Below are 56,910 nucleotides of genomic sequence, written 5' to 3' on the forward strand. Positions count from 1 at the left end.
CGTTGGGCTTGGCGAGGAAGGGGCAGGCGTCGAGGCCGCGGGCGAGCGCCTCGCCGTCGGCGTCGAGGAACACGAGCGCGCCGGCGCCCGCGCAGGCGCGGCACCACGCGTCGTAGGTGCCCACGGGCGCCCCGGCGGGCAGGCTCCCGGAGAGGACCACCACGTCACCCGCCGCGATCGCGCCCACGAGCGCGGAGAGCATGGCGTCGAGCTGGGCCACGCCGGCCTCGGGGCCGGGCTCGTTGATGTCGGTGTGGGTCTCGAGCTCGGGGTCGTTGACCTTGAGGTTGGTGCGGGCCTCTCCCATGGCCTCGAAGGCCCAGACGTCGATGCCCTGCTCGGCGAGCATCGCCGGAGCCCCCGACACCACGATGCTCATGGGCGCCATGGTCATGGGCCCCTTCGCGGGCTGGGTCATAAAGACCTTCGACCGCCTCATGGAGGGGCACACCCCCGCGGGCTTCGAGATGCTCGTCGACAACTTCTCCGTGGGCATCGTCGGCATGCTGCTCTCGATGCTCGGCTACGTGCTCATCGGCCCGGTCATGACCACCATCCTGAGCGTGCTCATGGGCGGCGTCTCGATCCTCATCCAGTACAGCCTCATGCCGCTGCTCGCCATCTTCATCGAGCCCGCCAAGGTGCTCTTCCTCAACAACGCGATCAACCACGGCATCTTCACGCCGATCGGCATCGCCCAGGCCCAGGAGACCGGCCGCTCGATCATGTACATGCTCGAGGCGAACCCCGGCCCCGGGCTCGGCGTGCTCCTCGCGTACTGCTTCTTCTGCAGAGACAAGAAAACGCGTCAGTCCGCCCCCGGCGCGGTGATCATCCACTTCCTCGGCGGCATCCACGAGATCTACTTCCCGTACGTGCTCATGAACCCCAAGGTCATCATCGCGCCGATCGTGGGCAACATGTGCGCCATCGCCTGGTTCAGCTTCACCGGCGCCGGGCTCACCTCGGCGGCCTCGCCCGGCTCGATCATCGCCTTCCTCTCGATGACGCCCTCCGAGTACATGGTCACCAACATCATCGGCGTGGCCATCGCCGCCGCGGTCTCGTTCGTGATCGCCGTGCCGCTCGTGCGCTCCATGGCCGTGGCCGACATCGACCAGGCGAGCCAGCAGATGCGCGAGATGAAGGGCACCGCCGAGGCGGCCGTCATCTCCGACACCGAGGGCGGCAAGATAGTCTTTGCCTGCGACGCGGGCATGGGCTCATCGGCCATGGGCGCCACGCGCTTCCGCAACCGCGTCAAGGCGGAGCGGCCCGACCTCACCGTGGAGCACTCGAGCGTGGACAGCGTCCCCGCCGACGCCGACATCGTGGTGTGCCAGCGCGTGCTCTCCGAGCGCGCCCGCAAGAGCGCCCCGAGCGCGCAGATCGTGACCATTGACAACTTCCTCGACGACCCCGCGCTCGACGCGCTCTACGACGCGCTCACCAAGATCAGCCACGCGGCCCAGCTCATCGAGACCACGCCCGCCCCGGCGCCCGAGCCCGCCGACCAGGAGCGCCCGAGCCTCTCGATCGGCGCGGAGGACGTCGTGCTTGGCCTCGCGCCGGTGGACCGCGAGCGCTGCATCCGCGACTCCGGCGCTCTGCTCGTCGCGCGCGGCTGCGTGAGCGAGCCCTACGTCGACGCCATGGTCGAGCGCGACCGCCTTACGAGCGTCTACATCGGCATGGGCATCGCGATCCCGCACGGCACCAACGAGGCGAAGGACAGCGTCGTGCGCACGGGCGTCGTGCTCCAGCAGTACCCCGAGGGGGTCGACTTTGACGGCGAGCGCGCCCAGCTGGTCTTTGGCATCGCGGGCAGGGGGGAGGAGCACCTCGAGGTGCTGGCCAACATCTGCCGGATCCTCGAGGACGAGGCCGTGCTCGAGAAGATGAAGACCACCGACGACGTCGACTGGGTCGTCCGCGTGCTCTCCGGCCGCGCCTAGCCCGGCCCGCATCCGTGGCGGCCCGTCCCCGCGCCCGGGCGGGAGCGTCTCGCCCGGGCGCCCGGCGGATGTGATGCTATACTTCAAGGGATGCAGACGTGTGGCCAAGCCAGACCGCTTCACCCTGTCCTTTGTACGACCGTGCGCCCGACGCGTCGCGCGTGCGGCCCGAGTAATAGGAGGAACGCATGGCAGACAATGTTCAGACCACGATTGACAGCGTAGAGGCGCTGCAGGAACGCATCAAGCAGATGCGCGCCGCGCAGGCCGAGTTCGCCAAGTTCACCCAGGAGCAGGTGGACAAGATCTTCTACGAGGCCGCGATGGCCGCCAACAAGGCCCGCATCCCGCTGGCCAAGATGGCCGTCGAGGAGACCGGCTACGGCATTATGGAGGACAAGGTCATCAAGAACCACTACGCCTCCGAGTACATCTACAACAAGTACAAGAACATGAGGACCTGCGACGTCATCTCCGACGACAAGGCCTTCGGCTACAAGCAGGTCGCCGAGCCTCTCGGCCTCGTCGCCGCCGTCATCCCGACGACCAACCCCACCTCCACCGCCATCTTCAAGACGCTCATCTGCCTGAAGACGCGCAACGCCATCCTCATCTCCCCGCACCCGCGCGCCAAGAAGTGCACCGCCGAGGCCGCCCGCATCGTGCGTGACGCCGCCGAGGCCGCCGGCTGCCCCAAGGGCATCATCGACTGGATCGACGTGCCCTCGCTCGACATGACCGCCGAGCTCATGCGCTCCGCCGACATCATCCTCGCCACCGGCGGCCCGGGCATGGTCAACGCCGCGTACTCCTCCGGCAAGCCGGCCCTGGGCGTCGGCCCGGGCAACAACCCCGCCATCATCGACGACACCGCCGACGTCGAGCTCTCCGTGAACTCCATCATCCACTCCAAGACCTTCGACAACGGCATGATCTGCGCCACCGAGCAGAACGTCATCGTGCTCGACAAGATCTATGACGCCGTGAAGGCCGAGTTCCAGAAGCGCGGCTGCTACTTCCTGCAGGGCGAGGAGATCGCCAAGGTCGGCAACACCGTCATCGTCAACGGCGGCGTGAACGCCAAGATGGTCGGCCAGCCCGCGCCCAAGATCGCCGAGGCCGCAGGCGTGGAGGTCCCCGCCAGCACCAAGGTCCTCATCGGCGAGGTCGAGTCCGTCGAGCCCTCCGAGCCCTGGGCCCACGAGAAGCTGACCACCATCCTCGGCATGTACCGCGCCACGGACTGGGAGGACGCGCTCTCCAAGGCCGAGCGCCTCATCGCCGACGGCGGCTACGGCCACACGAGCTCGCTGTTCATCGACACGCGCGAGACCGAGAAGATGGCAGAGCACGCCAAGCGCATGAAGACCTGCCGCATCCTCATCAACACCCCGGCCGCGCAGGGCGGCATCGGCGACATCTACAACTTCAAGATGCCCCCGTCGCTCACCCTCGGCTGCGGCTCCTGGGGCGGCAACTCCGTCTCCGGCAACGTCGGCCCGCAGCACCTGCTGAACATCAAGTCCGTCGCAGAGAGGCGTGAGAACATGCTCTGGTTCCGTACCCCCGAGAAGGTCTTCTTCAAGAAGGGCTGCATGCCCGTGGCCCTGCGCGAGCTCTCCGAGGTCTACGGCAAGAAGCGTGCCTTCATCGTCACCGACTCCTTCCTCTACAAGAGCGGCTTCACCAAGAAGATCGAGGAGTCCCTGGACGAGCAGGGCATCGTCTACTCCAGCTTCTGGTCCATCTCGCCCGACCCCAAGCTTCAGGACTGCGAGAAGGGTCTCGAGCAGCTCAAGGCCTTCGAGCCCGACTGCATCATCGCCATCGGCGGCGGCTCCGCCATGGACGCCGGCAAGATCATGTGGATGATGTACGAGCACCCCGAGGCCAAGTTCGAGGACATGGCCATGGACTTCATGGACATCCGCAAGCGCGTCTACACCTTCCCGGAGATGGGCCAGAAGGCCTTCTTCGTGGCCATCCCCACCTCCTCCGGCACCGGCTCCGAGGTGACGCCGTTCTCGATCATCACCGACGCCAACACCGGCACCAAGTGGCCGATCGCCGACTACCAGCTCCTGCCGAACATGGCCATCGTTGACACCGACAACATGATGACCCAGCCCAAGGGCCTGACCGCCGCCTCCGGCGTCGACGTGCTCACCCACGCTCTCGAGGCCTACGTCTCCGTCATGGCGTCCGACTTCACCGACGGCATCGCGCTGCGCGCCATGAAGCTCGTGCTGACCTACCTCGAGCGTGCCTATGACGACGGCACCGACGTCGAGGCCCGTGACCACATGGCCAACGCCTCGTGCCTGGCCGGCATGGCCTTCGCCAACGCCTTCCTCGGCGTCAACCACTCGATGGCCCACAAGCTCGGCGCCTACCACCACATCGCCCACGGCCTGGCCAACGCCGTCATCCTGACGCGTGTCATGCGCTACAATGCCGCCGAGCGCCCGGTGAAGATGGGCACCTTCCCGCAGTACGACCACCCGAAGACCCTGCACCGCTACGCCGAGGCCGGCCGCTTCTGCGGCATCCAGGGCGCCGACGACCGCGAGGTCTTCGAGAACTTCATCGCCCGCATCGAGGAGCTCAAGGCCCACGTGGGCGTGCCCGAGACGATCGCCGGCTTTGGCGTGACCGAGGAGGACTTCCTCGCCACGCTCGACGAGATGTCCGAGAACGCCTTCAACGACCAGTGCACCGGCGCCAACCCGCGCTACCCGCTCGTGTCCGAGATCAAGGAGCTCTACCTCGACGCCTTCTACGGCCGCGAGGCGACCTCCTACGAGGACTAGTCCGCACAGGTTCTTCTCGTTGCCCAGAAGGAGGCAGCAATGGAACTTTCTGACAGCAAGCAGGTTATCGTCGAGCGTCACAACAAGGTCGTCTACGTTGACGGAGACCGCATCGTCAAGGTGTTCAAGGCCGGCAAGCCCGCCTCGGACGTCTTCAACGAGGCGCTGAACCTCGCGCGCGTCACCGAGGCCGGCGTCCGCGTTCCGAAGGTCCTGGAGGTCTCCCAGGTCGCCGATGGCGCCTGGGCCCTCTCCACGGAGTACGTCCCGGGCGTCACCATGCGCTCGCTCATGGACGCCGCTGAGGGCACGGACGAGTACGACAAACTTCTCGACCAGTTCGTGGACTTCCAGATCGAGATCCAGGGCACGCCCGCCCCGGAGCTCCTCAAGGACCAGAAGACCAAGATTGCCGGCATGGTGGGCAAGGCCCCCGGCCTCGACCCGTCCGTCCGCTACGACCTCCAGATGCGCGCCGACCGCATGGCGCCCGGCCGCAGCATCTGCCACTGTGACTTCAACCCGTCCAACGTGATCGTGACCGACGACGGCACGCTCTACGCCTGCGACTGGACCCACGTCACCCGTGGCCTGCCCGAGGCCGACGCCGCGATGACCTACATCCTCTTCAAGATGTACCACCCCGGCCACGCCGAGAAGTACCTCGACGTCTTCTCCAAGAAGGCGGACGTGGCCAAGCAGAAGGTGCACTACTGGGTGCCCGTCATGGCCGCCGCCGAGCTCTCCCGCGGCCGCAAGGACGCCGAGGAGTTCCTCCGCAGCCAGGTCGACGCCGCGCTCGACATCGACTAGCTCGACTAGCGTCGTCTTAGCAGCTTGGCACAGGGCCCGTCAGCTCCGGCTGGCGGGCCCTTTTTTGCTGGGGGGCAAGCGATCGCTAGGGGGCAAGCACCCACTGGGGATGGAGCGAGTGCCCTGGGGCTGGCCGACGGCGGGCTCGACTGCCCCGGAGCTGACCCCTGGGGGACTGAGCGCCTCGTTGAGGCGGAACAGGGGCGGCCGTGGGCCTGACGGCGGCGGGCCGTTGGGATAAGCTAGAGTCGTTGGAACAGGGAAGGGGTACAGCATGCGTGACAAGCGCCCGCTCGTCGTGGTGGCTGCCGTTGCCGTAGTCGCGGTCGTCGTTGCCGTAGCCTTTGCGCTCGGCGCGTTCAAGTCGGACGCGGACCGGGCGCGGGATGCCGTGTCCGCGCTCATGGAGAGCTACGTGGTTCCACAGGCAGACGAGGACGGCAACGAGCCGGCAGACAGTCCCTGGCCCGCCGCCGACTTTGGGGACGCTGCCACGATGGCAGTGCTCTCCGCCTATGGCGTGGACCCCGAGGAGTGGCACCGGCACTGCTTCGAGCACCTCTCCTACGAGCTCGGGGAGGCAAGCGCCGACGGCGACGCCGCCACGGTGAGCGTGACCGTCACCAACGCGAGCCTCTCGGCCGCGCTCGAGGTGGCCGGAGCGAGCTTTACGTCCTTCTCCGAGACCCAGGACGCTGAGGACCTCTATGCCCAGGGCGGGCGCGCGGCCCTCTTCGCCAAGCTCGTGGATGACGTCTACGCCGGCCTCGACGCTGACGAGAGCCCCGTCACCACGACGGTCGACGTGCCCTGCCGCAAGGGCGAGGACGGCGCCTGGACTCCCGACGTGGCCGGCAACGCGGCGTTCTTCTCGGCCCTGTACGGCGGCTCGGACGTGGTGTCGGGCCTCGCGGCGGTTGCGGAGTAGCGCCCGGAGGGCTGGCCCACGGGGTTAGGCGTCTGGGGTGCAGGGTTTAGGGTACGTACACCCTCCTCTTTGGGTACGTACACTTTCACGCCATCAGGTTCTTCTCGCCACGTTCTATACCTGCGGGTTTTCGGCGGCGAGAAGAACGAGCGCGCCAAACGGGTACGTACCCGTTTATGCGGTGTACGTACCCGTTTGGGCGGTGTACGTACCCTCGGCGTGAGGAGGGAGGGCCCCGTCACGCCCCGTCTAGGCGCCCGCGCGCACGTAGGTGACGAAGTCGAAGCTGACGCCGTCCGGCGTGACGCCGCCGGGGCGCACCTCCCTGACCTCCCAGGAGGGGTCCTCGTCCAGGTTGGGGAAGCTCGTGTCGCAGGGGCGCACGCAGTGGTTCCTGGTGACCTCGGCGCGCGTGCAGTGGGGGAGGAGCTGGCGGTAGACCTCGCCGCCGCCGATGACCCAGGCCTCGTCCTCGCCCGCCACCGCGGCGAGCGCCTCCTCGACGGAGTGCACCACCTCGACGCCCTCGGGCGAGAAGGACCTGCTGCGCGTGAGCACCACGTTGCGCCGGTTCCTGAGCGGGCGCCCCCCGGGGAAGCTCTCGAGCGTGCGGCGCCCCATGAGGACGGCGTGCCCCGTGGTGCATGCGACGAAGTGCCTCATGTCCTCCCGGTTCTCGACGACCATCCCGCCGTCGAGCCCGATGCCCCAGTCGTCACACACCGCAACGATCGCACTCAGCTTGCAATCCATGGTCATACCTTTCTGGAGATGGGCCGGGCACATTGCCCCGTGCTCAAACAGCTTCGCCGGGCACAGGCCGCCCGGCTGCAGAACTGCGCGTGGAACAATGTGCCCGGCCCCGTGACAGCAGGCGAGGCGGCCGCTTTGTCCCGCCGCGAGTTCTTGCCGAGCGTTCTTCTCGGCAAGCTGTCTGAGCGCCGGGGCAACGCGGCCGCCTCGCCGGACGGACGGCTACACGGCGATGGGGATGTTCTTGACCTGGGGGCCGTGGTTGTAGTTCTCGACGATGAGGTCGTCGGTCGTGAAGTCGTAGAAGTTCGTGACCTCGGGGTTGAGGCGCACGGTGGGGGCGGGGTAGGTGGGGCGGCTGATGAGCTCGCGGACGATGTCGACGTGGCGGTCGTAGATGTGGGCGTCGGCGATCATGTGGACGAGCTCGCCGGCCTCCATGTTGCTGACCTGGGCGACCATCATGAGCAGGATGGAGTACTGGCAGACGTTCCAGTTGTTGGCCGCGAGCACGTCCTGGCTGCGCTGGACGAGCACCATGTTGAGGGTGGGCCGGTCCGCGCCGGGCCGCTGCGTCACATTGTAGATGGCGTTGTAGGCGCAGGGGTAGAGGTTCATCTCGTGGAGGTCGGCGAAGGTGTAGAGGTTGGTCATGATGCGCCGCGAGTAGGGGTTTTCACGCAGGTCAAACAGGACGCGGTCCATCTGGTCGAAGTCGCCCTCGGGGTAGTGGGAGACCTGGCCCACCTGGTAGCCGTAGGCCTTGCCGATCGAGCCGGTCTCGTCGGCCCACTCGTCCCAGATGTGGGGCTTGAGGTCATGGACGTTGTTGGACTTGCGCTGGTAGATCCAGAGCACCTCGTCCATGCAGCTCTTGAGCGCCGTGCGGCGCAGCGTGAGCGCGGGGAACTCCTCGCGCAGGTCGTAGCGGTTGCACACGCCGAACTGCTTGATCGTGTAGGCCGGGGTGCCGTCCTCCCAGCGGGGGCGGACCTTCTGGCCCTCGGTGGTGGTGCCGTGCTCGATGATTTCGGAGCACATGGAGATGAAGAGGTCGTCTGCCTTGCTCATGTCTGCCTTTCTGTGTCCCGGCGCAGGCGCCGGCGGGTGCCGCCCGCAGGCTGGGCCTAGCCGAGGCGGCTCTGGAAGGTGTCCGCGGCGCCCCCGAAGCCGTCGAGGTCGTAGGGGAGGCCGTTGGGGGAGCCGAGATCTTGCCACTCAAGGTCCCAGGTGATGCCGTTTCCCAGGGCGTCCCAGTCGACCTGCGACAGCCCGAACTGCGTGAGCGACGTCGCGCAGCTGGAGAGCGAGAGCGCAAGAAGTACGAGCACGGCCACCGCCACGCCAAAGATGACGTAGGCGGCATTGCCCGAGCGGGCGTTCTCCGGGTCGGTCGTGGCGCTCGGCCCCTCGATGATCTGCGGCGGGTCCGGGCGCGTCTGCATCTCGTCGCGCCCGTCGTTCTTCTCGTCCATGAGGCTCCTCTCGTCCGGTCAATCTTAGCAGGGGCGGCCGCCAGGGGCGCGCCGCGCCCGCGAGGGCGCCCCCGGGCCGCACCTAGAGGTGCTCCACCCCGAAGGCCTCGTCCCAGAAGTAGCCCAGGGAGGCGGCGAGGGCGGTGTCGGCCGGGAGCCACTCCACGTCGGTCAGCTCGTCCTGGGCGAGCCAGCGCAGCTCCTCGTGGACCGTCGGGTCGGCCACGGGCTCGGCGCCCGCCGCAAGCGAGCACACGTAGCAGTCCATCGTGAGGTGGAAGTCGGGGTAGTCGTACTCGACGGTGTCGTAGGGCCAGGCCAGGCGCAGCTCGCAGCCGAGCTCCTCGGCGATCTCGCGGCGCAGGGCCTGCTCGGGGGTCTCGCCGGCCTCGACCTTGCCCCCGGGGAGCTCCCAGAGGCCGGCCTGCTCCTTGCCCGGGGCCCTTCTCGCCGCCAGGACCCTCCCGTCGCGGTAGATGATTGCTGCGGCCACGTGCTTGGTCTGCATCTATCCCTCCCTCTCCTGAAGCCTGACGACGGCGTAGGTCGTTCCGAAGCCGTCCGTGAGGTCGACGTCCCAGCCGCGCTCGCAGGGGGATACCAGCGGTACCACCACGTCGTCGAGGCGCGCCATGGAGCGGTACTGCACCTGCAGCGCGCCCACGGGCGCCTCGTGGCCGAGCGCTTCGAGCGCGTCCAGGGCGAGCCCCACGTACTGGGCGTTGTTGACGTGGCGGTTGGTGTCGAGGTCGCGCCGGGTGACGGGGCGCTCCGGCGCGCGCTCTGCCGGTCTCGCCGGGCGGATGCGCCGCGGCAGCGGGGCCACCTCGAGGCGCGGCTCGTCGCTCAGGTAGGCGCGCTGGTCCTCTGGCACGCGCGTGGCGCGCCCCGCCGTGAAGTCATAGACGAACCACTGCGAGTCGGCCCGCACGAGCGGGGCGCCCTCCACGTCGCTCAGGCCGAAGCTCCTGAGCGCGTGGGCGCGCGTCATCTCGTAGCACCAGGTGGACGCCGTGACCTCCTCGCCGAAGGCCGGGAGCCGGTCGACCTCGATTGACCAGGTGGCCAGGACCCAGGCGAGCCCCCGCGAGGCCAGCCCGTCGATCCCCATGCCGAGCCCCAGGGACTGGAAGGTCGAGCAGTCCTGCAGGTAGTCCATCATGGAGACGAGCGAGAGCCGCCCCGTCTCGTCGCACTCGCTGTAGCGCACGCGCCCTGAAAAAGAGAACATCGAGCCCCCTTCGTCGTCTTACGCAGAACACGATACCAGTCAGGCGGTACGGGGCGCGTGGAAAGCACGGGCTGCGCTAGTATGGACACTCACGTAGGCACAGAGGCGCCGGCCGGTCCGGCCAGGGAAAGGGGACTGCGATGGGGACTCTCCGGTTTGCAACCATTGGCTCGAGCGGCATTGCCGAGCGCTTCTGCGAGGCGCTCGCCGAGGTGGAGGGCGCGGAGCTTACGGGCTGCTACTCGCGCGACCTTGGGCGCGCCCGCGCGTTTGGCGAGAAGTACGGCGCGAGGAGCTTCTTTGACAGCCTGGAGGCGCTTGCGGCCTCCGAAGACGTCGACGCCGTCTACGTTGCGAGCCCCAACGGCGCGCACGCCGCCCAGGCGCTCCAGATGATCGCCGGCTGCAAGCACGTGCTCGTGGAGAAGGCGCTCGCCTCCAACGAGCGCGAGGCGCGCGAGGTCTTCGACGCCGCCCGCGCCTCCGGCGTGGTAGCGCTCGAGGCCATGCGCAACCTGCACGTGCCGAGCTTCGCCGCCATCGAGCGAGCCGTGGCCGAGGAGCTCGGCGAGGTGCGCCTGGCCACCCTGCGCTTCTCCAAGGTGACCTCGCGCATGGCGCGCCTGCGCGCCGGCGAGCGCCTCAACGTCTTTGACCCGGCGCTGGCCGGCGGCGCCCTCATGGATATCGGCGTCTACTGCGTGGAGCCGGCGGTGGCGCTCTTTGGCCGCCCGCAGGAGGTGCGCGCCCTGTCCGTGACCGCGCCCGTCCCCGGCTGCGCGCCGGACGACCCCTGCCAGACGATCGACCTTGCCGGCGAGGCCCTGCTCGGCTACGGGGACAAGGTCGTGAGCCTCTCATACGGCAAGATGAGCGACGACGTGCTGCCCTCCCAGGTGGCCGGTGAGCGCGCCACGCTGCTGTGGGACCAGACCTCCTGCCCGGTGAACCCGCGCGTGGCCGAGCACGAGGACAAGGGCCTCATCTTCCGCATGGAGCAGGCGAGCACCCGGCCCATCCCCGTGGAGGTGCCGGCCAACGACATGGTCTGCGAGATCGACGACTTCGCCCGCGCGGTGCGTGGCGAGGAGGCGGCGCTGGCCTCTCGCGACCGCTTCGAGCGCGTGACCCTCGACTCGCTTGCCGTGATGGATGAGATCCGCCGCCAGGTGGGCGTGCGCTTCCCGGCTGACGAGGCCTAGGGGCGGCAGCGGCCTCCCTGAGGTTCTTCTCGCCGGGCGGGCCCGAGACCGCAGGGCCCGCCTCCAGGCGGGTCCCCTACTTGGGGAAGGCGATGACGTCTGAGCCACCAAAGCGGGACGAGCCGTCGTCGGCGGTGCCGTAGGGGCTCATGGCGTCCACGACCATGCGGACCGCGCCGGGCAGCACCTGCGCCTCGTAGGAGCTCACGAGCTCCTCGACGACCTCGCCGTCAATCTCTATGGGCACGGGCTCCGAGCACGTCACGCGGATCTCGCGCCCCTTGAAGCTCTCGAGGTGCGGGCGGCCGATGGCCTTGCCGCTCTTGTCGACCAGCCCGAAGGCGAGGGGCTTCAGGAGCTGCGCGGCGTCCGAGGTCTCGAGCACTATGACGTCGAGCAGCCCGTTGTCCATGCGGCAGTCCGGCACGAGCTGGATGTCCCCCTGGATCATGGCGCTGTTGGCCACGAGGCACGAGATGCCGTCGCGCTCGTGCGTACGGCCGTCCACGGTGATGGTGAAGTGGACCACGGCCGGGCGCGGGTTGGCGAGCGCCGCGGCGAAGTAGGCCGCCTGCCCCATGATGGCCTTGTTCGGCAGGGCGGCCTGCATGAGCTGGGCGTCGAAGCCCGTCCCTGACATGAGCGCAAAGCCGCGCACGCGCCGCTCGCCGCCCTCCGCCTCCCAGCCGATCTCGCCGAGGTCGAGCTGCGCGGTCTTGCCCACGCGGCACGCGCGCGCCAGGGCCGAGGGCTCAGGCGCGTTGCCGACGTTGGCGCAGAATAGGTTGGCCGTTCCCGAGGGGAAGGCGCAGACGGGTACGTCGCGCCCGCGCAGCGCGTAGAGCAGCGCCGCCACGGTGCCGTCGCCGCCCGAGACCACCACCATGTCGAAGCGCTCGGCGTCGGCGCAGGCCTGGGCGGCGTCGAAGTCCCCCGCAAGCAGGCGCAGCACGCACTCGTCGCCGGCGCGGACGAGCGCCCGCTCAAACTGAAAGACGGCGTCTGAGCCGAAGCCCGACTTCGGGTTGTGGACGATGAGGGTGCGCACGGGTGACCTCCCCTGAGGGTGCGGCGTCTTTTGTGTCATCATAGTCCGGACGGCCCTGCCGATAAGCATCAGCCCGGGCCGGCAAGCCCAGTGTAGCAATCATTGCACGGAAGAATCGAGCGCCCTTGTACCTCTCAACGTCCGAAGAGCTCGCCGCGTTCTGCGAGCGCGCGTCCACCTGCAAGGTGCTCGCGGTTGACACGGAGTTCCTCCGCGAGAAGACCTACTACCCCAAGCTCTGCCTCGTGCAGGTTGCCGCCGGGGACGACATCGCGGCGGTCGACCCGCTGCGCGTGGAGGACCTCTCCCCGCTGGCCGCGCTGTTCCAGGACCCGGACGTGACCAAGGTCTTCCACGCCTGCAGCCAGGACCTCGAGGTCCTTCTCGACGGGATGGGCGTGGTGTGCGCGCCGGTCTTTGATACGCAGGTCGCCGCGGCCTTCCTCGGGATGCGTCAGCAGGTGAGCTACGGGTCTCTGGTGGAGGCCTACTGCGGCGTGCACCTGCCCAAGGCCGAGTCCCTGACGGACTGGTCGCGCCGCCCGCTCGACCCCGAGCAGCTTGCCTACGCCGAGGACGACGTGCGCTACCTGCCCGGCATCTACGAGCGGATGATTTCCGATCTCACGCGCCGGGACCGCCTCTCGTGGGTGGGGCCCGAGATGGCCGAGCTCGTCGACGTCTCGCGCCTGCGGCGCGACCCGGCCGAGGCCTACCTGCGCCTGCGCCGCTCCGGCTCGCTCACGCGCCGGCAGCTCGCCCTGGCCCGCGAGGTCTGCGCCTGGCGCGAGCGCGCCGCCGCGGAGCGCGACGTCCCGCGCAAGTGGGTCCTCTCCGACGAGGTGGTCGTGGAGGTGTGCAAGCGCGCCCCGGCGAGCCTTGAGCGCCTGCGCCGCGTGCGCGGCACCGAGCAGCTCTCCGAGCGCGACGCCCGCGGGGTCCTTGCCGCCGTGGAGCGCGGGCGCGCGTGCCCGGCCGACCAGTGCCCCAAGGTCGTGCGGCACGTGCGTCCCTCGCCCGAGACCGAGGGCGTGATCGACCTCATGTACGCGGTGCTGCGCCTGGTTTCCGAGAAGAGCGGAGTGGCGGCCCAGCTCATCGCCACGCGTGACGACCTGCTGGAGTTCCTGCAGGCGCGCGACACCTCCCGCCTGGCGTCCGGCTGGCGCTGGGAGCTCGCGGGCTCCACGCTCGAGCGGCTCCTGTCCGGCGAGGTGGGCCTCACCGTCAAGGACGGCAGGATAGAGCTCCTGTAGGGGCTCGCGCATCGCGGCACGTCCGGGCACGGCTCCGGGGTCTGGGCCCGTGGTCCCGCGCTCCGCCCGGCGCGCGTGCTCGCGCCCCCGCCGTATTTCTGTCCGGTCGGTGGGTAGAATGGGGGTGTCGGCTCGGATTGGAGAGAAGATGCCCCTTCACTTCTACGGATTCGGCCTCGGGTACGGGATAGACCCGGGCTACCTGCTCATCGCGCTTGTGGCGCTGGTCATCGGCGGCGCGGCACAGGCTCACATCAGAAGCACCTACCGCAAGTGGTCCCAGGTGGACGCCCACGTCCCCGGCACCGGCGCCGACGTGGCGCGCCGCATGCTCGCCGAGGGCGGCGCCTCCGGCGTGGGCATCACGCGCTGCGGGGGCAGCCTCACGGACCACTACGACCCGCGTGACAACATGCTCCACCTCTCGGATGACAACTACCGCGGTGCCTCCGTTGCCTCGGTGGCCGTCGCCTGCCACGAGGCGGGCCACGCGATCCAGGCGGCAAAGGGCTTCGGCTTCTACCGCCTGCGCACCGCGCTCGTCCCCGCGGTCAACATCGCCCAGCAGTCCTGGGTCCTGGTGCTGCTGCTGGGCGTGGTGTTCAACTTCTTCGGCCTCGTGCAGCTGGCCATCGTGCTCTTTGCGGTGTCGGTGGTCTTTCAGCTGGTGACGCTCCCGGTGGAGATCGACGCCTCGCGCCGGGCGGTGGCCTACCTCTCCGCCAACGGTGCGGGCCTTGACGAGAAGGGCGCGCGCTCGGTGCTCACCGCGGCCGCCCTCACCTACGTGGCGGCCGCCCTCACCTCCATCATGCAGCTCGTCTACCTGCTCGGGCGCTACGGCGGCCGGGGCAACGACCAATGAGCGCCGCCCAGGGCGGCCAGGCCCCGCTCTCCGTCACCGACGCGGTGGCGCTTGCCAAGGGCGCCGTCTCCGCGTGGCCCACGCTCGTCGTCAACGGCGAGGTCTCGGGGTTTCGCGGTCCCAACGCGCGCTCGGGCCACTGCTACTTCGAGGTCAAGGACGATGGCGCCTCGATGAGCGTCATCGTATGGCGCGGCACCGCGGCCAAGATGGGCTTTCAGCTGCGTGACGGCCTGGCCGTCCAGCTCACCGGCAAGTTCGACGTCTACAAGGCCTCCGGCAAGCTCTCCTTCGTGGCGAGCAAGGTGGAGGCCGCCGGCGAGGGACTCCTGCGCCAGCAGGTCGCCGAGCTCGCCCGCAGGCTCGAGCGCGAGGGGCTCATGGACGAGTCGGCCAAGCGCCACGTCCCGGTGTTCTGCTCGCGCGTCTGCGTGGTGACCTCGCTCTCCGGCTCCGTGATCGAGGACGTCAAGCGTACGCTCGCGCGCCGCAACCCCCTCGTCGAGATCGACGTGGTGGGCTGCTCGGTGCAGGGGGCGGACGCCCCGGCCACCATCGTCCGCGCGCTCGCCACGGCCGCCTCAACGCGTCCCGACGCCATCCTGCTCGTGCGCGGCGGCGGCTCCTTCGAGGACCTCATGTGCTTCAACGACGAGGGCGTGGCGCGCGCGATCGCGGCTTGCCCCGTGCCCGTGGTCACCGGCATCGGCCACGAGCCCGACACCACGATCGCCGACATGGTGGCGGACCGCCGCGTCTCCACGCCCACCGCGGCGGCGGAGTCCGTGGCCCCGGCCATCAGCGACGTTGAGCGGCAGATGCTCCAGCGCCAGCTGCGCCTGGGACGCGCGATGTCCAACCTGCTCGCCGTGCGGCGGCAGCGCGTGGAGGCGCAGGCCCGCGTGATGGGCGCCGCCATGGACTCCGAGTTCTCCCGGCGCCGCGTGGCGCTCGACGCGCTCGGCGCCCGGCGCTGCCTCACCGACCCCCTGGCGCCCCTGCACGACGCCGAGGCCGACCTCGCCCAGACCGCCGAGCGCCTGCACGAGGCGACGCCCCGGCTGCTCTTTCGGGCGGGGGAGGGCGTCGACCGCGTGGCCACGCGCCTCGCCGAGGCCGGGCCGCGCCTGCTGCGCGCGCCGGAGGCCACGCTCGCCCGGCTCGCGGGGCAGCTCGACGCGCTCTCGCCCCTGGCCGTGCTCGCGCGTGGCTACGCCATCGCGCGCGACGCGCGTGGCCACGTGGTGAAGGACGCCGCCGCGCTCTCTGCGGGCGACGAGGTGAGTGTGCTTCTGGGCAGCGGGTCCTTCTCGGCAGCCGTGACCTCGACCGCCCCCGCACCAGCCGCAGACTAGCGTGGGGCAACCCACGCCCCGAGAGGAGAAGACATGGCAGAGAACACCTACCGTCCGATCGAGGAGATGACCTTCAAGGAGGCCTCCGTGGAGCTCGAGCAGATCGTGCGCTCGCTGGAGGGCGGCGAGCTCGAGCTCGAGGAGTCGCTCGAGCGCTACGCCCGCGGCGTCGAGCTGCTCAAGAGCCTGCGCGAGCGCCTTTCCTCGGCCGAGCAGAAGGTGCGCGTCCTTTTGGACGCCACCGACGAGAACGCCCCGGTGACCGACACCGCCTCCGCCCCGAGCACCGCCTACCTGAACGAGTAGCCCCGCCTGCGCCCTGTGCGCGTGCGGGAACACAGATTGGAGAGACCATGTCCGACTGCATCTTCTGCAAGCTCGCCAACGGCGAGATCCCCACCGAGTTCCTCTTCGAGGACGACAACGTCGTGGCCTTCCGCGACACCAACCCCCAGGCGCCCGTGCACGTGCTCGTGGTGCCCAAGGCCCACTACGACAACTTCGTCGACGGCGTCCCCGCCGAGACGCTCGCCTCGATGGAGGCCGCCGTCAGGGCGGTCACCGAGAGGTGCGGCATCGCCGAGAGCGGCTTCCGCTGCATCATGAACACCGGCGCGGCCGCCGGCCAGACCGTGATGCACCTGCACATGCACGTGCTCGGCGGCTGCGACCTCGGCGAGGGGCTCCTGCCGGCCTAGCCGCCCGGCGGCGCCGGCCGCAGGCGCCGGCGCGTGCCGGGACGGGCTCCTCTCGCACAAAACCCACACGACCCCCCGTTCTTCTCGCCGGGCGGGAGGGCGTATTATATGAACGTTGCTGAAAGGTCATCGGTGGGGGAGTCCCCGCGAGAGGAGAGTCATGAACGTCCTTGTCATCAACGCCGGCAGCTCGTCGCTCAAGTACCAGCTCCTTGACGTCGACACGCGCGAGGTCTATGCGAAGGGCAACTGCGAGCGCATCGGCATCGACGGCTCGTTCGTCGGCCACGAGGAGATGGGCGGCGAGAAGCAGAAGCTCGAGGTCGCGCTTCCCGACCACAAGACGGCGATCAAGTACGTCTTCGACATCCTCAAGACCGTGGACAAGCCCATCGGCGGCATCGGCCACCGCGTGGTCCAGGGCGGCTGGTACTTCCCCGAGTCGGCCGTCGTGACCGACGAGACGCTCGCCCAGGTCCGCGAGGTCGCCCCGCTGGCGCCGCTCCACAACTACGCCGAGGCCGACGTCATCGAGATCTGCCGTGACATGTTCCCGGAGATCGGCAACGTCATCGTCCCGGACACCGCCTTCCACTACAACATGCCCGAGCGTGCCTGGCGCTACGCCCTGCCGCGCGACGTGGTGGACAAGTACCACGTCCGCAAGTACGGCGCGCATGGCACGAGCCACCGCTTCATCTGGCGCACCGTCCACGAGCTCATGGGCGAGAAGACCCACAAGCTCGTGAGCTGCCACCTCGGCTCCGGCGCAAGCCTGTGCGCCATCGAGGACGGCAAGTGCATGGACACCACGATGGGCCTCACCCCGCTCGACGGCCTTATCATGGGCACGCGCTGCGGCACCGTCGACCCGGCCACGGTCTTCTACCTCAACCGCGTGGGCGGCTACTCCATCGACGAGATCGACACGATGATGAACAAGCAGTCGGGCCTGCTCGCCGTCTCCGGCGTCTCCTCCGACTCCCGCGACATCGAGGCCGGCGCCGAGAAGGGCGACGAGCACTGCCAGATGGCCCTCGACATGTTCTACTACCGCACCTCCCAGCTCTTCGCCGAGATGGCCGCCTCGATGGAGGGCGTCGACACGATGGCCTTCACCGCCGGCATCGGCGAGAACTCGCCCGAGATGCGCGCCGGAGTGGCGCGCCGCCTCGCCTGGATGGGCGTCAAGATCGACGACGAGAAGAATGCCGTGCGCTCCGACGAGCCGCGCGTGATCTCCACCGACGACTCCGCCATCACCGTCATGGTGGTCCCGACCAACGAGGAGTACATGATCGCCCTCGACGTCGAGGAGCTGCTCGGCTAGTCTTGCCCCTGCATTCCGCCTGAAGTGACGGCCCCGGTGACCGCCGTGCCCGAGAAGGGCCGGGTCACCGGGGCGCTTTTGTGGGCGTCCCGCGCTGGCGCTTTGGGTAATACGGTCGTTGAGCGAGGGCATTACCGTCCGCTTAGGGATTGGCGGCCGTTGCGCGCGGGCGGGCCTTCCTGCTTAGGGATTGGCAGCCGTTGCGCTGTGATGCCCTCTGCACGCTTACAAAATCGAGTCTGTTACGACTCGGTCGTCTCTTTCCGGTGCTGAGAGCGGTAACGGCCCTCGTTTTCAAAGCGAATGTACCCGCTAGAACCGTAACAGCCTGAATTCTCTAAGCGGGGGACGACCCGACGGTGTAACGGCTCACGGTCCCTAAGCAGGAATCGCGCCATATCCTGCCACGGCCTCTTTTTTTCAAGCAGGCGGCCAACCAGACGGCTCAGCAAACGGAACTGAAGGCAACCCACCAAGCGGACCTGCAGGCGGCCAACCAGATGGTCCGTGCCCTTTCCTTCGTCGTACGGTTCGCCCGCATTCGCGGGCAAACGAAAGAGGCCTGTGGCGGCAGGTGTGTCGAGCGACGCCCGCGGGCGCTCTGTTTCGGAAGTGTGGCCTCGCGTCGGAAATGCCGCCGGTTAAGTACAAAAAACTATGACGGAACCCCGACGGGAGGAACCCGCATGTCGCTTTCCGACCTCAGGCTCAGCCGCCGCCAGGCCCTTAGCTTCGGCGCCACCGCGCTCGCCCGTTCGGCCTTGCTCCCGCGACGGCGGGGAGGTGCCCGCTCCCGCAGACGACGCCTAGCCCGCCGAGGAGGCCACCCTTGACGCCGAGGCCTACGACGCGCTCTCCTCCACGTACCTCGTGGTGGCAGTGATTAACATCCTCATCAACTACTTGATCAACGAGGCGTCGGTCTACGTGGCCAGGAAGACCGGCGTCACGATCATCCACTCGCAAGGCGATTGGAGGGCCGCGAGCTCGCCCGGGTGCGCGCCGAGCGCGGCATGGTCTTTCAGCAGTCCAACCTCTTCGCACAAATGACGATCCCCGACAACGCCACGCTGGGGCCGCGCGAGGTCCTGGGCATGGGCCGTGAGGAGGCCGAGGCCCGCGCGATGGAGCTCCTCAAGCGCGTGGGCGTGGCCGAGCAGGCCCACAAGGTCGCCGCGCAGCTCTTCGGCTGCCAGCAGCAGCGCGCTGCGCTATCGCACGAAGTGGTAGGCCACGCGCGGGGTGCCGTCCTCGCAGGTGATGGTCCCGCGCCGCACGAAGCCGGCGCGCTCGAGGGCGTGTTGCATCGGCAGGTTGCACTCGTGGGTGTCCGTGCGCACGTTGTCGTGGCGCTCGCAGAGCCACCGCAGGAGCGCGCCGCCCCGCCCGTTGCCGGACACCGCCACGGCAAGGCGGTGCATCACCCAGTAGGGCCGGTCGTTCAGCCAGGACGCTCCCTCGATGCGGGCGTAGGTGCGGTCCGGTCCCGGCAGCACGCTCATGCAGGCCACAGGTCCCGCGCCCTCGTCGAGAACCCAGAGGACGCCCGCCGCGAGGTCCTTCTCGGCGCTTGCGCGGCCCGGGTAGCCGCCCGTCCACTGCACGGTGTTGCCGTGGGCGCGCATGAAGGCCCGCGCGGCGTCATAGATGCAGCAGACGGCGTCGAGATCCCGCTCCGTGGCCTGACGGATGACGCCCATGCTAGAAGGGCCTCACGAGGAAGGTCTTCTCGCAGCGCTCGCCGGGGGCCAGCGTGATGGTGCCGCGCTTCTCCTCGAAGACGTCGGACTCGTCGTAGGCCGTGGCGCAGCCCACCCAGGGCTCGATGGCCACGAACGGCGCCTCGGCCGAGGCCGTCCACACGCCGAGGTACTCGAAGCCGTCGAAGGCGAGCTCCACGCCGTGGCCGGCCGGCCCCACGAGGCGCACGCGACGCTCGGGGACGTCCACCAGGACCACGGTGAGCAGGCGCTCGAAGAGCTCGTGGGTGAGCGGGAGCACGTCGGAGTCACGCGTGAGCTCGTGTGTGACGGAGAAGTCGTGCAGGCCCGCCTCGTCGATCGTGGGCACCACGGCCGTCCAGGGGCGCGCGAACTCAAGGCGGTAGTCCGAGAAGGACGCGCCCTCGTCGCCGGGCGCGGGCACGTTGAAGGCGGGGTGGCCGCCGAGCGTGAACGGCAGGTCGACCGAGCCGGTGTTGGTGACTGCGAAGGTCTGCGCGAGCGCCCCGCCCTCGAGTGCGTAGGTCATGTTGAGCGTGAAGTCGAAGGGGTAGGCGGCGCGGGTCTCGTCAGTGGAGGCGAGCTCGAAGGTCACGCTCTTCTCGTCACGGCTGACGACGCGGTGCTCGTAGAGGCGCGCGATGCCGTGGCGCTTGAGGCGCACGGGCCCCTGGGCGCTCTGGGCGCTGTCGTTTCGCAGGCAGCCGACGATGGGGAAGAGTACCGGCGCGCGGCGCGGCCAGAAGCGCTCGTCGCCCTGCCAGAGGTACTCGCCGCCATCGAGCGAGAGGCTCATGAGCTGGGCGCCCATCGGGTCCACCGCGGCGCTGAGCGCGCCGTCGGAGATTGTCACGATCTCGGCCATCGTTTCCCCCGTTCACGTTGACGCGCGGCGGTCCCCGGGCCCTGCGCCCGAGGTTCTTCTCGCCCGCGACTGACTGTCCAACCCCTTTAGGTTATCGGTTTTGGGCGGCTCGGAAGTCTCCATGTTGCTGAATGGAGCACCTGGCGCGGTAGGTGGGGCGCTGTGGCATAATAGCGTGGTGCGTGTCGCGCCCTCGGGGCCTCCGACCTGCGAAGTGCGTCGATAAGAGACGGCCGCGCGCCGTCATTTGAGGAGGTACGCATGATCATCGAGGAACTTCTGCGCTATGGCATCGCCCACACCGAGGAGAAGACCGTCATCGACGCGTCTCCCGCGGTGCTGATCGAGACCGCCGTTGAGCGCGGCGAGGGCGAGCTCACGAGCACCGGCTCGCTCTCCGTCATCACGGGCCAGTACACCGGCCGCTCGCCCAAGGACCGCTTCATCGTGGACACGCCCGACGTCCACGACAAGATCGCCTGGGGCAGCGTCAACGTGCCGTTCTCCGTGGAGAACTACAACAAGGTCAAGGCGGAGGTCATCGGCCACCTCTCCGAGCGTCGCCTCTTCGTGGTGCACGGGCTGGCCGGCGCTGACCGCCGCTACTCCCGCAAGATCTGCGCCATCTGCGAGCTCGCGAGTCAGGCGCTCTTCGTCCACCAGATGCTCGTGCGCCCGGACGAGAAGGAGCTGCGCGACTTCGGCGAGGCGGACTTCGTGGTGATGGCCGCGCCGACGCTCAAGCTCGACCCGGAGGTGTACGGCACCCACTCCGAGGCGGCCGTCCTCATCAACTTCCAGGAGCGCATGATCCTCGTGGTGGGCACCCAGTACAGCGGCGAGATCAAGAAGGCGATCTTCTCCGTGATGAACTACCTGCTGCCCGTTGAGGACCACGTGCTCACCATGCACTGCTCCTGCAACATGAACCCGCGCTCGCACGGCACCACGGTCTTCTTCGGACTGTCCGGCACGGGCAAGACCACGCTTTCGGCCGCCGAGGACCGCCTGCTCATCGGCGACGACGAGCACGGCTGGGCGGACGACAAGGTCTTCAACATCGAGGGCGGCTGCTACGCCAAGACCATCGACATCACACCGGAGACCGAGCCGCAGATCTGGAACGCAATCCGCTTCGGCTCCATGTGCGAGAACGTGGTCATCGACCCGGACACCCGCGTGGCCGACTACTTTGACACCTCGCTCACCGAGAACGGCCGCGTGGCCTACCCGGTGGAGTTCGTGCCGGGCGCGGTGACCAAGGGCCGCGCCAAGCGCACCCCGGACGTGGTGATCTTCCTCACGGCCGACGCCTTCGGCGTGCTGCCGCCGATCTCAAAGCTGGACCGCGACGCCGCGATGTACCACTTCATGACCGGCTTCACCTCCAAGGTGGCGGGCACCGAGCGCGGCATCAAGGAGCCGCAGCCCACGTTCTCCTCGCTCTTCGGCGAGCCGTTCATGCCCCTTGACCCCAACGTCTACGCACAGATGCTCGGCGAGAAGATCGACCAGGGCGGCGTGCGCGTCTACCTCATCAACACCGGCTGGACCGGCGGCCCCTATGGCACCGGCAAGCGCATGAAGCTCGCCTACACCCGCAAGATGGTCGAGGCCGCCCAGTCCGGCATCATCGACGACTGCGAGTTCGTCCACGACGAGCGCTTCAACCTCGACGTGCCCACCACCTGCCCGGGCGTGCCGTCCGAGCTGCTCAACGCTCGCAACACCTGGGAGGACCGCGCTGCCTACGACAAGACCGCCGAGGCGCTGGCCCAGATGTTCGTGGACAACGCGGAGGACCGTCTGCAGACGATGGATCCCGAGGTCCGCGCCGCCGGCCCGCACCCGATCATGGGCTAGCTGGCGCGCCTGCGCGGGGGGGCAGTGCGCTGCGTTGTGGCGCGCCGCGCCGCGCCGTGCGCGATTTCAGGGGAGTGTGCGTTTTCTGCGCAAGAAAGGCCGGGCCTGTGCGTCATCGCGCGCACAGGCCCGGCCATTTTGGCGGCCAAAACGCACAGCCCCGGGATTTTTCGCGCAAGAAGGGAACTATCCCCAATTAATAGGGTTCTTCTCGCCGAGCGAGCCGTGGGCAGGAGCCTGGGCTACTCGTTCTTCTCGGCCATCTGGGCCTGGACGGCGGTGATGGCCACCACGCCCACGATGTCGTCGGCTACGCAGCCGCGCGAGAGGTCGTTCACCGGCTTGGCGATGCCCTGCAGGATGGGGCCGTAGGCCTCGGCGTTGCCGAAGCGCTGGACGAGCTTGTAGCCGATGTTGCCCGTCTCGAGGTCGGGGAAGACGAGGACGTTGGCGTGGCCGGCGACGTCGCTCTCGGGCGCCTTGAGGGCGGCCACGGTCGGCACGATGGCGGCGTCGAGCTGCAGGTCGCCGTCGACGGCGAGGGAGGGGCGCTTCTCCTTGGCAAAGACGGTGGCCTCCTGGACCTTCTTGGCAACGTCGCCGCCGGCCGAGCCCATGGTGGAGTAGGAGAGCATGGCGACCTTGGGCTCGACGTCGCCCATGAAGGCGGTCCAGGACTCCGCGGACGCCAGGGCGATCTCGGAGAGCTCCTCGGCGGTGGGGGCGATGTTGAGGCCGCAGTCGGCGAAGATCAGCGTGCCGTCGGCGCCGTACTCGGGGGTCTTGGTGCACATGACCATGAAGGCCGAGACGAGCTTGGTGCCCGGGGCGGTCTTGAGGATCTGCAGCGCCGGGCGCAGCGTGTTGGCGGTGGAGTGGCAGGCGCCGGAGACCAGGCCGTCGGCGTCGCCCATCTTGACCATCATGGTGCCGTAGTAGGTGGCGTCCATCATCTGGGCACGGGCCTGCTCGATGGTGACGCCCTTCTTGGCGCGGAGCTCGGCGAACTTCTGGGCGTAGGCCTCGTGCTTGGGGGCGGTGGGGCTCTTCGGGTCGATCACGGTCACGCCCTCGACGTCGATCGTCGCCGGGTCGCCCAGGATGACGAGGTTGGCCAGGTCCTCGGCCACGATCTTGCGCGCGGCCTCGAGGGTGCGCGGGTCCTCGCCCTCGGGCAGGACGATGGTCTTCTTGTCGGCCTTTGCCGCGGCCTTCATGCGGGCGAGAAAATCGCTCATGGGTGCTCCCTTTCGTCTCCAGGCCAGATATGGCTCCTCCTATGCCGCATTTCCCGGAATATGTGCAGGTTGGCCGGGGCGTGCGGGCGTCAGGGCCCATTATAGGAGCGAGGTGCTAGAATCAGGCGGACGATTGGGCGAGCGCGCTCGTCCTTCTCGCCCCCAGACGGGGGCTGCCTCGTAGCCTGCTGAGAGGAATGGTATGGGTATCGTGAACGGTCTGCCTGCGGGGTTCAACCCCGACACCTATGACGCCATCGTCGTCGGCGCCGGATACGCGGGGGCTGTCTGCGCCCGTCGCCTGGCCGAGTCCTGCGGCTTCAAGGTGGCCATCCTTGAGCGGCGCGACCACATTGCCGGCAACGCCTACGACTACGTCGACGACGCGGGCATCCTCGTCCACAAGTACGGTCCCCACATCTACCACACCACGAGCGAGCGCGTGAACGAGTTCCTCTCGCGCTTCACCGAGTGGACCGACTACCAGCACAAGGTGCTCGCCAACATCCACGGCACGCTCATGCCGGTGCCGTTCAACCACCGCTCCCTCAAGCTCGCCTTCGGCGAGGAGAAGGGCGAGCAGCTCTACCAGAAGCTCGTGGCCACCTTCGGCGAGAACAAGAAGGTGCCGATCATGGAGCTTCGCGAGAAGAACGACCCGGAGCTCGTTGAGGTCGCCGACTACGTCTTCGAGAACGTCTTCCTGCACTACACGATGAAGCAGTGGGGCCAGACGCCCGACGAGATCGACCCCAGCGTCACCGGCCGCGTCCCCGTCTTCGTGGGCGACGACGACCGCTACTTCCCCGGAGCCCCCTACCAGGGCATGCCGGCCGAGGGCTACACCGCCCTCTTCGAGCACATGCTCGACCACGACTGCATCGACGTCTTCCTGGCCGTGGACGCGCGCGACCTGCTCAAGGTCAGCGAGACGAGCGTCAGCGTCTGCGGGCGCCCCTACGGCGGGGAGATCATCTACACCGGCCCGCTCGACGAGCTCTTCGGCCTCGACCTCGGCGCGCTGCCGTACCGCACGCTCGACATGGACTTCGAGACCCTCGACATGGACCAGTTCCAGCCCGTGGGCACCGTCAACTACACCACGAGCGAGGACTTCACCCGCATCACCGAGTTCAAGAACATGACCGGCCAGGTGGTGCCCGGCAAGACCACCATCATGCGTGAGTACCCCAAGGCCTACGAGCCCGGCTCCGGGGAGACCCCCTACTACGCCATCCTCGAGGATGACAACCTCGCCCTCTACCGCCGCTACCGCGAGCGCGTCTCCGGTCTGGTGAACTTCCACTGCGTCGGGCGCCTGGCTGAGTACCGCTACTACGACATGGACGGCGTGGTGGCCTCCGCGCTTGACCTCTCCGACGAGATCATCTCCCAGCACAACTAGCCCCTCTGGCGGGCCCCGGCAACGGGGCCCGCATGCTGACGCAGCCGGCGCGAGGTTCTTCTCGCCTGCCGCGTGCAGGGCCCGGGGCGGCCCCTTGATACAATACGGCGACAAGGACTTCTGCCCATGAAAAAGACCATCACCTTCGGCATCCCGTGCTACAACTCCGCGGACTACATGGACCACTGCATCGAGTCCATCCTCGAGGGCACAGGCTACGCGGAGGACGTGGAGATCGTCATCGTTGACGACGGCTCCGCCAAGGACGACACGCCCGCCAAGGCCGATGCGTGGGCCGCGCGCCACCCCTCCCTCATCAAGGCCGTCCACCAGGAGAACGGCGGGCACGGCGCCGCGGTCATGAAGGCGCTTGCCAACGCGAGCGGCGTCTACTTCAAGAACGTGGACTCCGACGACTGGGTGGACGCCGACGCCGTGATGGCGCTGCTCGAGCAGCTGCGCCGCTTCGTGGAGATCGGCGACCCGGTGGACCTGGTAATCACCAACTACGTCTACGAGCACGTCGAGGACGACACGCGTAACGTCGTGGACTACCGTCACGTGCTGCCGGTGGGCCGCGTCTTCACCTGGAACGACATGGGCCACTTCATGATGTGGCAGTACCTGCTCATGCACGCGCTCACCTATCGCGTGGAGGTGCTGCGCGAGGCGGGCCTCAAGATGCCGCCGCACACCTTCTACGTGGATAACATCTACGCCTACGTGCCGTTCCCCAAGTGCCGCAGCCTCTACTACCTTGACGTCGACGTCTACCGCTACTTCATCGGCCGCGAGGACCAGTCCGTCAACGACAAGGTGCTCACGAGCCGCGTCGACCACTACTGGCGCGTGGCGCGCGTGATGATGCACGCCTACCACGTCTACCAGGACGTGGACTCCGTGAAGCTGCGCAGCTACATGATGAACTACTTCACGATCATCATGGCCATATGCTCGGTCTTCTCCAAGAAGAGCGACCGGCCGGACGCCATGGACGAGCTCCAGGCGCTTTGGGACGAGCTCAAGGCCTACGACACGCGGATGTACCGTCGCGCGCGCCACGGCGTGGTGGGGCTTGCGACCAACCTGCCGGGCACCGTGGGCCGCGCGCTCACGCTGGCGGGCTACCGTGTGGCGCAGAAGCTGGTGAAGTTCAACTAGGCTCGCCGTACGCACGTGCAGGGGGAGCGCCCCGACCTCACCGTCCGCTCACTGGGTCTTGCCCAGAAGTCGCTGACGGGGAGGTCGGGGCGCTCCTGTCACGCGCGGGGTCTCGCGGCGAACTATGCGTCTCGAAGGTCGCGGGCGGCAGGGTAGCCGTAGGCCCCGTGCGCGGAGCGGGCACCGTCCACGATCGCGCGCCCGAGCGCACGCACGGCGAGTGCACCCACCACGTCCACCGGCGCCTCAACCGCGCCCGTGGCCATCACGAAGACGGTGTCGCCGTCGTTGGTGGTATGGGTGGGGGAGATGGCGTGGGCGTAGGCGTCGGCGGCCATCTGGGCAACCTTGGTGGCCTGTGCCTTGGTAAGCCGCGCGTTGGTGACCACACAGGAGATGGTGGTGTTGGTGCGCTCGAGCGGCATCTGCGCCTCGTTGCCCAGCAGCGTCTCGACGCTGCTGGCAAGAGCCGTGCCGTCCGCCGTGCGCAGGCCCGCCACGCGCTCGCCGGTGTCCGGGTCCACCACGTCGCCGCAGGCGTTCACGGCCGAGACCGCCCCGCAGACGAGCTCTCCGGCGCGCTCCACGTCCTCGCCGAGGCCCGATTTCATCGCACGCTCCGGGCCCGCGAGCTTGCCTATGGTGCAGCCGCAGCCCGCGCCCACGCAGCCGCGCTCGAGCGGCTCGCCGGCGTGCTCGAAGGCCGCCGCGCAGGCCGCACGGCCCTCCTCGACGCCGGGGCGCACGTGCGCGTCGCCGCAGGCAAGGTCGAACAGACACGCCCCCGAGACGATTGGCACCCGAGCCACGCCCACGTCGAGGCCGTACCCGCGGCGCTCGAGCTCCTCGGCCACGCCGCAGGAGGCGGCGAGTCCGTAGGCGCTCCCTCCGGAGAGCGCGACCGCGTGGAGCTCCTCGACGGTCTCCTCCGGGCGCAGCAGGTCGGTCTCGCGCGTGGCAGGGGCGCCGCCGCGCACGTCAACGCCCCCGACGCAGCCGTCGGGGCAGACGATGACGGTGCAGCCGGTGCCGGCGGCCTCGAGCGTGGCGTGGCCGGCCAGGACGCCGGGGATCTGGGTGATGCTTGCGATCGCGTGCGCCGCGGGGGCGTCGGCCGAGGTCGGGCTAGGCAAGGGGTCCTCCCTTCTCGATGGCGCGCGCGACGAGGTCCTTCTCGCCGATGAGCGAGCCGAGCTCGCGGACGAGGCGTGACACGGGCAGGCCGACGACGTTTTGGTAGTCGCCGCGTATGGAGCGCACGAGCAGCCGACCGGCGCCCTGGATGCCGTAGGCGCCCGCCTTGTCACGGGGCTCGCCGCTGGCCACGTAGGCCGCGACCTCGGTCTCGGTGAGCTCCCAGAAGGTGACGTCGGTAGTCTCGACGAAGTATGTCTCGCGCGCCCCTCCCGCCACGGCTTGGTCAGGGGCGAGGAGACAGGCACCCGTGGAGACATGGTGCGTGCGGCCGGAGAGCTCGCGCAGCATCCGGGCCGCGTCGGCGTCGTCGGCGGGCTTGCCGAGCACCTCGCCGTCGTCGTCCCAGACGATGGTGTCCGCGGCCACGAGGGCCCGTGCGCCGTCCGTGCCGTCGAGCAGCCGTGACAGGACCGCGCGGGCCTTCTGGCGCGCGAGCCTCCCGACGAGCTCCACCGGGCTCTCCGCTTCGCGGCGCGTCTCGTCGATGTCCGCCGGCGCCACCGTGAGCGCAAAGCCGGCCTGCTCGAGCAGCTCGCGACGCCGCGGCGACTGCGACGCCAGAATCAGGTGCACGTTCTCTGTGGGTCCCACGTCTCACTCCTCACTGTGCGTCGCGGGGTGCGCGCCGCATACAAAAAGGCGGGAGCCGATCGGCCCCCGCCAGGCGTTCGATGACGACTGCCAGCTACTCGACCGTGATGGCGGAGACGGGGCAGTTGTCGGCGGCCTCCTGAGCGCTGTCCTCGGCGTCCTCGGGCACGTCCTCCTCGATGGCGACGGCCACGCCGTCGTCGGAGATGGAGAAGACGTCCGGGCAGGTGCCCTCGCAGAGCCCGCAGCCGATGCAATCCTCGTTAACAGTAGCCTTCATGTTTGGTTCCTCTCTCTTGCCTGAGCCCCCTGCCCAGGTTTCCTCACTTTTGTACCCGTTTTGCCCCATGCGCGCAACCGTCACCCGCGTATAGCCCAAAAAGACGCCCCAGCGGCTCTGAGCTGCGGATTATTCCTAGCGTTGCGCGGGGAATTATGCGAGGGGCGCTTCCCGTGCGCTGCTGACTCGCCCGTGGTCACGTCAAGTGGCTGAAGCGTGACTTCGAGCGAGCCGTGCATCAACGCCTCGTTCAAAGTCACGCAATCGGCGAGAAGAACGTGACGAAGAGCGAGTCGACCCGTTGAAACTCGCCCGAAGTCACGCTCTGAGAGGGCAAAGCGTGACTTCGGGCGAGTCGCGTAGCGCGAGCTCGGCATCAGACACAAGCGGTCGCCAGCGCGCCCGACTACGCGCGCTCGAGCAGCGTGACCGTCTCGACGTGGAAGGTCTGCGGGAACAGGTCGACCGGCGTCACGCGGGCGGGCGCGAAGGTGCCGGCCTCAGCAAAGCGGGCGAGGTCGCGCGCCAGCGTGGCCGGGTCGCAACTCACGTAGGCGATCGCGCGCGCCGGCTGCTCGGAGAGGCGGCTCACCACGTCGGCGGCAAGGCCCGCGCGCGGCGGGTCGACCACGATGACGTCGGCGTCCACGTCGGGGAACTCGCGCCCGGCGTCCCCGCCGATGGGGTCGACGTTGTCGAGCCCGGCGGAGTCGATGTTGCGGCGCAGGTCGCGCACGGCCGGTCCGTAGGACTCCACCGCGGAGACGAAGCCCGCACGACGCGCGAGCGGCAGCGTGAAGGTGCCTGCGCCGCAGTAGAGGTCCATGGCCTCCTCGTCCGCGGCGGGGCGGAGCGCCTCGAGCACGAGGTCGACGAGCTTCTCGGCGCCGCGCGTGTTCACCTGGAAGAAGGACGGGGCCGACACGCGCATGCGCTCGTCGCCTACCTGCTCGCCCCAGGAGCCCGCGCCGGAGAGACACTCGACCCCGGCGATCTTGCGGGCCTTGGCCGGGCCCTTCTGCATGACGCGCACCACCGAGGTGGGGGAGAGCGCGTCGGCGAGTACCTTGGCCGCCTGGGCGCGCGGGAAGCCGCCGGGACGGTCCCAGAGCGCCACCTCCACCTCGCGCGTGCGCTGGGAGACGCGGATGCCCACGCGCTCGAGGTCGAGGTGGTGGCTGCCCGCGAGGTAGCCGAGCGCGCCGGAGACGGCCTTCACGGCCTTGGCGTGGCGGCGGTCCAGCAGGGCGCAGGACGTGACCTTCACCACGTCCTTCTCGCCCCGGCCGTGCATGCCCAGGGAGACGCGTCCGCCCTCGTGCGAGACGGCGAGCTCGACCTTGTTGCGGTAGCCCCATGGCTCGGACGGCGAGACGAGCGGCGCCACGAGGGCCTCGGCGCGCTCCGTGCCCATGCGGCCCACGCGCGCGAGGGCGTCGACCACGCCGGCGCGCTTGGCCTGCGTCTGCGCCTCGTAGGAGAGCGCGGCCCAGGGGCAGCCGCCGCAGACGCTCGCGTAGGGGCAGGCGGGCGTCACGCGCGCGTCCGAGCCTGAGAGCACCTCGAGGGTCGTCGCGTGCGCCCAGCGGTCCTCCTCGCGGTCGACGCGGACGCGGACGGTGTCGCCCGCCACGGCGCCGCTCACAAAGATCGCCTTGCCCTCGGCGTCGTGCGCGACGGCGTCGGGGCCGTAGGACATGCGCTCGACGGTCAGCTCGAGCTCCCGTTGCTGGCTCACTCGTCACCCCCGCCAAAGAGGGTGCCGAAGGCCTGGCCAAAGAGGGAGAGCGCGCGCGAGACGCGACCGCGCTTGCGCGGCGCGGCAGCCGGCCGCGTGGGAGCGGGGGCCGGAGCTGCCGGGGCGGTGCGCTCCGGCGAGAAGGACGCGGGTGCCGCGGGCTCGCTCGGAGCCGTCGCGGCAGGCGTGGGCGTTGCGGGCGCGACCTCGGGCGCCGGCTGCGGCGCCGCGGGCTCGACGGCCTGCTCGACCGGCGTAGCCGGCTCGGCGGCGGCCTCGGCGACCTCCTCCGCGGGCTCCTCCCTCACCGAGGCGAGCGCGGGGACCGCGTCCTCGGCGGGCTTGATCTTCTCGGCGCGGCCGGCGCGGGAGCGCTCCTCCGCGGCGGCGCGGGCCCTCTGGTAGGCCTCCAGCAGCAGCTCCTCCTGGCAGTTCATGCGCGGGGCACCGGGGTCGGCGTCCACGTGCGCCCAGGTACCCTGGGCGGTGAGCTGGCGGGCCTTGACGTTGTCGGAGAGCTGGAGCCGCACGAAGTGTCGGACGATCTCCGAGCACGCCGGGTCGCGCACCGGGAAGGCGATCTCCACGCGGCGCTCGGTGTTTCTCGTCATCATGTCGGCGCTGGAGAGGTAGATCGTGTCCATGTCCTCGCCGAAGGCGTAGATGCGGGCGTGCTCGAGGAAGCGGCCCGCGATCTGGCGCACCACGAGGCCGTCGGTCTTGCCGGGGACGCCCGCCTTGATGCAGCAGATGCCGCGGACGATCATCACGACCTTGACGCCCGCCTCGCAGGCCTCGGAGATCTTGTCGATGACGTCGCGGTCCGTGAGGGAGTTCATCTTGAGGACGACCTTGGCCGGCTCTCCGGCGCGGGCGTGGGAGATCTCGCGGTCGAGGCCGCGCATGACGAGCGGCTTCAGGCTCACCGGCGCCACGCCGAGGTGGCGGTAGGTGCCGCGAAGGTTGCCGAGCGAGAGGTTGCGGAAGAACGTGTTGCCGTCCGCGCCGATGCCCTCGTCGGCGGTGAGGAGCATGAAGTCGGAGTAGAGCTTGGCGGTCTTCTCGTTGAAGTTGCCGGTGCCGAGGCAGGTGATGCGGCTGATGCCGTCACGGTCGTGGTAGGTGATCTGGCAGATCTTGGAGTGGCACTTGAAGCCCTCGGAGCCGTAGATCACCGTGCAGCCGGCGTCTTCGAGACGCTCGGCCCAGGCGATGTTGTTCGCCTCGTCGAAGCGGGCGCGCAGCTCCATGAGCACGGTCACGTCCTTGCCGGCCTCGGCGGCGCTGATGAGGCTCTCGCAGAGGTGCGAGCTCTTGGCCACGCGGTAGAGCGTGATCTTGATGGAGATGCAGGCGTCGTCGCCGGAGGCCTCGCGCACGAGGCGCAGCAGCGGCGTCATGGACTCGTAGGGGTAGGTGAGCAGGACGTCGTGGTCCTCCACCTGGCCGCGCATGGGCTGGGAGAGGTCGACCATCGAGGAGATCTGCGGCTCGAAGGAGCGGAACACGCAGGCGGCGTGCTCGTGGTCGGGGATGTGGGACTCGAGCCCGTAGACGTAGCCGAGGTCGATGGGGCGGGTGAGGCGGAAGATGCGTCGCGGCTCCAGTGCGAGCTCGTCGGCGATGAAGCCCTCGAGCGCCTTGCCGAGCTTGCCGCGGATCTCAAGGCGCACCGGCTGGAGGCGCTGGCGGAGCTTGAGAACCTTCTTCATGTGCTGGCGGTAGTCCTCCTCCTCCTCGACGCCCTCGCCGTCCGGGTCGATGTCGGCGTTGCGGGTCACGCGGATCACAGCCGAGCGCTTGGGGACGTAGTCGCCGAAGCACTGGTCGAGGCAGGTCTGGAGCACGTCCTCGAGCAGCGTGTAGCGCCACGCCTTGCCCGTGGAGGGCAGCGCCACCACGCGCTGCTCGGTGGCCGGGACCTCGATGATGCCCAGAAGGCCGGTCTCGTCCGTGCCGTCGAGCGAGCAGGCCACGAAGAGGCGGCCGTTCCTCAGGTTGGGGAAGGGGTGGCGCGGGTCGACGATGAGCGGCGAGATGATCGGCGCGAGCCGGCGGTCGAAGTGGCGCTGCACGGCCGCGCGGTCGGCCTCGGTGTAGTCGGCGGGGGAGACGCGCACGAGCCCGCGCTCGGCGAGAAGCGCCTCGACCTCGGCGAGCCCGCGCTCGTGGCGCTCGATGAGCGGCGGCAGCGCCTCGAAGATGGCGTCGAGCTGCTCGGCAGGCGTCATGTTGGACTTGTTGTCCTTGGGCTGGTTCTTGAGGGAGGCGAGGTCGGAGAGGCCGCCCACGCGGATCATGAACCACTCGTCGAGGTTGGACTCCACGATCTCGCAGAACTTGAGGCGCTCGAAGATCGGCACGGCGGGGTCGTAGGCCTCGTCGAGGATGCGGTCGTCAAAGCGCAGCCAGCTGATCTCGCGGTTCTGGGTGTAGGAGAAGTCGCGCGCGGGCTTGTCCTTGCCGGACTTGGGGGACTTGTCCTTCTCGCCCTTCTCCGACTTGTCGCCCTTCTCGCCCTTGGCCGGCTTGACGCGGTCCTTCTCCTTGGGGCGCGTCTCGACGACGTCGGCGCGCGTGTCCTTGTCCAGTTCCTTGCTCATGGGAGCTCCGCCCCTTCTCTGTGTGCGGCGCCACGCGGGCGCCGGAATATGGCATCTTCTGATGATAGCAGCCGGGTGCCCGCCCGGGCGGGCCGGGTGAGTTATGGTTGTGAAAGGCATTTCAGGAAGGCGAGGTCTCAAGGGGAGGGCCCGTGTACGAAGGACTCAACGTGCGCTCGGAGATCGGGCGCCTGCGCAAGGTCATGCTCTACCGGCCGGGGGCGGAGCTCCTGAACCTCTCACCGGACACCCTGGGGCCGCTGCTCTTTGACGACATCCCCTTCCTCGAGGAGGCCCAGCGCGAGCACGACGCCTTCGCGCAGTTGCTGCGTGACGAGGGCGTGGAGGTGCTCTACCTCGACGAGCTCGTGGCCGAGGCGCTCGACGCGGCACCGGGGGCGCGTGCCGCCTTCTGCGAGCGCTGGATCGACGAGTCGGGCCTTGCGGGCCGCGCCGCGCGGCAGGCCGTGCGCGAGCTCCTCGATGACATTACGGACACCCGCGCGCTCGTGCGCCGCTGCATCGCCGGCGTGCGCGTGGACGAGCTCGGGCTCTCCCCGGCGCGCGCTGCGTCGCTCGCGGACCTCGTGCTCACGGACGCCAACGCGAGCACGCCCCTTGCCATCGACCCGATCCCCAACATCTACTTCACGCGCGACACCTTCTCCGTGATCGGCGCGGGCGCCTCCGTGAACCGCATGCTCACCACCACCCGCCGGCGCGAGAGCATCTTCGGCGAGTTCGTGCTGCGCCACCACCCCGTCTACGGCGGAGCGCCGCTCTGGTACACGCCGGAGGCCCCCTACCACATCGAGGGTGGCGACATCCTGGTCCTGGGCCCGGACGTGGTGGGCGTGGGCATCTCCGAGCGCACCTCGGCCGCGGCCGTGGACGTGCTCGCGCACCGCCTCCTCTGGGGCGGGACGGACCCGTCGGGCGGCGAGCGCCCCGGGCAGAGTGGTCCGGGCGCGGCGGGCGAGAAGAACCCGGCCGCGCTGCCCGACTCCGGCATCCGCCGGGTGATGGCCTTCTCGATCCCGCACAAGCGCTCCTTCATGCACCTCGACACCGTGTTCACGCAGGTGGACGTCGACACCTTCACGGTGCACCCGGGCATCCTGGGGACGCTCCACGTCTTCGAGCTCACCCGCGGGGCGCGCCCCGGCGAGGTGACCATCCGCGAACTCGACGAGTCGCTCGACGTGGCGCTTGCCCGCGCGCTCGGGCTGGATGCGGTCCGGCTCATCAAGTGCGGCGGGGACGATGCCATCGCCGCAGCGCGCGAGCAGTGGAACGACGGCTCCAACACGCTGGCCGTGCGGCCCGGGCGCGTCCTGGTCTACCAGCGAAACGCCGTCACCAACGACATCCTGGCGCGCGCGGGCGTCGAGCTTCTGGAGGTGCCCTCCGCCGAGCTCTCCCGCGGGCGCGGCGGCCCGCACTGCATGTCGATGGCTTTCTGGCGCGACGCGCTGTAGGGGAGCGCCCGCCGGCCGCGGGTCCTTCTCGCCGGGCGCGTCGCGCCGGTTTCGCCCCGGTCAACGGGGTGCGCGACCGCCTGTGCCCTGAGGTACAATCGGGGCCTGCTCATCACCCCGAAGGGAGAAGAACATGGCCGTCAGCCTCACCGGACGCAACTTCCTCAAGCTCCTCGACTTCACGCCCGAGGAGATTCGCTACCTCATCGACCTCTCCGCCGAGCTCAAGGAGAAGAAGCACGCGGGCGAGCCCCACCGCTACCTCGAGAGCAAAAACGTCGCCCTCATCTTCGAGAAGACGTCCACGCGCACGCGCTGCTCCTTCGAGGTGGGCGCTGCCGACCTCGGCATGCACGCGGTCTATCTGGACCCGAGCGCGAGCCAGATCGGAAAGAAGGAGTCGATCGCCGACACCGCGCGCGTCCTCGGGCGCATGTTCGACGGCATCGAGTACCGCGGCTTCGGCCAGGAGCGCGTCGAGGAGCTCGCCGCCTACGCGGGCGTGCCGGTGTGGAACGGCCTCACCACCGAGTTCCACCCCACGCAGATGATCGCCGACGTCCTCACGATGGAGGAGGAGTTCGGCCGTGACGGCATGCGCGGGCGCAAGGTCACCTTCATGGGAGACGCGGGCAACAACGTGGGCAACTCGCTCATGGTGGTCTGCGCCAAGCTCGGCATCGACTTCTGCGCCTGCGGGCCTGCCGAGCAGATGCCGGACGCCAAGCTGGTGGAGACCTGCCGCGCCGTGGCCGCCGAGACGGGCGCCACGATCGCGCTGACGCCGGACGTCGACGAGGGCGCCCGCGACGCGAGCGTTATCTACACCGACATCTGGGTCTCGATGGGCGAGTCCTCCGACCTCTGGGGCGAGCGCATCCGCCTGCTCTCCCCGTACCAGGTGAACGCCGAGCTCATGGCCAAGGCCGCCCCCGACGCGATCTTCATGCACTGCCTGCCGAGCTTCCACGACCGCAAGACCACGATCGGCGAGGAGGTCTACGAGAAGTTCGGCCTGGGTGAGCTCGAGGTGACCGACGAGGTCTTCGAGGGCCCGCGCAGCCGCGTCTTCGACGAGGCCGAGAACCGCCTGCACTCGATTAAGGCGGTGATGCTGGCCACGCTGCGCTAGGACGACCGGGCGCCTGGCCCGGACCCCAGCGCCCGGCGAGAAGAACGCGCGGGGCGCTGAGGTGTTTTGCGCGCCTGGGCGCTTGCAAAATGCCGGCCGTTGCGCGGCGCGGGCGCGTTCCTGCTTTGAGATTGGGGGATGGCGCGCCGTTGGTCGCGGCGGCGCTTTGAAATGCTTTGAAATCGGGGCCCGTTGCGGCCTGCGCGGACGTGTTTTCGCCCGGCAGGCCGCAACGGGCCCCGCTCTTTAAGCAACTGTGTACACCGGGGCGCAACGGTCCCCGATCCCTAAGCAGAAACGCTTGGCCGGGCCGCGACACCCCGCGTTTTCCAAGCAGCACGCAACCGGCTGCCACAGCGTCGCCCCGTGGCGAGAAGAACGTCCCGAAGCCGACGCTTACGCCGAGCGTTCTTCTCGCCGGGTCGCCTGGGTGACGGGTTGGAATGGCCTGGGTAGCCCCGGCTCTTGGCAGGCGGCTAGTACACCATCCCCATGGCCTCGCGGACCTCCGCCAGGGTGGCTGCGGCCACCTCGCGGGCGCGACGGTTGCCCTCGTGGATGACGTCGGCCACGTAGTCCCTGTCCTTCTCGATCTGGGTGCGGCGCTCGCGGATGGGGGCGAAGTAGGTGTTCACGGCCTCGGTGACGTACTTCTTGAGCTGGCCGGCGCCGTCCATGCCGATCTCCTCGGCGATCTCCCTGGGGTCGCGGCCGCTGCAGATGCCGGCGGTGGTGAGCAGGCCGGAGATCTCGGGGCGCGTCTCCGGGTCAAAGGTGATCATGCGCTCGGAGTCGCTCTTGGACTTCTTGATGAGCTTCGCCGTCTCCTCGGCGGTCATGGAGATCGAGATCGCGTTGCCGTAGGACTTGCTCATCTTGCGGCCGTCGAGGCCCGGGAGCAGCGGCGTGGAGGTGAGCAGCCCCGCCGGCTCCGGGAAGACGTGGCCGTAGCGCTCGTTGAAGCGGCGGGCGATCTTGTCGGTTATCTCGATGTGGGGGAGCTGGTCGCGGCCCACCGGGACGACGTTGGCCTTGCAGAAGAGGATGTCGCAGGCCTGGTGGACCGGGTAGGTGAGCAGCAGCCCGGTGAGCGCGTGGCCGGAGGCCTCCTGCTCGGCCTTGACGGTGGGGTTGCGCTCCATCTCAGCCTCGGTGACGAGGGAGAGGAACGGCAGCATGAGCTGGTTGAGCTCGGGCACGGCCGAGTGGGTGAAGATCGTGGTCTTGTCGGGGTCGATGCCGCAGGCCAGGTAGTCGATCACCATGTTGTAGACGTTGTCGGCGATGTGCTCGGTGGTGTCGCGGTCGGTGATGACCTGGTAGTCGGCGATGACGATGTTGGTGCGCACGCCCATGTCCTGCATCCGCACGCGGTCGATGAGCGTGCCGAAGTAGTGGCCGAGGTGCAGCCGCCCGGTGGGGCGGTCGCCGCTGAGCATCGTGTAGGCGCCGGCGTTCTTCTGGAGGTCGACGTGGACCTCGTCGCTGCGGCGCAGCGCCGCCTCGTAGCTTCCCTCGTTAGGCATGGTGACTCCTTGCGTGTCAGCGCCGCGGGCGGCGCGTTCTTCTCGACGGCCCCTAATGGTACGGCAAACGCGCGGTCTGTGGTGGGGAGGGCGGCAAAACCCTGCTAGAATGGAGCGGTTAGGTCAGCGACGCGAGGGGAGAGCCCGTGGCAAGCTCATATGGCACGGACGCCGACAAGAGCTCCCTCAGGAGCAACTACCTCGCTGTCCGCGGGACCCTGCCCCAGGCGAACCGCGCCACCGCAGACGCCCGCATCCGGGAGGCGCTTTCCGGCTTCGAGCTCTTCGAGCGGGCGCGCGTGGTGCTTGCCTACGTCTCCTTCGGCCCTGAGGTCGACACCCGTACGCTCATTGGGGGGCTGCTCGCCGAGGGCCGTCGCGTGGCGGTCCCGCGCGTGGAGCGCGCCTGGCACAAGATGTCCTTCTCTGAGATTGCGTCCTTTGACGAGCTTTCGCCGGGAACGATGGGCATCCTCGAGCCGCCCGCAGACACCCCCAAGCTCACGGTGCCGGACATGGTTCGGACGGTCTGCCTGGTGCCGGGCCTCGTCTTTGACGGGGCGGGCCGCCGCGTGGGCTACGGCGGCGGCTACTACGACCGCTTCCTCGCGTTCTACCCCGGGGAAAAGATCGGCTTGGCGCGGGCCACGATGCTCTCGTCGAACCCCCTGCCCGCAGACGCCCTCGACGTGCCCGTGGACTTCATCGCCACCGAAGGCTCCGTCTGGAACTGCCGCGCATACCGCTAGCACGCGGTGCGGCGTGCGGGGCCCGGCCTGACGCGCGTCGCGCTACAGCCCCAGGTGCGCCGCCATATCGAACATGGCCTTGCGGTAGCCGTCCACGCCCATGCCGGTGATGGTCTCGAAGCAGGCGGCGCGGATGTAGCTCACCTGGCGGAACTCCTCGCGCTCGTCCACCTTGGAGATGTGAATCTCAATCATCGGCAGGCCCACGGCCTTGGCGGCGTCGAGCAGGGCTATTGAGGTGTGGGTGTAGGCGCCCGGGTTGATGATGATGCCCGCGTAGCTGCCGTAGGCGTCCTGGATGGCGTCGATGAGGTCGCCCTCGTGGTTGGACTGGAAGCAGGTGCAGCCGGCAAAGCCCGCGTCGGTGGCGGACGTCTGGCAGAGCCGCAGCAGGGACTGGTAGGAGTCGTGCCCGTAGATGTCAGGCTCGCGGATGCCGAGCATGTTGATGTTGGGGCCGTTGATCACGAGCACGCGCGCGGGCGCCGCGTCGGCGACGGGGGCCTCGTCCTCCGGCTCGTCGGCGTCGTCGATGCCGTCGAGCAGGCTCACGAGGTCGTCGACCGAGGGGGCGCTGCGCGGACCGAGGGCCTCCTCGGCGTCCTCCTCGTTCTGGACGATGGCGGCGTCGCGCAGCGGGTTCTGGGTGATGTGGACGTGGATGGCGGGCTTGCGGGGCCCCTCGACGTCGTCAAAGACCTTCTCGTTGGCCTCGATGCCGGTGAGCTCCACAAGGGCCTCGTGCACGGCCTCCACCTTGCCGGGCCCAAAGACGACCTCGATGCCGTTGGTGCCGCGCTTCACGTAGCCGAGCACGCCGCGCGCGGCGGAGAGCTGCTCGGTGTTCACGAGGCTGGGATCCTCGGTGAGAATCCTGAGACGAGTCATGCAGATGTCGTTTGCCGTCACGTTGTCACGGCCGCCCACGGCCGCAAGGACCTCTTCCGCGATCTGCCGTCTGTCCACGTCGCGACCCTTCCTGTCGTCGAATCGCGAGCTGGAGCCCCGTCTCCACCCGTATCAATCCGCGATTGCATCATCGTGTATCTCTAGGCAGTATAGATGCTCACCTCGCACGGCGGGGCTTGACCGCCGAGCGGCGCGGCAGACGGCTGCACGCTCCAGAAAATGTGCGCATGATACAAAGGGACAGCCCCTTTGTATCATTGTCCTGAGGGAGGTTCGCTATGAGCTACGACAGGTACCCCGAGACGAGCGTCGAGGGCTTTGACAGCGAGGCCTGCGAGGGCGCCCAGGCGGTGCGCGAGCGCCTGGCGCAGATCGGGCGCGACGTGCGGGTCCTCACCGTGGAGTGCTACCCGGGGGTGGACGAGGAGGTCTTCCGGCTCGTGCGCGACGCCTTCCGCCCCGACGTCGTGGTGCGCGGCGAGGACGTCTTCTTCGACGGGGACACCCTCACTCGCATGATGCGCCCCCACCTCACCGACGACCGCGTGCGCGGCGTGATGTTCTACGGGCGCATGGAGGACTTCGTCGACCAGGAGGTTCTTCTCGCCGCGCGCGCCGCTATCCCCGCGACGGGGCGCGTGCTCGTCTACGGCGTGGGCGCGAGCCTCGTGAGCAGGGGAGACGCGCTTGTCTACTGCGACCTTGCGCGCTGGGAGATAACGCTTCGCTACCGCGCCGGCATGCCCAACTTCAAGCAGCAAAACGGGGGCGAGGACCCCCTGCGCAAGATAAAGCGCGGCTACTTCGTGGAGTGGCGCATAGCCGACAAGCGCAAGGCGGCCCTGCTGGGGGACATCGACTGGCTGCTCGACTCCAACGAGCGGGGGTGTCCGCGCCTCGTCTCCGGCGAGGGCCTCCGGGCGGGCCTGCGCGCCGTGGCGAGAAGACCCTTCCGCCTGGTGCCCTACTTCGACCCGGGCGTGTGGGGCGGCCAGTGGATGAGGGAGGTCTGCGGGCTGGACAAAGACGCGCCCAACTACGCCTGGGCGTTTGACGGCGTGCCCGAGGAGAACAGCCTCTACCTGCGCTTCGGTGAGGTGCGCGTGGAGGTGCCGGCCATGGACCTGGTGCTCTTCCAGCCGGTCGAGCTGCTGGGGATGAGGAACTACTGCCGCTTCGGCGCGGAGTTTCCCATCCGCTTCGACTTCCTCGACACGATGGGCGGGCAGAACCTGAGCCTGCAGGTGCACCCGATGACCGAGTACATCCGGAGCCACTTTGGCATGGCCTACACGCAGGACGAGAGCTACTACATCCTGGACGCGGCACCGGACGGCGCGGTCTACCTGGGCCTCAGGGACGGCGTGGACCCCGCCGAGATGGAGCGCGACCTGCGGCGCGCCCAGGAGGGCGGGCCGGCCTTCCCGGTGGAGCGCTACGTCAACCGCTTCCCGGCCAGGCGGCACGACCACTTTCTCATCCCCGCGGGCACGCCCCACTGCTCCGCGGCCAACACGATGGTGCTCGAGATCTCGGCCACGCCCTACAACTTCACGTTCAAGCTCTGGGACTGGGACCGGGTGGGCTTCGACGGGCTGCCGCGGCCCATCCACATCGACGACGGCATGCGCAACATCCAGTGGGGCCGGACGACCGCGTGGGTGCGCGAGAACCTCGTCAACGCCTGCGAGGTCGTGCAAGAGGGCGAGGGCTTCCGCGAGGAGCACACCGGCCTCCACGAGCTCGAGTTCATCGAGACCCGCCGCCTGACCGCGAGCCGGGCGACGGAGCACGACGCCTCCGAGGGCGTCAACGTGCTGAACCTCGTGGAGGGGGAGGCGGCCGTGGTGGAGAGCCCCGAGGGGAGCTTCGAGCCCCTGACGGTGCACTACGCGGAGACGTTCATCGTGCCGGCGGCGTGCGGGCGCTACACGATGCGCCCCGAGCGCGCGGGGGACACGATCGTGTTCGTGAAGGCCTTCGTGCGTCAGCGCTAGAGCGATGGTGCGAGGGGGCTGTCCCTTCGCGTCAGCTGCAGGGCGAGCTCGGCGTCCCCGGCGGCAGATCCCGTGCAGGGCAGTACCACGTCCGCCCACGCGCGGTAGAGCCCCATCCGCTCCGCGGCGAGCTGCTCGACGCCGCGCGCCTGGGACATCGGACGCCCCTCGTCCGAGAGCTCGGAGAGCGGGCGGTCCAGCAGGACGATCCGGCCGTTCTGGTGGAGCAGGTCGTAGTTCTCCGGACGCGTGACCACGCCGCCGCCGCAGGCTATGACGAGCCCGGAGCGGGCGCCGTAGGAGCCGGTGACCCGGGTCTCGACCGCGCGGAACGCGTCCTCGCCGTCCTGGCGGATGATCTCTTCGGCGCTGCGACCGCACTCCAGGTGGATGGCCTCGTCCAGGTCGACGAAGGGCCTGCCCATGAGCCGCGCGAGCGCCCGCCCGCAGGAGGTCTTGCCCGCGCCCGGCATGCCGATGAGCACCACGTTCTCGGTCCGCGCGTACAGCTCCGCCTCGATCGGCGCCACGAGCGCGTCATCGAGCTCCACGCCCTGGAAGAGCTCGCTCGAGTAGAGCGCCTGCGCCACGAGCATCGCAAGGCCGCTCTCGCACACGATCCCGTGGCGCTCGGCCGCCAGGCAGACCCCCGTGCGCTCCGGGTTGTAGACCACGTCGAGCACGCCTCGAAGGCCCGTGAGGGCGTCGAGCACCTCCTCGTCCAGCGGGGAGGCCGGGCAGGCGGGGTACATGCCCACCGGCGTCGTGTTGACGATCAGGGCGGCGTCCGGGTGGCGCTCCGCGAGGCCGTCGTAGGTCTCGGGCCCGCGGCGCGAGACCACCACGACGCGCGCCCCCACCTCGGGGTCCTCGAGCGCGGCCTGGACGGCCTGGCTCGCCCCGCCGCTCCCGAGCACGAGGGCCGTGCGGCCGCAGAGCGCCTCGTGCGCCGAGCAGCCGAGCCGCTGGCGGCAGAAGCGCGCAAGCATCCAAGCAAAGCCGAGGACGTCGGTGTTCTCAGCGAGGACGCTGCCGTCCTCACGCCGCACGAGGGTGTTTGCCACCCCGAGCCGCTCCACGCGCGGGCTGCGCTCGTCGGCGAGCTCGGCGGCCTGCCGCTTGTAGGGGATGGTCACGTTGAGGCCGCGCCATGAGCCCCCGCGCACGAAGGGCGCCACCTCGTCGGGCTCGAGGTCGTGTAGCTCGTAGGGGGCAGACCCCAGCCGCTCGTGGATCTCGCGCGACCAGCTGTGGCCGAGCGGGTGGCCCACCAGCCCGAAGGGCGCGTCAGCCGCCGGCACGTCCGGGAGCAGCATGCCCGCGCCGGCCTCGAGGTTCTTCTCGCCGGCCACGCTAGATCACCTCCGTGTAGCTGCCGAGGAAGCGGCACTGCTGGCAGAGGCTGCCGATGGTGGCCATGAGGGAGCTGAACTCGGGCGCGGCCGCCGGGCAGGCGATGTCGAAGTAGAACATGAACTCGAAGTCGCGCTCCGGGATGGGGCGGCTCTCCAGCTTGAGGATGTTGATGTCGAGCGCGTAGAACTTGGCGAGCAGCTTGTAGAGGGTGCCCGGCTCGTGGTTGAGCACGATCATGAGGGAGGCGCGGTCGGCGCCGGGGTAGATCTCCAGCTGCTTGGAGATGCAGGCGAAGCGGGTGTAGTTGTTGTCGCGGTCCTGGACGGCCGAGGCGAGCACCTCGAGGCCGTAGAGGTCGGCGCAGGGGCGCGAGGAGAGCGCGGCCACGTCCGTGCGGCCGGACTCCGCCACGCGCCGGGCCGCCACGGCGGTGTTCTCGCAGACGTGGACGGAGACGTCGGGCAGGCCGGAGAGGAACTCGGCGCACTGGTTGATGGCCTGCTCGTGGCTGTAGATGTCCCGGATCGAGGAGAGCCCGGCGCCGGGTAGGGCCAGCAGGTTGTGGTCGATCTTGACGCGGGTGGTGCGGACCACGTAGAAGGAGTGCTCCATCATGAGGTCGTACATCTGGTTGACCGAGCCGGCCGTGGAGTTCTCCAGCGGCAGCACGCCGTAGCGCGCAAGCCCCTGCTCCACGGTGCGGAAGACCGCATCGAAGGTGGGCGCGTAGCTGATCTGGGGGTGGCGGAAGATGCGCTCGGCGGCAATCTGCGAGTAGGCGCCCTCGACGCCCTGGCAGGCCACGTGGGCCGAGGGCGGGAAGAGCTCGGGGGTGGCCGCGCGAGCCTGCTGGATGCGGCCGAGCGTGGGGTCGTCGGCCGCGTCGGCGAGAAGCGCGTGCTGGCGCGAGCGGGACGCCTCCATGAGGAGCTCCATCAGCACCTGCGCGTAGGTCTCGAGGTCCTCGGGCGCGCGGGAGGCGGCGTCGGCCACCTTGGCGCGCTCGCGGGCCGGGTCGAAGACGCGCATGCCGTGCTCGCGCTTGTAGGCGGCGACGTCGCCCGCGACCTCGGCGCGCTCCGAGAAGAGGCGGAAGATCTCCGCGTCGATCCGGTCAATCTCCTGTCTCAGCTCAGAAAGCTCTGGCATGTCAGCTCCTTGCTCACGTGTTTTTTCTGGGTGCGCCCGCCTGCGCACGAATGGCGACGCGGGGCGGCCGCCTACTCGGCCGGCCAGGCAAGCAGCGCGTCGGCCAGGCCGAGGGCACAGACGGCCTCGACCACCGGGACGGCGCGGATCACAGCGGTGGTGTCGTGGCGGCCGTGGACCTTGAGGCGGGCCGGCTCCATACGGGTGAGGTCAACCGAGTCCTGCTCCACCATCACGCTGGAGATCGGCTTGAACGCGCAGCGCACGAGCACGGGCGCACCGGTGGTAATGCCGCCGAGGATGCCGCCGGCGTTGTTGGTGCGCGGGACGCAGGCGCCGTCGCGGACCTCGTAGGGGTCGTTGTTCTGGGTGCCGCGCAGGCGCGCCACGCCAAAGCCGCGGCCGAACTCCACGCCCTTGACCGCGGGGATGCCAAAGAGGTCGCGCGCGAGCACGTTCTCGATGCCGTCGAACATCGGCGAGCCCACGCCGGCGGGAAGGCCGAGCGCCACGCACTCGACGATGCCGCCGACGGTGTCCTTCTCGGCGCGCGCGGACATCACGGCGGCCACCATCCGCTCGCCGGCGTCGGTGTCGATGACCGGCACGCGGCGGCCGTCGCCGAGGGCGTCGACCTGGCGGCGGAGCTCGGAGGCGGCCTCGGGCGAGTTGTCGAGCGCCGAGAAGGGCACGTCCTCGACGCCCGCGAGCTCGGCGACGTGCGCCCGTACGGTCACGCCGCGCGTGGCGAGCCACTGCAACGCGATCCCGCCGGCCACGCAGAGCGGGCCGGTGAGCCTGCCGGAGAAGTGCCCGCCGCCGGGGACGTCCTGCGCGCCGTGCCACTTGGCCCAGGCCGCGAAGTCGGCATGCCCGGGGCGCGGGACGGTGAGCAGGTTGTTGTAGTCGGCCGAGCGGGTATTGGTGTTCTCGATGACCGCCGCGAGGGGCGCGCCGCAGGTCTCGCCGCGGGGGTTGAGGCCGGAGACGATCCGCGGGGCGTCGGGCTCCTTGCGCGGCGTGGACCAGGGGTCGCGGCCCGGGGCCCTCCTTGCCACGAAGGTCGCGAGGGCCTCGGTGTCGACCTTGAGGCCGGAGGGCAGGCCCTCCATGACGCAGCCGACGGCGGGGGAGTGGGACTGGCCGAACACGGTGACGCGCAGCGCGCTTCCAAGCGTAGAGGGCATCAGCTCTCCTTTCGGTACGTGCCGCCGAGGCGGCCGAGGTCCTCGAAGAAGCCGGGGTAGGACTTGGCGACGCACTCGGCGCCGAGGATGGTCACCGGGCGCGTGCAGCGCGCGGCGAGCACGGCCGCCATCATCGCGATGCGGTGGTCGCCCGCGGCGTCGACAGTGCCGCCGGCGAGCTCGCGGACGCCCTCGATGACGAGGCCGTCGTCGGTTGCCCGTGCGCGCCCGCCGAGGGCGCAGATCGCGGCGGAGACGGTCTCGAGGCGGTCGGACTCCTTGAGACGCAGGCGCGCCGCCCCCGTGATGCGGGTGGTGCCCTCGGCGAGGGCGGCCACCGCGGCGAGGGGCGGGACGAGGTCGGGGCAGTTGGACACGTCGATCACGCGGCCGGCAAGGGCGTCGTGGGCACAGGCGGCCCCCTCGGAGCCGCGCAGGACGCGGGCGCCGAGAAGGGCGAGCGCGGCGAGAACCTGCCGGTCGCCCTGCGTGCTCCTCACGTCGAGGCCGCGCACGGAGACGCCGGCCTCGGAGAGTGCGCCCGCGGCGAGCCAGAACGCGGCGCCCGACCAGTCCCCGCCCACCGAGACCGTGCCCGGGGAGCTGAGGCGCTCGGCGCCGCCGACCACGTACGAGCGAGCGGGGGCGCCGCTGTCCTCGGTGCGCCCCTCGTCGACCGTCACGCCGAAGCGTGCGAGCGCGGCGACGGTGATGCCGATGTAGGGGAGCGACTCCACCGGCTCGCTGACCACGACCTCGGTCGGTGCCCCCATGAGCGGGGCGGCCAGCAGCAGGCCGCTCACGTACTGGGATGAGACGTTTCCGGGCAGCGAGAAGCGCCCCGGCCGCAGGCGTCCGGAGACGCGCAGGGGCACCTGGCCCTGGGGCGTGAGGCCCACGCCGTGCGCCACGAGCTCCTCGTAGAGTGGGGAGAGCGGACGCTGGGGGAGCCTGCCGTGGCCGGTGAGGCTGGCCTCGCAGCCGAGGGCCGCCACGACGGGCAGCAGGAAGCGCAGGGTGGAGCCGGACTCGCCGCAGTCGAGCAGGGCGCCCGTGGCGGGCGCGGGGATGTTGTCGGTGGCGGAGGTGCCAGGGACCGGCACCACGCGGAAGCCCCGTCGGGTGCGGGTGATGTGCGCGCCGAGCGCCTCGAGGCAGCGCGCGGTGGCATCGATGTCATCTGAGGTGGTGGTGCAGTCGATGTCGGTGGTGCCGGGGGCGAAGGCCGCGCAGATGAGCAGGCGGTGCGCCTCCGACTTCGAGGACGGCGCGGAGACCTCTCCGGTGAGGGAGCCGGGGCTGACGGTGACGTTCACGGCTTCCTCCTAGCGTCCGAGCTCGACGAGCTCGCGGAGCTCGTCGAGGCCCACGCGGCGGACCTCGCAGCGGCCGACCTCCACGGGGACGACCACGTTGACCGCCTCCCCGTGGCGCTTCTTGTCGTGGGCCATGTAGTGCATGAGCAGGTCGGCCGGCAGCTCGCTTCCGGTGGGCAGGCCGTGGGCGGCCACGCAGCGCTCGATGCGCGTGGCCGTCTCGCCCGAGCACCAGCCGCGCCGCGCCGAGGCGCGCGCCATCATGCAGAGGCCGGCCGCCACGCAGGAGCCGTGGCCAAGCGTGAACTCGCTTGCCGCCTCGATGGCGTGGCCGATCGTGTGGCCGAGGTTGAGGGTCTGGCGCACGCCGGCCTCGCGCTCGTCGGCCTGTACCACGTCGCGCTTGATCTCGACGTTGCGCGCTACCACGTCGACGAGGCTCGCCTCGTCGTGGCGAAGCTTCGTGAGCGGGCGCTCGGTCAGGCGGTCGAGCAGGGCTGCGTCGGCAAGCACCGCGTGCTTGACCACCTCGCCGCAGGAGTCCCGGAAGAGCTCGTCGGGGACCGTGGCGAGGGTGCGGACGTCGGCCACCACGGCGCACGGCTGCCAGAAGGCGCCCGCGAGGTTCTTGCCGGCCTCCAGGTCCACGGCCGTTTTGCCGCCGACCGAGGAGTCCACCATCGCAAGCAGCGAGGTCGGCACCTGTACCACGGCAACGCCGCGCAGGTAGAGGGCAGCGGCGAGGCCGGCCACGTCCCCGGCGACGCCGCCGCCGAGCGCGACCACCACGTCGGATCGGCCGAGCTCGCGTGCCGCGAGCGCCTCGAGGATCTCGCCCAGCGTGGAGAGGCGCTTGTGACGCTCGCCGGCGGGGAATACCACGCGCTCGGCCACGTCGTAGCCGGCCGCCGCCAGAGACGCCTCGGCCGCGTCCGCGTAGAGCGGGGCCACGTGGGTCTCGCTCACCACGCAGCAGCGCGCGCCTCCCGCCGCCTCGCGGGCAACCGCGCCCAGCTCGGGGAGGATGCCGGCGCCCACGTGCACGTCGTAGGCCGCGGAGGCCCCCACGTGCACGAGGCGGGTCGCCACGCCCGGGTCCTTCTCGCCGCGCGTGTCGTCGCAACGCTCGCTCATCTGCCCTCGACCTCCCGCTTGATCCGGTCGCCCTCGGCGAGAAGCGCCTCCAGCCGGTCGGCGTCGTGCTCGTCGATGGCGTCCTTGTACGCCTGTAGGTTAGCGATGATGGTGCCGATCTCCTCGGAGAGGAAGTCGGCGTTGTCCAGGAAGAGCTCGGTCCACATGGGCGCGTTCAAGCGCGCCACGCGGGTGAGGTCCTTGTAGGAGCCGGCCGAGAAACCCTTGTGCTCGCGGGCGGTCGGGCTCTTGACGTAGGCGTTGGAGACCACGTGCGCGAGCTGCGAGGTGAAGGCGATGATGCGGTCGTGCTCCTCGGCGGTGGCAAGCGTGAAGCTGCCGAAGGCGCAGGGGGCGAGCAGCTCCTTCAGCCGCTCGAGCACCTCGGCGCGCGCAAAGTCGTCCATCTCGGGCGGGACCACCACGAGCGGCGCGCCCTTGAACATCGTGGCGCGGGAGTGGGCGAAGCCGGAGTACTGCGTGCCGGCCATCGGGTGGCAGCCCACGAAGGTGAAGGGGCGCCCGGCGCAGATGGCCTCGCAGCGGGCGCAGATGACGCGCTTCACGCCCACCGTGTCGATGACGATGGCGCCCTCGCCCACGAGCGGCGCGTTCTTCTTGAGCCACTCGATGGCGGAGGCGGGGTAGCCCGCGAGGATGATGAGCTCGCAGGTGCCGACGGTCGTTTCGTCGAGCTCGCCGGTCACGGTCTCGATCATCGCGAGCTCGAGCGTGGAGCGGGTGCGGTTCCAGGCGTAGACCTCCACGCCCGCCGCCGCGAAGGCGCGCGCGAACGAGCCGCCCATGAGCCCGAGCCCCACGACGCCGATGCGTCCCCTGACGACGCCCTCCCCAAGCTGGCGCGCCATGCTAGGCCTCCTCGACCGGGGCGCAGACGGCCTCGCGGATGAGGGCGATGCGGCGCATGGCGTCGTCGAACTGGGCGGGGGTGAGCGCCTGGGCGCCGTCCGACCAGGCCTCGGCGGGGCAGTTGTGGACCTCGATCTCAAGCGCGTCTGCGCCCGCCGCGGTGGCGGCGTAGGCGGCCGGGCGCACGTAGCGGGTGTAGCCGGTGGAGTGGCTGGGGTCGGCCACCACGGGCAGGTGGGTCAGGTGGTGGAGCACCGGGATGGCGTTGACGTCGAAGGTGTTCCTCGTGCGCGTCTCGAAGGTGCGGATGCCGCGCTCGCAGAGCATGACGCTCTGGTTGCCCTCGCTCATCACGTACTCGGCGCTCATGAGCAGCTCGTCGATGGTCTCGGACATGCCGCGCTTGAGCAGCACCGGCCGGCCCGCGCGCCCCACCTCGCGCAGGAGCGGGAAGTTCTGGGCGTTGCGCGCGCCGATCTGCAGGACGTCGACGCCCTTCTCGACGAACATCTCCACGTCGCGCGGGTCCATGACCTCGGTCACGACGGGCATGTCGAGCTCGCCGCCGGCCTCCATGAGCAGGTCGAGGCCCTTCTCGCCCATGCCCTGACTCGTGTAGGGGGAGGTGCGGGGCTTGTAGGCGCCGCCGCGCAGCATCGTGGCGCCGGCGGCCTTGACCGCGCGGGCGATGGTGAGGAGGTTCTCGCCCTCCACCGAGCACGGCCCGGCGATGACCTGGAAGTTGCCGCCGCCCACGAGCACGCCGTGGCCGCAGTCGACGACGGTGTCCTCCGGGTGGAACTTGCGATTGGCGAGCTTGTAGGGCTCGGTCACGCGCTGGACGCGCTCGACGATGTCCATGCTCTCCAGCAGGAACGGGTCGATGCGCGTGGTGTCGCCGATGATGCCGACGATGGTCTCGTTGTCGCCCTGGGAGACGTTGGTCTTGAAGCCACGGTCCTCGATCCAGCGGACGAGGTGGTCCAGCTGCTCCTTGGTGGCCGTGTCCTTGATGACGGTTATCATGCGGGGTCTCCGGTTCTTGTATCGGGAAAAGTGCCGGTCGATGGTATCACAGGGATGTGACGGCGAGGTTACGCCCCGCGGGGGTGCGCCGTGGGGGTCTCGTGGGGCGGCGGGGCGGGGTGGCACGGCCCCGCGGCGCGAGCCCGGCGGCGCGAGCCCGGCGGCGCGGGCGCAATCTCGGGGCAGCCGCGCGCAAAGTCCGCTATACTGTCCTCTCGCACGCGCCCATAGCTCAGTGGATTAGAGCGTCTGCCTCCGGAGCAGAAGGTCGTGGGTTCGAATCCCCCTGGGCGCGCCACGCAGGTCCGGCCCGGCCGCACATGGCCGGGCTTTTTTGTGTCGTGGGGCGGTCCGTACGCACGGCTCTTCTCGCGGTTCTTCTCGCCTTGTGCGCTAGGCCGTTAGGAATCGCGGCACCTTTGGCTCTCCGGGGGCGCTTTGGTTAGGATTTGTCGCACTTTTTGCCCGTCTGGGCCAAAGGTGCGCCGTTTCCTAACGATGAGTGGGCGCGTTGGCACAAGGTGCGTCGTTTCTTAACGGCCGGCACCCGACGCCCGGCATGGGGCCGCGGCAGCTCCCGAAACCGCACCCCCCGCCCGCCCCGCCGCCAAGTCTCTCTTTTTCGTAAGGTTTGCCGACGGCCGCTGCGGGCGTGGCACAATGGACGCCACGACCAACGGGAGGAGCGAGATGTCAGAGCGGGCGGGCCAGACCGACGGCGAGAAGAACCTCGGCCACCTCGGCCTCACGGAGGCCGAGGTGGCCGAGCGCGTCGCCGCGGGCCGCACCAACGCCAACACCGACGTCAAGACCAAGTCCGTGCGCCAGATTGTGGCCGAGCACGCCCTAACGCTGTTCAACGCCGTGAACCTGGCGCTGGCCGTGCTCGTGCTCCTCACCGGGCAGTACCGAAACCTCCTCTTCATGGTCGTGGTCCTTGCCAACCTGCTGATCGGCGTGGTCCAGGAGGTCCGCGCCAAGCGCATGGTGGACAAGCTCACGATTCTCACCCAGAAGGAGGTCACCGTCATCCGCGCGGCCGGCGAGCTTTCGCTGCCCCCCTCCGAGCTCGTGGCCGACGACCTCGTCCGGCTGGCCCACGGCGACCAGGTGCCCGCCGACGCCGTGATCGTCTCCGGCAACGTCTCCATGAACGAGAGCCTGCTCACCGGCGAGGCCACCCCCGTCTCCAAGGGTCCCGGCGACGAGCTGCTCTCGGGCAGCTTCGTCGACGCCGGCAGCCTTGTGGCGCGCGTTACGCGCGTCGGCGCCGAGGGCTACGCCGCGCGGATCAACGCCGAGGCCAAGTACGTCAAGCCCGTCCGCTCGGAGATCCAGGACACGCTCAGGGCCATCATCCGCCTGGGCACCGAGGCGCTCGTGCCGCTGGGGCTCGGCCTCTTCCTGCGCAGCCTCCTCATGGACGGCGGCAGCCTCGAGGACGCGATCCTCACCTCCGTGGCGGCCGTCATCGGCATGATCCCGCAGGGCCTCGTGCTGCTCACCTCTTCGGTGCTCGCCATCGCCACCTTCCGCCTGGGGCGCAGGATGGTGCTCGTGCAGCAGACCTACTGCGTGGAGACGCTCGCGCGCGTGGACACGCTCTGCCTGGACAAGACCGGCACCATCACCACCGGCGAGATGGAGGTCGCAAGCGTCGTGGGCGCCCCCGGGACCTCCTCCGCCGAGGCGGCCCGCGCCCTTGTCGCCATCGCCTCAGCAAACGAGGCGGACGCCAACGAGACCGCCCGCGCGATCCTGCGCCACGCCGCCGAGAAGAACCTCGCGCCCGAGCCGGTCTCCCGCGCCGTGCCCTTCTCGTCCGCCCGCAAGCTCTCCGGCTGCGTCACCGCCTCGGGCCGCGCGCTCGTCATGGGGGCGGCCGCCTTCGTGCTGGGGCCTGCGCGTACGGGCGAGGCCGACGCGCTCGCCCGCGCCTTCGACGCCACCGAGCGCGTGCTCGTGGTGGGCGAGGCGGCAGGCTTTGACGAGGGGGGCGTCCCCGTCGGCGAGGTGCGCCTGCTCGGCTGCGTGGCCATCCGCGACGAGATTCGACCCACCGCCGAGGCGACCATGCGCTACTTCGTCGAGCAGGGCGTGGAGCTGCGCGTCATCTCCGGCGACGACCCGCGCACCGTCTCGGCCATCGCCGCGCGCGCCGGGGTGCCGCAGGCGGGCCGCTACGTGGACGCCACCACGCTCGACACCTCCGAGCGGCTCGAGGAGGCCGTCGACGCCGCGCGCGTCTTCGGCCGCGTGACGCCGCAGCAGAAGCGCGAGATCGTCCGCGCCCTGCACCGCCGCGGCCGCACCGTGGCCATGACCGGTGACGGCGTGAACGACGTGCTCGCCCTGCGCGAGGCGGACTGCTCGGTGGCCATGGCGTCGGGCTCGGCCGCGGCGCGCAACGTCTCCGAGATCGTCCTCGCCGACAACGACTTCGCCCACATGCCCGAGGTTGTGGCCGAGGGGCGCCGCTCGATCAACAACCTCCAGCGCTCCGCCGCGCTCTTCCTGGTCAAGACGGTCTTCACCGCGGTGCTTGCCCTCGTGTGCATCCTCATGCCGCCCTACCCGTTCATCCCCATCCAGATGTCGCTGCTCTCCACGGCCGTCATCGGCATCCCCTCGTTCGTGCTCGCCCTCGAGCCCAACCACGAGCTCGTCCGCGGCAACTTCCTCGCCAACGTCCTCGCGCGCTCGCTGCCCGCCTCGATCGCCATCGTGGTCGCGCTCGTGGCCGAGCTCGTCTGCGGCCGCGCCCTCGACCACTCCTTCGACGAGATCTCCACGGTCTGCACCGTGCTCGTGGCCTGCGTGGGCGTGGCGCTCGTGTGGAGGATCTCCCAGCCGCTCACGCCGCTGCGCGCGGTCCTTCTCGCCGTGATCGTGGCCATTGTTGCGCTTGGGTGTACGGTCTTTGCCCCATTCTTCGAGATCTCGGGACTTACGGGTAGCATGGGCGTGGTGATGGCCGCGGCGGGCGTCGCGGCCATCGCGTGCTTCAACTGGATGTATGACCGCGCCCAGCGCGGGTATGAGACCAACGAGCGCTTCGCGCGCCTCGTGAGGATGGTGGAGGGCAGACATGACAGAAAGTAGCGACCTTCGCAGCGCGGTCCTGGCGGCCCGTCGGCCCCGGCGCATCGAGGCGGGCGGCGTGGCGCGCCTCGCGCACGTTGTCTCGGGCGTCCCGGGGGCCGAGCGGCTCCCGCGCGCGCTCGTGGTGCTCCTGGAGAACGTGGTGCGCCGCGCCGCGACGGACGAGGACGCCGTGCGCATGGCCGAGGCCGTCGTCTCGGCGGGCCTTGCGGGCGAGGGCGGCGGCGAGGTGGAGTTCATGCCCGCCCGCGTGCTGTTCCAGGACTTCACCGGCGTGCCGGTCTTTGCCGACTTCGCCGCGATGCGCGACGCGATGGTAGCGCGCGGCGGGGACCCGCTCAGCGTGAACCCCCGCATCCCGTGCACGCTCGTCGTGGACCACTCGGTGATCGCCGACGTGGCCGAGTGCCCCGGCGCCGTCGAGAAGAACCAGGAGGCGGAGGCCTCCCGCAACCGCGAGCGCTTCTCGTTCCTCAAGTGGGCGAGCCGCTCGTTCCAGAACGTCGAGATCGTCCCACCCGGCGGCGGCATCTGCCACCAGCTCAACATCGAGCGCTTCTGCCGCGTGGTGGCCACCGACGCCCTCTCCGGCGAGAGGGACGGCCTTGAGACAGCCTGCTTCGACACGCTCGTCGGCACCGACTCCCACACCACGACCGCCAACGGCATCGGCGTGCTCGGCTGGGGCGTCGGCGGCATCGAGGCCGAGGCCGCGGCCCTCGGCCAGCCGATCTCCATGCTCGTGCCGCCCGTCGTGGAGCTGCGCCTGGGAGGGCGCCTGCCCGCGGGCGTCTCCGGCATGGACCTCGCCCTCACCGTGGCCCAGCTCCTGCGCGCCGCCGGCGTGGTGGGGAGCTTCGTCGAGGTGACCGGCGAGGGCGCGTCCGCCCTGAGCGCCACCCAGCGCGCGTGCGTGGCCAACATGACGCCCGAGTACGGCGCCACGGCCACGCTCTTCCCCGTGGACGACGTGGTCATGGACTACCTGGCGCTCACCGGCCGCGACGCCGGCGAGCTCGCCTTTGCTCGCGCCTACCTCGAGGCCCAGGGCGTCTTTGGCGACGCCTCCTCCCGCGTCTACGCGCGCACGCTCGAGCTCGACCTCTCTACGGTCGAGCCCTCGCTCGCCGGGCCCTCCCGCCCGCACGACCGGGTCTGCGTCTCCGACCTCAAGGGGCGCTTCGAGGAGGCCGCCCGCGCCGCCGGGCGCGACCTCTCCGAGACCTTCGAGGTCGAGGGGGCGGGCACGCTCTCCCACGGCGCCATCGCCATCGCCGCGATCACGAGCTGCACCACCGCGACCGACCCGGCCATGATGGTCGCCGCCGGCCTGTTGGCGAGAAACGCCCGCGTCCGCGGCCTTGCGCCCAAGCCCTGGGTCAAGAAGGTCCTCGCGCCGGGCAGCCACGCCACCGAGCTCCTGCTGGAGCGCTGCGGCCTTTCCGAGCCCCTGCGCGAGCTCGGGTTTTTCACCTGCGGCTTTGGCTGCATGAGCTGCATCGGCAACTCGGGCGAGATTAAGGGCTGCCTCAAGCCCCTCGCGTCCCAGATGGAGCTCACGAGCGTGCTCTCGGGCAACCGCAACTTTGAGGGGCGCATCTCCCCGGACGTGAGCCAGAACTACCTCTGCGCGCCGGCGCTCGTGGTGGCCTACTCCATCGCGGGCACGGTCGACGTGGATCTCACGAGCGAGCCTGTGGGGCTGGCCCCCGACGGCACGCCCGTCCTGCTCGCCGACGTGATGCCGTCCGACGAGGAGGTCGCCGCCGAGCTCGCGGCGCACCTCGACGCGTCGCTTTTCGCCGAGGGCTCCAAGGGGCTCCTCGAGGGCTCCGTCTCCTGGGCGGCCATCGACTCCACGGCGTCGGCGACCTTCCCGTGGGACGAGTCGTCCACCTACGTGCGCCGGCCGCCCTACTTCGAGATCGCCCGGCCCGCCTCGATCTTTGAGGTGCGCGGCGCCCGCGCGCTCGCGCTGCTCGGCGACTTCGTGACCACCGACCACATCTCCCCGGCCGGTTCCATAGCCGAGGGGTCGCCCGCCGCCCGCTATCTTGAGGAGAACGGCGTGGGCCCGGCAGACTTCAACACCTATGGCTCGCGTCGCGGCAACCACGAGGTCATGGCGCGTGGTACCTTCGCCAACGTCAAGCTGAAAAACGCCCTCGCCGAGGGGCGTGTGGGCGGCTGGACCAAGAACCTGCTCACCGGCGCGCTCGAGCCCATCTTCGACGCCGCCGAGGCCTATCGCGCCGCCGGCGTGCCGCTCGTGGTGGTGGCGGGCAAGATGTACGGCTCCGGCTCGAGCCGCGACTGGGCCGGGAAGGGCCCGCTGCTGCTGGGGGTGCGCGCCGTCATGGCGGAGAGCTTCGAGCGCATCCACCGCTCCAACCTCGTCCAGATGGGCGTGCTCCCGCTCCAGTTCAAGGAGGGCGAGGGCGCCGCGTCCCTCGGCATCCGCGGCGACGAGACCTTTGACGTGGCCCCGGTCGACCTCACCGGAGGGCTGCCTGCAGACCGCACGACCTCCGTCACGGCCACGCGCCCGGACGGAACCTCGTTCAGCTTTGAGTGCGTGGTGCGCGTGGACACGCCGACGGAGGGTTCCTACCTGGCGTCCGGTGGTATCCTGCCCTACGTCCTTGGGGGCCTCGGCGATGCGGGGAGGGGAGGGGCCTGTACGCGATGAAGTGTCCGACCTGCGGGGCCGTCGTCCCTGACGGCGCGCTCACCTGCCCCTCGTGCCATGCCGAGCTTGACGTGACGCAGCGCATCACGCTCTCCGAGGCAACCTGGTGCCCCGAGTGCGGCGCGCTCGTGGAGCCTGGTGCCGACGTCTGCCCCAAGTGCGGCACGTCGCTCGCGCCGGACCTCCCAAGGCGGCATACCCGCGACCTCGACCTCCCGGACATAGGCAACACCGGCGTGATGGACGCTCTTGGGGACGGCTCGGACGCCACGGGGGTCATGACGCGCATAGAGAGCGCGATTCCCCCGGCGGACGCCGAGGAGTCGCGTTCGGCCGCACGAGACCACATGCCGCGCCCACGGGCCTTCGGGCTCGCGGCGCTTCTCGCCGTGGTGTTGGTGGGCGGCGCCGCATTGCTCATAACCCATCCGTGGAACCCCTCGGCAACGATGACCCGTGCCACCGAGCCGGCCGACACCTCCATGTCTGGCTTTCCGGGCGTCGTGGAGTCCCTGACCGGGCAGGATGGCTCCTCGGCCGCCCAGGGGGAGTCCGACGACTCCCCTGACGGGCCCGCGGACCCGCTCGAGGCCCTCACGCAGGCTCACCAGAGCCTCGCGGACCTCTCCGACCGCGTGGACGCGAGCGAGGCGTCCCTGCGCGACGTCGGTGTCTCCGGCACGGCGGACGAGCGCTCGGCCGGCCTTGCCGCCGCGCAGCAGAACGCGCTCGACGTCTCAAACCTCATCGAGCGCGTCGGCATGCTCGACGACGCCGGGGGCACCTACGCCGAGGCACGGGACAACCTGCTGACGCTCGGCAACTGGCTGCGCAACCGCTGCGACGCCCTCACGGAGTCCTGGCAGCGCTCCGTTGACGCGGAGGGCCCCGCGGCGAGCGCTCAGTCCATCCTCGCGCCCGTTGACGCCGCCACCGACTACGCCCGGCTCTTCGAGGAGAACATCGACGCCTGGGATCCCTCCAACAACGGCTGACCCCGTCTGCCGAATATGTGAAACACGTTGCATCCTGCTAGAATTTAGGGAGCTAAGCGATGGGCGACGTGTGCCGCCCGTTTGGAAGGATTGACATGGGATTCATCAAAGACCCGCTCTATGTCCCGGCCTACGAGGTCGTGGGTGACGAGGTGGCCGTCTTCGACACCTCGCGCGGCATCATCCGCGTGAGGCTCGACGGCGAGGGCGCCCCCGTTCACGTCGCCAACTTCTGCGAGCTGGCCGGCAGCGGCTTCTACGACGGCCTCAAGTTCCACCGCTACGTGCCTGGCTTCGTTATCCAGGGCGGCTGCCCCAACACGCGCGAGATGACGAGCGAGCAGGTTGCGCGTGGGGAGGTCGGCCCCACCGGCCGTCCCGGCACGGGCGGCCCCGGCTATCGCATCCGCCAGGAGTACACCACCAACCCGCGCAACTCGCACGACGACGGCGCCCTTGCGATGGCGCGCTCGATGGACCCGGACTCCGCGGGCTCCCAGTTCTACTTCTGCCTTGGTCCCCAGCACGGGCTGGACTCCGGCTATACCGTCTTTGGCCAGACCATCGAGGGCAAGGACGTCATAGGCGAGCTTCGTGCGGGAGACGTCATCAACTCCGTACGAATCGAGCACCTCGGCGCGTAGCGCCGCGTTATCCCGGGAGGGCATTGTGAACCAGCAGGCATACGAGTCCGGAAAGCGTGCGTACCAGAGTGGTGACTGGATTGGCGCCGTCACCTTGCTCGGTGAGGCGCGCCGGCCCGGCGAGCCCGCCGGTGAGGTTGATCACCTGCGTGGCAACGCCTACATGAAGCTCGGACAGTTCGAGTCGGCGGCCACGGCCTACGAGTCGGCCCTCGCGGACGCCTCCTACGGCAAGCACGGTGCCCTGAGCTGCAACCTCGGCCGCGCCCTCCTCGCCGCCGGGCGCGTCCAGGAGGCGGTGGCGCCGCTCACCGACGCCGCCTCTGACGACTCCTACGCCACGCCCTACAAGGCCTACATGGCGCTTGGCTCCGCCTACGAGAGGCTGGGGGACGTCCGCAACGCCGGCATCGCCTACCGCAGCGCCGCGATCGACGAGTCCAACCCCGCGCCGGCCACCGCCCTCTCCAACCTCGGCAGCTGCTTCATGCGGCTCGGGCGCGCCGTGGACGCCGTGGAGGCCTACCGCACCGCCCTCGACTTCACAACCCCGCTTGAGAGCCAGAACCAGATCTGGTGCGACCTCGGCCTCGCGTACGTGGCCGCCAACCGCATGAACGAGGCCGTTGACGCCTTTGGGCGCGCCACCGCGGACGGCACCCTCGAACTTAGCCCCGAGGCCCAGGCGTCCTATGACGCCGCGCGCAAGGCCGTCGCCGCCATCGGCAGCCGTCGCCCCTCCGAGACCGACGCCATGCTCGCCGCGGCGGGCTATGCGACTCCGATCGACCCGCTCGACCCCACGGGCGCCTCCGGCGAGCTCATGCCCTCCCCGGAGGACACCGGGTTCTTCTCGATTTCCGAGAAGGACATCGTGGAGCAGGAGCGCGCCAATCGCAAGGTGCGCCGCAAGCACCGCCACACCGGGCTCAAGGTCCTCATCGTGATTCTCGTCCTGCTTGTGATTGCCGCCGGCGCCGCCTTCTTCGCCTACACGCAGGGCTATGGATGGCCCACCCAGCAGGCGGTCGCCGAGGAGCTCTTCCAGGCCAAGACCGACGGCGCTGACATCGAGCCCTATCTCGCCACCGGCACCTCCGCCACGCAGGTGCAGGAGATCTCCGACTCGCTGCCCGCCGGGGCGCAGGTCTCGGTCACCGGCTGCGACCGCTCCATGAACGCCTCCACCGTCTACCTCACGGCCACCCTTGCGGACTCCGGCGAGGTCGACTACACCCTCGAGATGGTCCGAGACGGCATTGGCTGGAAG

At 69.6% G+C, this 56,910-nt stretch carries 47 protein-coding genes, 1 tRNA gene and 1 pseudogene (2 of these 49 only partly in view); 25 read left to right on the forward strand and 24 right to left on the reverse strand.

Features of this window, described 5'->3' with window-relative positions; all coding sequences use genetic code 11:
• Positions 1-388 carry the 5' portion of a 1-phosphofructokinase family hexose kinase gene (locus H9X80_RS00490; RefSeq protein WP_239471400.1) on the reverse strand. 374 nt of this gene lie to the left of the window's left edge, so only the first 388 of its 762 coding nucleotides appear in the window; its start codon is at positions 386-388; its stop codon lies off the left edge, out of view.
• Here H9X80_RS00490 and H9X80_RS00495 point away from each other — a divergent pair.
• The 4 genes from H9X80_RS00495 (at position 378) to H9X80_RS00510 (ending at position 6,506) form a co-directional block, all read left to right on the forward strand.
• On the forward strand, positions 378-1,955 hold the full coding sequence (locus H9X80_RS00495; protein WP_239471401.1) for a PTS mannitol transporter subunit IICBA: 1,578 nt from the start codon (positions 378-380) through the stop codon (positions 1,953-1,955). The genes H9X80_RS00490 and H9X80_RS00495 overlap by 11 nt on opposite strands.
• Positions 1,956-2,143: 188 nt before the next feature.
• Positions 2,144-4,765 (forward strand): bifunctional acetaldehyde-CoA/alcohol dehydrogenase, encoded by a 2,622-nt coding sequence (gene adhE / locus H9X80_RS00500; RefSeq protein ID WP_204792386.1) that lies wholly within the window; start codon positions 2,144-2,146, stop codon positions 4,763-4,765.
• 39 nt (positions 4,766-4,804) lie between these two features.
• The gene (locus H9X80_RS00505) at positions 4,805-5,578 is read left to right on the forward strand and encodes an aminoglycoside phosphotransferase family protein (RefSeq protein ID WP_204792387.1); all 774 of its coding nucleotides are present in this window, start codon (positions 4,805-4,807) and stop codon (positions 5,576-5,578) included.
• 274 nt (positions 5,579-5,852) lie between these two features.
• On the forward strand, positions 5,853-6,506 hold the full coding sequence (locus H9X80_RS00510) for a hypothetical protein (RefSeq protein ID WP_204792388.1): 654 nt from the start codon (positions 5,853-5,855) through the stop codon (positions 6,504-6,506).
• 249 nt (positions 6,507-6,755) lie between these two features.
• On the opposite strand, the gene H9X80_RS00515 is transcribed toward H9X80_RS00510, so the two are convergent.
• The 5 genes from H9X80_RS00515 to H9X80_RS00535 form a co-directional block, all read right to left on the reverse strand.
• Positions 6,756-7,259, reverse strand: a complete 504-nt coding sequence (locus H9X80_RS00515; RefSeq protein WP_204792389.1) for a dihydrofolate reductase — start codon at positions 7,257-7,259, stop codon at positions 6,756-6,758.
• A 222-nt stretch (positions 7,260-7,481) separates the two neighbouring features.
• Positions 7,482-8,330, reverse strand: a complete 849-nt coding sequence (thyA, locus tag H9X80_RS00520; protein WP_204792390.1) for a thymidylate synthase — start codon at positions 8,328-8,330, stop codon at positions 7,482-7,484.
• Between the two features lie 56 nt (positions 8,331-8,386).
• Complete coding sequence (locus tag H9X80_RS00525; RefSeq protein ID WP_204792391.1) at positions 8,387-8,734, reverse strand: hypothetical protein; 348 nt, start codon at positions 8,732-8,734, stop codon at positions 8,387-8,389.
• A gap of 82 nt (positions 8,735-8,816) precedes the next feature.
• A complete protein-coding gene (locus H9X80_RS00530) occupies positions 8,817-9,242 on the reverse strand; it encodes a (deoxy)nucleoside triphosphate pyrophosphohydrolase (protein WP_204792392.1) in 426 nt (141 codons plus the stop codon).
• Positions 9,243-9,965 carry an acyl-[acyl-carrier-protein] thioesterase gene (locus tag H9X80_RS00535; protein ID WP_204792393.1) on the reverse strand — a complete coding sequence of 241 codons (723 nt, stop codon included), beginning with the start codon at positions 9,963-9,965 and terminating at the stop codon, positions 9,243-9,245.
• Between the two features lie 140 nt (positions 9,966-10,105).
• On the opposite strand from H9X80_RS00535, the gene H9X80_RS00540 reads away from it, so the two are divergent.
• Positions 10,106-11,167 (forward strand): Gfo/Idh/MocA family protein, encoded by a 1,062-nt coding sequence (locus H9X80_RS00540; RefSeq protein ID WP_204792394.1) that lies wholly within the window; start codon positions 10,106-10,108, stop codon positions 11,165-11,167.
• Positions 11,168-11,243: 76 nt separating this feature from the next.
• On the opposite strand, the gene H9X80_RS00545 is transcribed toward H9X80_RS00540, so the two are convergent.
• Positions 11,244-12,215, reverse strand: coding sequence for a diacylglycerol kinase family protein (locus H9X80_RS00545; protein ID WP_204792395.1), 972 nt, complete (start codon positions 12,213-12,215; stop codon positions 11,244-11,246).
• Between the two features lie 125 nt (positions 12,216-12,340).
• Between H9X80_RS00545 and rnd the strand changes: the two genes are divergently transcribed.
• The 7 genes and pseudogenes from rnd to H9X80_RS09305 all read left to right on the forward strand — a co-directional run.
• Positions 12,341-13,471: a ribonuclease D gene (gene rnd, locus H9X80_RS00550; RefSeq protein ID WP_204792396.1), complete on the forward strand. Its 1,131-nt coding sequence runs from the start codon at positions 12,341-12,343 to the stop codon at positions 13,469-13,471.
• Positions 13,472-13,619: 148 nt separating this feature from the next.
• Positions 13,620-14,336 carry a zinc metallopeptidase gene (locus H9X80_RS00555; RefSeq protein WP_204792397.1) on the forward strand — a complete coding sequence of 239 codons (717 nt, stop codon included), beginning with the start codon at positions 13,620-13,622 and terminating at the stop codon, positions 14,334-14,336.
• The gene (gene xseA / locus H9X80_RS00560; RefSeq protein WP_204792398.1) at positions 14,333-15,691 is read left to right on the forward strand and encodes an exodeoxyribonuclease VII large subunit; all 1,359 of its coding nucleotides are present in this window, start codon (positions 14,333-14,335) and stop codon (positions 15,689-15,691) included. The genes H9X80_RS00555 and xseA overlap by 4 nt, the downstream gene beginning before the upstream one ends.
• Positions 15,692-15,724: 33 nt before the next feature.
• Positions 15,725-15,997 (forward strand): exodeoxyribonuclease VII small subunit, encoded by a 273-nt coding sequence (gene xseB / locus H9X80_RS00565; RefSeq protein ID WP_204792399.1) that lies wholly within the window; start codon positions 15,725-15,727, stop codon positions 15,995-15,997.
• A 47-nt stretch (positions 15,998-16,044) separates the two neighbouring features.
• Complete coding sequence (locus H9X80_RS00570; protein WP_204792400.1) at positions 16,045-16,389, forward strand: histidine triad nucleotide-binding protein; 345 nt, start codon at positions 16,045-16,047, stop codon at positions 16,387-16,389.
• 160 nt (positions 16,390-16,549) lie between these two features.
• Positions 16,550-17,719, forward strand: a complete 1,170-nt coding sequence (locus tag H9X80_RS00575; RefSeq protein ID WP_204792401.1) for an acetate/propionate family kinase — start codon at positions 16,550-16,552, stop codon at positions 17,717-17,719.
• Between the two features lie 1,013 nt (positions 17,720-18,732).
• Positions 18,733-18,897 (forward strand): annotated as a pseudogene (locus H9X80_RS09305) (amino acid ABC transporter ATP-binding protein); the annotation flags it as partial.
• Between the two features lie 33 nt (positions 18,898-18,930).
• Here H9X80_RS09305 and H9X80_RS00585 read toward each other — a convergent pair.
• Both H9X80_RS00585 and H9X80_RS00590 read right to left on the reverse strand, forming a co-directional pair.
• On the reverse strand, positions 18,931-19,419 hold the full coding sequence (locus H9X80_RS00585) for an N-acetyltransferase (RefSeq protein WP_204792403.1): 489 nt from the start codon (positions 19,417-19,419) through the stop codon (positions 18,931-18,933).
• Between the two features lies 1 nt (position 19,420).
• On the reverse strand, positions 19,421-20,305 hold the full coding sequence (locus H9X80_RS00590; protein WP_204792404.1) for an aldose 1-epimerase family protein: 885 nt from the start codon (positions 20,303-20,305) through the stop codon (positions 19,421-19,423).
• 261 nt (positions 20,306-20,566) lie between these two features.
• Between H9X80_RS00590 and pckA the strand changes: the two genes are divergently transcribed.
• On the forward strand, positions 20,567-22,168 hold the full coding sequence (pckA, locus tag H9X80_RS00595; protein ID WP_204792405.1) for a phosphoenolpyruvate carboxykinase (ATP): 1,602 nt from the start codon (positions 20,567-20,569) through the stop codon (positions 22,166-22,168).
• Between the two features lie 242 nt (positions 22,169-22,410).
• Here the strand turns inward: pckA and pta are convergent, their stop codons facing one another.
• Positions 22,411-23,406, reverse strand: coding sequence for a phosphate acetyltransferase (gene pta / locus H9X80_RS00600; protein WP_204792406.1), 996 nt, complete (start codon positions 23,404-23,406; stop codon positions 22,411-22,413).
• Between the two features lie 202 nt (positions 23,407-23,608).
• On the opposite strand from pta, the gene glf reads away from it, so the two are divergent.
• On the forward strand, positions 23,609-24,811 hold the full coding sequence (glf, locus tag H9X80_RS00605; RefSeq protein ID WP_204792407.1) for a UDP-galactopyranose mutase: 1,203 nt from the start codon (positions 23,609-23,611) through the stop codon (positions 24,809-24,811).
• A gap of 126 nt (positions 24,812-24,937) precedes the next feature.
• Positions 24,938-25,972 (forward strand): glycosyltransferase family 2 protein, encoded by a 1,035-nt coding sequence (locus tag H9X80_RS00610; protein ID WP_204792408.1) that lies wholly within the window; start codon positions 24,938-24,940, stop codon positions 25,970-25,972.
• A 122-nt stretch (positions 25,973-26,094) separates the two neighbouring features.
• Here H9X80_RS00610 and H9X80_RS00615 read toward each other — a convergent pair whose 3' ends face one another.
• The 5 genes from H9X80_RS00615 to ppk1 all read right to left on the reverse strand — a co-directional run bounded on the left by H9X80_RS00615 (position 26,095) and on the right by ppk1 (position 32,381).
• Positions 26,095-27,105 carry a P1 family peptidase gene (locus tag H9X80_RS00615; protein WP_239471403.1) on the reverse strand — a complete coding sequence of 337 codons (1,011 nt, stop codon included), beginning with the start codon at positions 27,103-27,105 and terminating at the stop codon, positions 26,095-26,097.
• Positions 27,098-27,760, reverse strand: coding sequence for a Maf family protein (locus H9X80_RS00620; protein WP_428832961.1), 663 nt, complete (start codon positions 27,758-27,760; stop codon positions 27,098-27,100). The genes H9X80_RS00615 and H9X80_RS00620 overlap by 8 nt, the downstream gene beginning before the upstream one ends.
• A 94-nt stretch (positions 27,761-27,854) precedes the next feature.
• Positions 27,855-28,040, reverse strand: coding sequence for a ferredoxin (locus H9X80_RS00625; protein ID WP_204792409.1), 186 nt, complete (start codon positions 28,038-28,040; stop codon positions 27,855-27,857).
• A 406-nt stretch (positions 28,041-28,446) separates the two neighbouring features.
• Positions 28,447-29,739, reverse strand: coding sequence for a 23S rRNA (uracil(1939)-C(5))-methyltransferase RlmD (gene rlmD / locus H9X80_RS00630; protein ID WP_204792524.1), 1,293 nt, complete (start codon positions 29,737-29,739; stop codon positions 28,447-28,449).
• A 35-nt stretch (positions 29,740-29,774) separates the two neighbouring features.
• Positions 29,775-32,381: a polyphosphate kinase 1 gene (gene ppk1, locus H9X80_RS00635; protein WP_204792410.1), complete on the reverse strand. Its 2,607-nt coding sequence runs from the start codon at positions 32,379-32,381 to the stop codon at positions 29,775-29,777.
• 152 nt (positions 32,382-32,533) lie between these two features.
• On the opposite strand from ppk1, the gene H9X80_RS00640 reads away from it, so the two are divergent.
• Both H9X80_RS00640 and argF read left to right on the forward strand, forming a co-directional pair.
• Complete coding sequence (locus H9X80_RS00640; protein ID WP_204792411.1) at positions 32,534-33,859, forward strand: arginine deiminase family protein; 1,326 nt, start codon at positions 32,534-32,536, stop codon at positions 33,857-33,859.
• Positions 33,860-33,992: 133 nt separating this feature from the next.
• Positions 33,993-34,991: an ornithine carbamoyltransferase gene (argF, locus tag H9X80_RS00645; RefSeq protein WP_204792412.1), complete on the forward strand. Its 999-nt coding sequence runs from the start codon at positions 33,993-33,995 to the stop codon at positions 34,989-34,991.
• Positions 34,992-35,467: 476 nt separating this feature from the next.
• On the opposite strand, the gene trpS is transcribed toward argF, so the two are convergent.
• Complete coding sequence (gene trpS / locus H9X80_RS00650) at positions 35,468-36,517, reverse strand: tryptophan--tRNA ligase (RefSeq protein WP_204792413.1); 1,050 nt, start codon at positions 36,515-36,517, stop codon at positions 35,468-35,470.
• Positions 36,518-36,663: 146 nt separating this feature from the next.
• On the opposite strand from trpS, the gene H9X80_RS00655 reads away from it, so the two are divergent.
• Positions 36,664-37,266: a 5-formyltetrahydrofolate cyclo-ligase gene (locus H9X80_RS00655; protein WP_204792414.1), complete on the forward strand. Its 603-nt coding sequence runs from the start codon at positions 36,664-36,666 to the stop codon at positions 37,264-37,266.
• Between the two features lie 42 nt (positions 37,267-37,308).
• On the opposite strand, the gene H9X80_RS09310 is transcribed toward H9X80_RS00655, so the two are convergent.
• A complete protein-coding gene (locus H9X80_RS09310; protein ID WP_204792415.1) occupies positions 37,309-38,232 on the reverse strand; it encodes a type II 3-dehydroquinate dehydratase in 924 nt (307 codons plus the stop codon).
• Positions 38,233-38,453: 221 nt separating this feature from the next.
• Between H9X80_RS09310 and H9X80_RS00665 the strand changes: the two genes are divergently transcribed.
• Positions 38,454-40,172: a class I mannose-6-phosphate isomerase gene (locus H9X80_RS00665; RefSeq protein WP_204792416.1), complete on the forward strand. Its 1,719-nt coding sequence runs from the start codon at positions 38,454-38,456 to the stop codon at positions 40,170-40,172.
• On the opposite strand, the gene H9X80_RS00670 is transcribed toward H9X80_RS00665, so the two are convergent.
• The 7 genes from H9X80_RS00670 to aroF form a co-directional block, all read right to left on the reverse strand.
• Positions 40,169-41,524, reverse strand: a complete 1,356-nt coding sequence (locus H9X80_RS00670) for a shikimate kinase (RefSeq protein WP_342590836.1) — start codon at positions 41,522-41,524, stop codon at positions 40,169-40,171. The genes H9X80_RS00665 and H9X80_RS00670 overlap by 4 nt on opposite strands.
• A gap of 1 nt (position 41,525) precedes the next feature.
• Complete coding sequence (locus H9X80_RS00675; protein ID WP_204792417.1) at positions 41,526-42,677, reverse strand: bifunctional chorismate mutase/prephenate dehydratase; 1,152 nt, start codon at positions 42,675-42,677, stop codon at positions 41,526-41,528.
• A 71-nt stretch (positions 42,678-42,748) separates the two neighbouring features.
• Positions 42,749-43,864, reverse strand: coding sequence for a chorismate synthase (aroC, locus tag H9X80_RS00680; protein WP_204792418.1), 1,116 nt, complete (start codon positions 43,862-43,864; stop codon positions 42,749-42,751).
• Positions 43,864-45,180: a 3-phosphoshikimate 1-carboxyvinyltransferase gene (gene aroA / locus H9X80_RS00685; RefSeq protein WP_204792419.1), complete on the reverse strand. Its 1,317-nt coding sequence runs from the start codon at positions 45,178-45,180 to the stop codon at positions 43,864-43,866. Before aroA ends, aroC begins: the two co-directional genes overlap by 1 nt.
• Before the next feature lie 9 nt (positions 45,181-45,189).
• Positions 45,190-46,314 carry a 3-dehydroquinate synthase gene (aroB, locus tag H9X80_RS00690; RefSeq protein WP_204792420.1) on the reverse strand — a complete coding sequence of 375 codons (1,125 nt, stop codon included), beginning with the start codon at positions 46,312-46,314 and terminating at the stop codon, positions 45,190-45,192.
• The gene (locus H9X80_RS00695; protein ID WP_204792421.1) at positions 46,311-47,183 is read right to left on the reverse strand and encodes a prephenate dehydrogenase; all 873 of its coding nucleotides are present in this window, start codon (positions 47,181-47,183) and stop codon (positions 46,311-46,313) included. Before H9X80_RS00695 ends, aroB begins: the two co-directional genes overlap by 4 nt.
• A 1-nt stretch (position 47,184) precedes the next feature.
• Positions 47,185-48,210 (reverse strand): 3-deoxy-7-phosphoheptulonate synthase, encoded by a 1,026-nt coding sequence (aroF, locus tag H9X80_RS00700; protein WP_204792422.1) that lies wholly within the window; start codon positions 48,208-48,210, stop codon positions 47,185-47,187.
• A 221-nt stretch (positions 48,211-48,431) separates the two neighbouring features.
• On the opposite strand from aroF, the gene H9X80_RS00705 reads away from it, so the two are divergent.
• The 6 genes from H9X80_RS00705 to H9X80_RS00730 form a co-directional block, all read left to right on the forward strand.
• A tRNA-Arg gene (locus H9X80_RS00705) sits at positions 48,432-48,508 on the forward strand.
• A 392-nt stretch (positions 48,509-48,900) separates the two neighbouring features.
• A complete protein-coding gene (locus H9X80_RS00710) occupies positions 48,901-51,312 on the forward strand; it encodes an HAD-IC family P-type ATPase (RefSeq protein WP_204792423.1) in 2,412 nt (803 codons plus the stop codon).
• On the forward strand, positions 51,299-54,001 hold the full coding sequence (gene acnA, locus H9X80_RS00715; RefSeq protein ID WP_204792424.1) for an aconitate hydratase AcnA: 2,703 nt from the start codon (positions 51,299-51,301) through the stop codon (positions 53,999-54,001). The genes H9X80_RS00710 and acnA overlap by 14 nt, the downstream gene beginning before the upstream one ends.
• Complete coding sequence (locus H9X80_RS00720) at positions 53,998-54,996, forward strand: zinc ribbon domain-containing protein (RefSeq protein ID WP_204792425.1); 999 nt, start codon at positions 53,998-54,000, stop codon at positions 54,994-54,996. The genes acnA and H9X80_RS00720 overlap by 4 nt, the downstream gene beginning before the upstream one ends.
• 95 nt (positions 54,997-55,091) lie before the next feature.
• Positions 55,092-55,640 (forward strand): peptidylprolyl isomerase, encoded by a 549-nt coding sequence (locus H9X80_RS00725; protein WP_204792426.1) that lies wholly within the window; start codon positions 55,092-55,094, stop codon positions 55,638-55,640.
• Between the two features lie 25 nt (positions 55,641-55,665).
• Positions 55,666-56,910: the 5' portion of a tetratricopeptide repeat protein gene (locus tag H9X80_RS00730; RefSeq protein ID WP_204792427.1), read on the forward strand. 60 nt of this gene lie beyond the right edge of the window; 1,245 of the gene's 1,305 nt are visible here — the first part of the coding sequence; its start codon is at positions 55,666-55,668; its stop codon lies beyond the right edge, outside the window.

The sequence above is a fragment of the Olsenella profusa genome (genome assembly GCF_016900315.1).
Taxonomy (GTDB): Bacteria; Actinomycetota; Coriobacteriia; order Coriobacteriales; family Atopobiaceae; genus Thermophilibacter; species Thermophilibacter profusus_A.

Excerpts from the sequence above, each read along its gene's own strand:
- H9X80_RS00495 (WP_239471401.1), top strand. The coding sequence starts at position 378 with ATGGGCGCCATGGTCATGGGCCCCTTCGCGGGCTGGGTCATAAAGACC.
- adhE (WP_204792386.1), top strand. The coding sequence starts at position 2,144 with ATGGCAGACAATGTTCAGACCACGATTGACAGCGTAGAGGCGCTGCAG.
- H9X80_RS00505 (WP_204792387.1), top strand. The coding sequence starts at position 4,805 with ATGGAACTTTCTGACAGCAAGCAGGTTATCGTCGAGCGTCACAACAAG.
- H9X80_RS00510 (WP_204792388.1), top strand. The coding sequence starts at position 5,853 with ATGCGTGACAAGCGCCCGCTCGTCGTGGTGGCTGCCGTTGCCGTAGTC.
- H9X80_RS00515 (WP_204792389.1), bottom strand. The coding sequence starts at position 7,259 with ATGGATTGCAAGCTGAGTGCGATCGTTGCGGTGTGTGACGACTGGGGC.
- thyA (WP_204792390.1), bottom strand. The coding sequence starts at position 8,330 with ATGAGCAAGGCAGACGACCTCTTCATCTCCATGTGCTCCGAAATCATC.
- H9X80_RS00525 (WP_204792391.1), bottom strand. The coding sequence starts at position 8,734 with ATGGACGAGAAGAACGACGGGCGCGACGAGATGCAGACGCGCCCGGAC.
- H9X80_RS00530 (WP_204792392.1), bottom strand. The coding sequence starts at position 9,242 with ATGCAGACCAAGCACGTGGCCGCAGCAATCATCTACCGCGACGGGAGG.
- H9X80_RS00535 (WP_204792393.1), bottom strand. The coding sequence starts at position 9,965 with ATGTTCTCTTTTTCAGGGCGCGTGCGCTACAGCGAGTGCGACGAGACG.
- H9X80_RS00540 (WP_204792394.1), top strand. The coding sequence starts at position 10,106 with ATGGGGACTCTCCGGTTTGCAACCATTGGCTCGAGCGGCATTGCCGAG.
- H9X80_RS00555 (WP_204792397.1), top strand. The coding sequence starts at position 13,620 with ATGCCCCTTCACTTCTACGGATTCGGCCTCGGGTACGGGATAGACCCG.
- xseA (WP_204792398.1), top strand. The coding sequence starts at position 14,333 with ATGAGCGCCGCCCAGGGCGGCCAGGCCCCGCTCTCCGTCACCGACGCG.
- xseB (WP_204792399.1), top strand. The coding sequence starts at position 15,725 with ATGGCAGAGAACACCTACCGTCCGATCGAGGAGATGACCTTCAAGGAG.
- H9X80_RS00570 (WP_204792400.1), top strand. The coding sequence starts at position 16,045 with ATGTCCGACTGCATCTTCTGCAAGCTCGCCAACGGCGAGATCCCCACC.
- H9X80_RS00575 (WP_204792401.1), top strand. The coding sequence starts at position 16,550 with ATGAACGTCCTTGTCATCAACGCCGGCAGCTCGTCGCTCAAGTACCAG.
- H9X80_RS00585 (WP_204792403.1), bottom strand. The coding sequence starts at position 19,419 with ATGGGCGTCATCCGTCAGGCCACGGAGCGGGATCTCGACGCCGTCTGC.
- H9X80_RS00590 (WP_204792404.1), bottom strand. The coding sequence starts at position 20,305 with ATGGCCGAGATCGTGACAATCTCCGACGGCGCGCTCAGCGCCGCGGTG.
- pckA (WP_204792405.1), top strand. The coding sequence starts at position 20,567 with ATGATCATCGAGGAACTTCTGCGCTATGGCATCGCCCACACCGAGGAG.
- pta (WP_204792406.1), bottom strand. The coding sequence starts at position 23,406 with ATGAGCGATTTTCTCGCCCGCATGAAGGCCGCGGCAAAGGCCGACAAG.
- glf (WP_204792407.1), top strand. The coding sequence starts at position 23,609 with ATGGGTATCGTGAACGGTCTGCCTGCGGGGTTCAACCCCGACACCTAT.
- H9X80_RS00610 (WP_204792408.1), top strand. The coding sequence starts at position 24,938 with ATGAAAAAGACCATCACCTTCGGCATCCCGTGCTACAACTCCGCGGAC.
- H9X80_RS00625 (WP_204792409.1), bottom strand. The coding sequence starts at position 28,040 with ATGAAGGCTACTGTTAACGAGGATTGCATCGGCTGCGGGCTCTGCGAG.
- rlmD (WP_204792524.1), bottom strand. The coding sequence starts at position 29,739 with ATGTCCTACGGCCCCGACGCCGTCGCGCACGACGCCGAGGGCAAGGCG.
- ppk1 (WP_204792410.1), bottom strand. The coding sequence starts at position 32,381 with ATGAGCAAGGAACTGGACAAGGACACGCGCGCCGACGTCGTCGAGACG.
- argF (WP_204792412.1), top strand. The coding sequence starts at position 33,993 with ATGGCCGTCAGCCTCACCGGACGCAACTTCCTCAAGCTCCTCGACTTC.
- trpS (WP_204792413.1), bottom strand. The coding sequence starts at position 36,517 with ATGCCTAACGAGGGAAGCTACGAGGCGGCGCTGCGCCGCAGCGACGAG.
- H9X80_RS00665 (WP_204792416.1), top strand. The coding sequence starts at position 38,454 with ATGAGCTACGACAGGTACCCCGAGACGAGCGTCGAGGGCTTTGACAGC.
- H9X80_RS00675 (WP_204792417.1), bottom strand. The coding sequence starts at position 42,677 with ATGCCAGAGCTTTCTGAGCTGAGACAGGAGATTGACCGGATCGACGCG.
- aroC (WP_204792418.1), bottom strand. The coding sequence starts at position 43,864 with ATGCCCTCTACGCTTGGAAGCGCGCTGCGCGTCACCGTGTTCGGCCAG.
- aroB (WP_204792420.1), bottom strand. The coding sequence starts at position 46,314 with ATGAGCGAGCGTTGCGACGACACGCGCGGCGAGAAGGACCCGGGCGTG.
- H9X80_RS00695 (WP_204792421.1), bottom strand. The coding sequence starts at position 47,183 with ATGGCGCGCCAGCTTGGGGAGGGCGTCGTCAGGGGACGCATCGGCGTC.
- aroF (WP_204792422.1), bottom strand. The coding sequence starts at position 48,210 with ATGATAACCGTCATCAAGGACACGGCCACCAAGGAGCAGCTGGACCAC.
- H9X80_RS00710 (WP_204792423.1), top strand. The coding sequence starts at position 48,901 with ATGTCAGAGCGGGCGGGCCAGACCGACGGCGAGAAGAACCTCGGCCAC.
- acnA (WP_204792424.1), top strand. The coding sequence starts at position 51,299 with ATGACAGAAAGTAGCGACCTTCGCAGCGCGGTCCTGGCGGCCCGTCGG.
- H9X80_RS00720 (WP_204792425.1), top strand. The coding sequence starts at position 53,998 with ATGAAGTGTCCGACCTGCGGGGCCGTCGTCCCTGACGGCGCGCTCACC.
- H9X80_RS00725 (WP_204792426.1), top strand. The coding sequence starts at position 55,092 with ATGGGATTCATCAAAGACCCGCTCTATGTCCCGGCCTACGAGGTCGTG.